The organism is Lysobacter sp. GCM10012299 (assembly GCF_042649405.1).
GTDB lineage: Bacteria > Pseudomonadota > Gammaproteobacteria > Xanthomonadales > Xanthomonadaceae > Lysobacter_J.
This window is the reverse complement of record NZ_JBHRZC010000002.1, coordinates 190,001-247,671: the sequence shown is the minus strand read 5'-3', so window position 1 is coordinate 247,671 and position 57,671 is coordinate 190,001. Positions and strand designations below refer to the sequence as shown.

Sequence of the window (57,671 nt, the reverse complement as noted above, 5' to 3'; positions counted from 1 at the left end):
CGCGACTCACCGATGACATGAAGGCCGCGATGAAGAGCGGCGACAAGCACAGCCTGGGCGTGATCCGCCTGATCAACGCCGCCATCAAGCAGCGCGAAGTCGACGAGCGCATCGAGCTCGACGACACCGCCGTGATCGCCGTGCTCGACAAGATGGTCAAGCAGCGCCGCGACTCGGTCAGCCAGTACGAGGCGGCCAATCGCGAGGACCTGGCCCAGGTCGAGCGCGAGGAGATCGTGGTGATCGAGCGCTACGTCCCGGCCAAGATGGGCGAGGCCGAGATCCTGGCCGCGATCGACGCCGCCATCGCCGAGACCGGCGCCACCGGCCCGGCCGACATGGGCAAGCTGATGGGCCCGCTGAAGGCCAAGCTGGCCGGCCAGGCCGACATGGGCCAGGTGTCGGTGCTGGTCAAGAAGCGCCTGGCGGGTTGATGCCTTGCTCCCTCCCCTGCGTGCAGGGGAGGAGTACCAACCCCACCTCCCGAACCAGCGCAGGACGCGGTACAAAGCTCCGAATGGCCCGCATCCCCGACGCATTCATCGACGACCTGCTCGCCCGCTCCGACATCGTCGAGCTGATCGGGTCGCGCGTGCCGTTGAAGCGCCAGGGCAAGGAGTACTCGGCGCGCTGCCCGTTCCATGACGAGCGCTCGCCGAGCTTCACCGTCTCGCCGACCAAGCAGTTCTATCACTGCTTCGGCTGCGGCGCGCACGGCACCGCCATCAGCTTCCTGATGAATTACGACCGCCTCGAGTTCCTCGACGCGGTCGAAGAGCTGGCCAAGCGCATCGGCATGGAAGTGCCGCGCGACACCCAGCAGCGCAACGTCAATCCCGACAGCGTCGACCTCTATGCCGCCGTCGAGGCCGCGTCGAAGTTCTTCCAGAAGCAGCTCGCCGCCAGCCCCAAGGCGCAGGCCTACCTCGATGGCCGCGATGTCAGCGCCGCGGTCCGCACGCAGTTCGGCATCGGCTACGCGCCCGTCGGTTTCAACGCGCTGCGCGATGCGCTCGGCACCGATGCGCGACGCATGTCGCTGCTCGAACGCGCCGGCCTGTTCTCGAAGAACGACAGCGGCCGCGTCTACGACAAGTTCCGCGACCGGGTGATGTTCCCGATCCACGACCGGCGCGGGCGCACGATCGCCTTCGGCGGTCGCGTCCTCGACAAGGACGACGGCCCCAAGTACCTCAACTCGCCCGAGACCGCGCTCTTCCACAAGGGTCGCGAACTCTACGGCCTGTGGCAGGTGCGGCAGGCGCACAACAAGATCGAAAAGCTCATCGTCGTCGAAGGCTACATGGACGTCGTCGCGCTGTTCGAGCACGGCGTCGACTGTGCCGTGGCGACGCTGGGCACGGCGACCACGCCCGACCACGCCGAGCTGCTGTTCCGTAACGCGCCCGACGTGTACTTCTGCTTCGACGGCGACCGCGCCGGCCGCGGCGCCGCTTGGAAGGGGGTGGAGTCGGTGTTGCCGCGCATGAAGGACGGCCGCCAGGCGTTCTTCCTGTTCCTGCCCGAAGGCGAGGACCCCGATTCGCTGGTGCGCAAGGAAGGCCGCGATGGCTTCGAGCTGCGCCTGCGCGAGGCCACGCCGCTGTCGCAGTTCTTCTTCGACTCGCTCTCCAGCGACGTCAACCTGAGCACGCTCGAAGGCCGCGGCCGCCTGGCCGAGCGCGCCAAGCCGCTGCTGGCGCAGATTCCCGACGGCGCCTTCGGCGACCTGATGAAGCAGCGCCTGACCGAGTTGACCGGCGTGGGTGCGCGCGCCAACAGCCCGGAATCCACCGCGCAGCGCCCGCAGCGCGCGAGCGCGCCGACGGCCAACAAGCCGTCGCTGGTGCGCAGCGCCATCACCATGCTGCTGCAGCAGCCGGCAATTGCGCTGGCGGTGCCGTCGTCGCTGCATTTCGCTTCGCTCGACCAGCCCGGCGTCGGCCTGCTGGTGGAACTGGTCGAGCTGGTGCACGAGCGTCCCGACATCTCGACCGGCCTGATCCTCGAGCACTTCGCCGATCGCGCCGAAGCGCCGGCGCTGACCAAGCTGGCGACGGCGCGCGCAGTGGAGACCACGGCCGCGACGCCGCTCGATGCGCGCGTGCTCGACGATGCCGACAAGCGCCAGCAGGTCTTCCTCGACGCAGTCTCGCGGCTGGAGGAACAGGCCATCCAGCAGCGCATCGAGGCCTTGCAGTCGCGCCGCACCTCGGAGCTGGACGAGGCCGAGAAGCACGAGATGCGCGAGCTGCTGAGCCTGCGCGCGAGCCGGGCACGGGCCATTCCGCGCGGCTGACGGCAGCGGTTCCGATCGCTCCGGGACGTGACTTCCGTCCATCGGCGCCCCATCACCCCCACGCTAAGCTTGGTCCTCCACTCGGGGGACCCTGCGATGACGCCACGCCCTTCCAGCCTGCTGCCCGTCCTGCTCCTGGCCTGCATGCTGCCCGCCGCGGCCCGGCAGGCACCGGCAGTCGCCCGCGAACAGGTCGGCAACCGCACCAGCGAGAACATCCCGGCGATCCCCCCGGCCCTGGTCGAACAGCTCAACCGCTACCAGAACACCCGCGGCGCCACGTTCGCCGGCTGGAGCGGCGACTGCATGCTGATCAGCACCCGCTTCGCCGAGACCGCGCAGGCGCACCGCGTCTGCCAGCCGCTGGGCATGCGCGAGCAGCTCACCTTCTATCCCGAACCGCTGGCGGCGATCGAAGCCGCACCGGCCAAGTCCAGGCTCGACGGCTTCGTCTTCGGCAAGGACGTCGGCGGCAACGAGTTCTGGCAGCTGCACTGGTTCGACCTGAAGACGCGCGCCACCACCCTGCTCAGCGACGGCAAGGCGCGCAACCAGGGGCCGCTGTTTTCCCACGACGGCCGCCGCTTCGCGTGGAGCAGCACCGTGCGCAACGGCACCGACACCGATGTGTGGGTGATGGACTTCGCGACGAAGAAGTCGCGCGCGCTGATCACCGAAGGCGGCGCGTGGAACGCGATGGACTTCTCGCCCGACGGCAAGATGCTGCTGGTGATGCGCTACGTCTCGGCGGCCGAGGCCTATCCGGGCGTGGTCGATGTCGACACCGGCAAGCTGCAGATGTTCCCGGTCGACGGCGGTAAGGCCTCGTTCAAGGACTTCAAGTTCGCACCGGACGGCAAGACGGTGTACTTCATCTCCAACGAGCCGGTGGCCGGAAAGGCACAGGAGTTCCACACCCTGCGCTTCCACAATCCCGCTACCGGCAAGTTCGAAGTGCTCACGGCCAACACGCCGTGGGACGTCGAGGATCTGGAGATCGCCGACGACGGCCGCCACCTGGCCTACACCACCAACGAAGACGGCATCTACAAGCTGCACGTGCTCGCCCTGCCCTCGCACCGGCGGGTGAAGCTGCCCGAGCTGCCGATCGGCCTGGTCGTGAACCTGGGCTTCTCGCCCGACGGCAACCGCCTGGCGGTGACGATGAACTCGGCGACCTCGCCCAGCGACGTCCACGTGATCGACCTGGCCAAGGCCTCGCTCACGCGCTGGACGCAGAGCGAAGTCGGCGGCCTGGACCCGTCGAAGTTCGTCGCGCCGACGCTGGTCCACTACCCGACCTTCGACAGCGTCGATGGCAAGCCGCGCATGATCCCGGCGTTCTACTACCGCCCGGCCAACGTGCCGGCCGGCAAGCGCATCCCCGTGGTGATCAACATCCACGGCGGCCCGGAAGGCCAGTCGCTGCCGACCTTCAACCCGACCGCGCAGTTCCTCGCCAACGAACTGGGCGTGGCCATGCTGCTGCCGAACGTGCGTGGTTCGGAAGGCTACGGCATGACCTACCTCGATCTCGACAACGGCGCCAAGCGCGAGGACTCGGTCAAGGACATCGGCGCCCTGCTCGACTGGGTCGGCCAGCAGCCCGGGCTCGATGCCGGGCGCGTCGGCGTGTATGGCGGCAGCTACGGCGGCTACATGGTGCTGTCGTCGCTGATGCACTACAGCGACCGCATCAAGGCCGGCATCGACATCGTCGGCATCTCCCACTTCGGCACGTTCCTGAAGAACACCGAGAACTACCGGCGCGACCTGCGCAGGGCCGAGTACGGCGATGAGCGCGACCCGGCGATGGCGGTGGTGTTCGACCGGATCTCGCCGCTCAACCATGCCGACCGCATCAGCTCCCAGCTGTTCGTCGCCCAGGGCAAGAACGACCCGCGCGTGCCCTACAGCGAGGCCGAGCAGATCGTGAAGGCGGTGCGCGGCAACGGCCAGCCGGTGTGGTACCTGTTGTTCGACGACGAAGGGCATGGCTTCCGGAAGAAGGCCAACGTCGACTACTTCGGCGCCGCCTCGATCCTGTTCTGGCAGCAGCACCTGATCGGCGCGCAGTCGCCGGGCTCCTGAACAAGACGCGCCTGAACAGTGCCACACGTAGCCGGGCCAACGTCGCTGCACGTTGACCCGGCCGCGACATGCATGCGCCTACGCTCGCTTCAGTCATTGGAGCGTGGTCATGCGAGTACGGTGCTGGGTTCCCCTGTTTAGCTTGCTGATCGCAGGTTGTGCCGAGCATTCGGGTACGACCACCGAAGTCGCGCTGCAGGCGCCGGCGCAAGTGAGCGAGCAGGACCGCGTCGGCAAGGCGCTGGCCGACTTCCTCGCCTCGCGCAGCATCCGTGAAGTACCCGCCCATCGCGACGCCAGCACCGACCTCGATGGCGACGGCACCAACGACCTGCTGATGCTGCTCGACGACCAGAACTGGTGCGACTCCGGCGGCTGCACGCTGCTGGTGTTCCGCGGCGGTGCCGACGGCTACCGCCTGGTCAGCGATTCGATTTCCACGCGCGCGCCGATCGCGGTGGCCGACCGCACCAGCCACGGCTGGCACGACCTGATGGTCACGGTGGGCGGCGAGGGTGATTCGGGCGTAGTCGCGCTCGAGTTCGACGGCACGCGTTACCCGGGCGACCCGACCATGGGCGCGCTGCTCGATCCGTCACGGCTGGTCTCGGCCAAGCCCCTGATCACGGCGACCGGTACCGCCATAGCGGCAACCCAACCGTGATGCCCCCGGGTGCGGCCTGCGGCCTTACCCGGGCTACCCCAACCCCACCGTAGCCCGGGTAAGCAAAGCGCACCCGGGACCACGAAGCCCCACCACACCGTAGCCCGCGTAAGCAAAGCGCACCCGGGACGAGCAGCCACAACCCCACCGTAGCCCGGGTAAGCGAAGCGCACCCGGGACCACTCACCGTGCGGAAGCGCCCTTCACCACCACACCGCCCTTCATCACGAACGGCACCGACTCCAACACCGTCACGTCCTGGACCGGATCACCGCTGACCGCGATCATGTCGGCCCATCGATTGGCCTCCACGAGGCCCACGTCCTCACGCCCCAGCGCCTGCGCCGCATTGACCGTCGCCGCCTGGATCGCCTGCGCCGGCGTCATCCCATAGCGCACCATCACCGCGAACTGCTTGCCGTTGTCGCCGTGCGGATACACGCCCGCGTCGGTGCCGTAGACCATCTTCACGCCGGCCTTGTTGGCCTTGCGGAAGTTCTCGCGCTGGATGTCGGCGACCTCGCGGTCCTTGCGCAGGTTGTCTTCCAGCACGCCGTTCTTCTTGCCTTCGGTCTGCGTGTACTCGGTGTTGTAGATGTCCATCGACAGCCACGCGCCGCGCTCCTTGGCGAGGCGGATGCCTTCGTCGTCGATCAGGCTGGCGTGCTCGATGGTGTCGATGCCGGCGCGGATCGCGTCCTTGATGCCGTGCGCACCGTGCGCGTGCGCGGCGACCTTGAGGCCCCACAGGTGCGCCTCGTCGGCGACGGCCTTCATGTCCTCATAGCTCATCTGCTGCTGGCCCGGCTCGGTGTTGCGCGAGAACACGCCACCGGTGGCGCAGATCTTGATCACCTGCGCGCCGTACTTGCGCAGCTCGCGTACGCGCTTGCGCGCCTCTTCCGGGCTGTCGGCGTTGAACTCGCTTTGCTGGTGCATCGACGGCGGGAAGAAGGTCGAGTCGCAATGGCCGCCGGTGGCGCCGAACGCATAAGCGGCGGTGACGACGCGCGGGCCGATGACCTTGCCTTCCTCGATGGCCTGGCGCAGGCCGACGTCGTTCCAGGCATCGGAGCCGACGTTGCGCACCGTGGTGAAGCCGGCCATCAGCGTGCTCTGCGCGTGCGGCACGGTCAGGATCGACCAGAAGCGGTCGTTGAACTGCAGGCCGGTGTAGCCGCCGTAGCTGGGGTCGCTATCGAGGTGCACGTGCATGTCGATCAGGCCCGGCAGCAGGGTCATGCCGGGCAAGTCGACGCGACGCGCGCCGGCCGGCGCGGCATCGCCGGCATGGCCGACCGAGACGATGCGGCCGTCGCGGATCAGCACCTGCGGGCTGTCGACGTAACGGCCGCTGCGCGCATCGAACAGGCGCTGCGCCGTCACCACCACCTCGCCCTTGCCTTCTGCGGGCTGGCCGGGGGTGACGGGTTGGGCCGGCGCGGTGCCGGCGAAGGCCAATGCAACAAACAGCGAGGACAACGACAGGGTCAGGCGATCTCGCTGTTTAAGCATTGGCAGTTCCGTCGGTTGGTTTGGAAAGGTTGGCTCAGCGTACCGGTTGCAATTCCATCACGGCCGCCGGCTGCAGGTACGGCAGCAGCCAGTGGTCGAGCAGCAGGAAGGCGAACAGCGCCATCAGGTAGACGATGGAGTAGTTGAATACCTTCATCGCGTACATCTCGTCGGGCGGGTCCATCAGCTTCCAGGCATAGCCCAGGAACACCGCACCCAGCACCAGCGCGCCACCGAGGTAGAACAGGCCGCTCATGCCCGCCACCCACGGCAGCACGGTCACGGCGACCAGCAGCACGGTGTAGAACAGGATCTGCCAGCGCGTGTACTGCACGCCGTGCGTCACCGGCAGCATCGGCACCATGGCGCGGGCGTAATCGGCGCGACGGAAGATCGCCAGCGCCCAGAAGTGCGGCGGCGTCCAGACGAAGATGATCAGCACCAGCAGCAGCGCGTGCGGCCAGTCCCACTCGCCGCGCATGCCGGTGATAGACGCCCAGCCCAGCAGCGGCGGTGCCGCGCCGGCGATGCCGCCGATGACGATGTTCTGCGGCGTGGCGCGCTTGAGGAACACGGTGTAGACCACCGCGTAGCCGATCAGCGAAGCAAACGTCAGCAGCGCGGTGATGGTGTTGACCCACACCACCAGGATGGTCATCGACAGCGCGGCGAGGATCAGCGCGAACACCAGCGCCTGCGCCGGCGTGATCTGCCCAGCGACGATCGGGCGCCACGAGGTGCGCGCCATCTTGGCGTCGATGCGCGAGTCCAGCAGCTGGTTGATCGCGGCCGCGCTCGAAGCCGCCAGCCAGATGCCGAGGAAGCCCAGCACCGACTCCTTCAGCGGCGGCAGGCCCGGCACCGCCAGGAACATGCCGACCAGCGCGGTGAACACGATCAGCGCGACCACGCGCGGCTTGGTCAGGTCCCAGTACTGCTTGACGGTGCCATGCGGCATAGAGGTGCTCATCACGGCTCCGGCGTGCGCAGGCGCGCGAGCAGCGAGACCAGCACGAACAGCAGCAGCACCGCGCCGGCGTTGTGCATCACGGCCACGGCCAGCGGCAGGCCGAGCTTGACGTTGGCGATGCCCAGGCCGACCTGCGCCAGCGTCAGCAGGCCCAGCAGCGAGCCCCAGCCGCGCATGCCCGGCGTGCGCACCAGCTTGACCGCCAGCCACATCAGGTAGACGAACACGACCAGCGCCATCGACCGGTGGGCGAGCTGGATGGCGATGCGCGCCTCGCCGTCGAGGATGCCGCCTTCGTAGTCGACGCCGATGCCGCGCCACAGCACGAAGGCTTCGCGGAAGTCATGCGCCGGCATCCACTGGCCGACGCAGCGCGGGAAGTCGTTGCCGCACGCGAGCGCGGCGTAGTTGGCGCTGGTCCAGCCGCCCAGTGCGATCTGGATGCCCAGCAGCACGATGCCGGCGATCACCAGGCGGCGCACCGTCACCGCTTCGGCCAGGCGGATCGGCAGGCCGGTCGCGCGCCAGGCCATCCACAGCAGCAGCGAGAACGTCAGCAGGCCGCCGAGGAGGTGGCCCATGACCACGATCGGCTTGAGCAGCCAGGTCACCGTCCACATGCCCAGCAGCGCCTGGAAGATGATCACCGCCAGGGTGATCACGGCCACGCGGGCCAGGTCGAGGTTGCTCCAGCGCAACGCGGCAAACAGCAGGATCGCCTCGCCGGCGATCGCCAGCGCCGAGGCGGCGACATGTTCGCCGTGCATGTACATCGGGATGCCGATGGCCACCAGCGCGGCGGCGGCCAGCACCTGGGCGATGCCGAAGCGGCGCTTGCGCGCGGCCAGCAACGCCAGGGTCAGGGTCAGCAGGCCGAGCCCGCCGGCGATCATGCGATGGAACTGCTCGCGCCAGGCCTTGTGCACCTCGACGGGGCGGATCGCAGTGGCAGCGTGGTCGACGATCTCGTGGGCCACGGTCGGCCACGCGGCACGGCCGTAGCAGGTCGGCCAGTCCGGGCAGCTCAGGCCGGCGTTGGACAGGCGCACGAACGCGCCGAACACGATCACACCCAGTGCCAGCGCGACGGCCAGCCAGGCAATTCGATGGAAGTGACGGTAAGTGGCCGGCCGATACTTCAGCGCGCGCGGGGCGCGGTTGTCGGCAGGCTGGGAGTCCACGGCTTGGTTCATGGTTGGCGTCTTGATGAGATCACTTCAGCTTGAGCAGCTTGGCGACATCGGCGCGCAGCCCGGCCGGATCGAAGCCGGGAGGGTAGCGCAGAATGACGAAGCCGTACGGATCGACGACGTAGACCGGCAGATCGCCTTCCTTGCCGGGCACGCGCTCGTCCAGGCGCGGCAGGCCCGCGCGCAGGCGCGGGTCGGGCTGCAGCAGCTTCAGCGTGGCCGGCGCCGGCGTGCCCGCTGGCCATTTGCAATCGGCCGTGGCGCACGACCACAGCACGTGCACGTCGTCGGCATCCTTGCCGAACAGCTGCCACACCGTGTCGATGTCATGGGCGAGCTTGCTGCAGCTGGCACCGCAGTCGGCCGGCGGCGCGACCACAATGCGCCACGTGCGCTCACCGCTCTTCCACACGTACTCACCGCCATCGAGCAGGCGCGGCGACAGCGCGCGCAGGTCGCCCGGCGGATCGAGCATCTCGCCGAAGTTCTTGCTGCCGTGCGGGCGCCAGCCGGAGAAGCGCAGCAGTCCGGCGACCAGCATGGTGCCGAAGAACAGGGCGAAGATCAGCAGCAGCGCAATCCGATTGCGCTTGCGGTTGTGGTCGTGGGTGTCGTGGGGCTGTTGCATGTTTCGTCCTTCAGGCCTGGCGGCGCTTTCGGAAAGTCAGGATCAGTGCGGTGGCGAGCACCGCCAGCGCCAGTGCGAACCACTGCACGGCGTAGCCGCGGTGTTTCTCCGGCGGCAGCGTGTTGGGCAACAGCTCGAGATCGCGCTCGTAGCCCAGCTTCATCGCCGGATCCAGGCGCAGCACGCGCGGTGCCAGCGGCACCGACAGGCCGGTGGCCTTCTCTATCGCGCCCAGGTCGACGCGCGTCATCAGCCACGCCTCGTGGTCACGGCCCAGTGCCGGGCCCAGCGCCAGCCCGGTCGACGGCGGCGGCGCGAGCAGGCCGCGCAGTTCGAGCATGCCCTCCGGTCGCGGCACAGCCGGCAGCTTGCGGTCGCCAGGCAACGGCAGCCAGCCAAGGTCGACCAGCAATGGGCCGCCGTGTTCGGGCAGGAAGACACGGTAGGCGCGCACGCCGGCCTGGCCGTTGCGCTGCTGGTTGTCCAGCAACAGGACGTCGCGCTGGTCGAACTCGCCGCGGCCCAGCGCCCAGTCGTAGGCATGGGCGCGTTTGATGTCATCGGCGACGGCCAGCGACTGCGGATCGCGGCGTTCGAGCACCTGCGCGGCGGCAGCGAGCATCGCTTCCTTCTCGACGGCGCGGTGCGTCTGCCACAGGCCGAGGCGGACGAAGCCGGCGATGACCAGCACCGCCAGGACCCAGCCGACGACGAGGTTACGACGCCTGCTCACGCGATCGCTCCGCGCGGCTGCAATAATGAACGCCTCGCCCTGCCATGGAGCCGACTGGAGGCCGCCATGAACGATTCACTCAAGACCCTGGTGATCATCGCCTTCCTGATCGTCATTCTCTGGAACCTGGGCGCCGGTCTCTACTACATGCTCGTGGACAAAGGCGAGAGCAAGCGCACCGTCAATGCGCTGACCCGCCGCATCGCGCTGTCCATCGCGCTGATACTGCTGGTGGTGCTGGCCAACTACATGGGCTGGATCAAGTTCCACGGCGTCGGTACCTGACCGCCGCTACACACTCAAAAAGCAGCCCCGATAAAACAAAAGAGCGACGGCATGCCGTCGCTTTTTTGCTGGACCAGGTTTTCGACGCCGCTGTAGCCGATTGCGAACCCTGGTCCGGGTCGAGGTGCTTACAGCACGTAGACGAACAGGAACAGGCCGAGCCAGACCACGTCGACGAAGTGCCAGTACCAGGCCACTGCCTCGAAGGCGAAGTGCTGGTCCTTGGTGAAGTGGCCCTTGAGGCAGCGGAACCAGATCACCGCCAGCATGATCGTGCCGAGCGTGACGTGCGCGCCGTGGAAGCCGGTGAGCATGAAGAAGGTCGAACCGTAGATGCCCGAGCCCAGCGTCAGGTTCAGTTCCTTGTAGGCGTGGATGTACTCCTCGGCCTGGAAGAACAGGAACAGCGAACCCAGCAGGACCGTCAGGCCCAGGAAGACCAGCAGCTGCTTGCGGTGGCCGGCCTTCAGCGCGTGGTGCGCGATGGTGACGGTCATGCCCGAGGTCAGCAGGATCAGGGTGTTGAGCAGCGGCAGGCCCCAGGCCGGGATGGTCTGGTAGACGCCACCGATCGCGCCCGGGCCGTTGCTCGGCCAGGCAGCGCTGAACTGCGGCCACAGCAGGGCGTTGGTCATCACGCCGTCGCCTTCGCCGCCGAGCCACGGCATCGCCAGCTGGCGGGCGTAGAACAGCGCGCCGAAGAAGGCGCCGAAGAACATCACTTCCGAGAAGATGAACCAGATCATCCCCATGCGGAACGAGGTGTCGACCTGCTTGTTGTAGTTGCCGCGCACCGACTCGCGCACGACGTCGCTGAACCAGCCGAACAGCACGCCGACCATCAGCGCCAGGCCGAAGAAGAACACCGGCTTGCCCCAGGTGCCCAGTTCCGAGAACCAGGCGGCAATGCCGACCATGGTGGTGAACAGCGCGATCGAACCGAGGAACGGCCAGCGGCTGTGGTGCGGCACGTAGTAGTGGCTGGCGTCTGGCGTATGGGCTTGGGCCATGGCGGCGTTCCGTCTGAGTGGTGCGATTACGAGGAAAGGGTCAACGTCACGGTGCCGACGCCGGCGTGGTCGCGGCCTTCGCCGTGCCTTGCGCCTGTGCGGTGAGCGTGTCGTTCTTGAAGAAGGTGTACGAGAGGGTGATCGTCTTCACGTCGGCCGGCAGGTTCGGATCGACGATGAAGCGTACCGGCATCTCGCGCACTTCACCGGCCTGCAGCGTCTGGGCGGTGAAGCAGAAGCATTCGGTCTTGCTGAAATAGCCCGAGGCGCGCGCCGGCGCGACCGACGGCACCGCGCTGCCCACGATGGTGCGCTGCGCGGTGTTGCGGGCGTGGTACGTCGTCTCGTACTGCTCGCCCGGCACGACCTGCATCGTGACCTGGTTGGGCGTGAAGTCCCACGGCAGCTTGGAGTTGACGCCACCGTCGAACTGCACGGTGATCACGCGCTTGGCCGCCGGTGCCGTGGCATCGGCGACGCCCTCGGCGGCGGTGCGCTCCAGGCGGATGCCGAAGACCTTCTCGCAGGCGATGCGGTACAGCGGCACCAGCGCGAAGGTCAGGCCGAAGGCGAAGATCGCCACGACCACCATCTTGGCCAGGCCGGCGCTGTTCTTCTTCTGCTGCGCGTCGTTGCTCATTTGCCGAGCACTCCGCTGAGCAGGAACAGCGCATAGATCGCAACCGCGACCACCGCCACCCAAATGGCGGTGCGACGCGCCGCCTTGCGGCGCGCTGCAACGTCAGAGGGGTCGGTGATCGGGGTCATGACTGTCGACTGCTTAGTGCGTGATGTCGCCGTGGGCGAGGTCGCCGTCACGGATGACCGGCGGCGTGGTGAAGGTGTGGTGCGGTGCCGGGCTCGGCACGGTCCACTCCAGGCCACGCGCGGTCGGCCAGGCGCGGGCTTCGGCCTTGACGCCAACCGCCTTCGAGCGCCACAGGATGAAGGCCATCATGAACGGCGTGGCGAACATGCCGAACGCGCCGATCGAGCTGACCAGGTTCCAGTCCGCGAACACCACGTTGTAGTCCGGGATGCGGCGCGGCATGCCGGCCAGGCCCAGGAAGTGCTGCGGGAAGAACAGCAGGTTGACGAAGATCATCGTCCACCAGAAGTGGAACTTCGCCATGCCTTCGTTGTACATGCGGCCGGTCCACTTCGGCCACCAGTAGTACACGGCGGCGATGATGGAGAACAGCGCGCCGGTCACCAGCACGTAGTGGAAGTGCGCCACCACGAAGTAGGTGTCGTGGTACTGGAAGTCAGCCGGCACGATGGCCAGCATCAGGCCCGAGAAACCGCCGATGGTGAACAGGATCACGAACGAGATCGCCCACAGCATCGGCGCCTCGAACGAGATCGAGCCGCGCCACATGGTGGTGACCCAGTTGAACACCTTCACGCCCGTCGGCACGGCGATCAGCATCGTGGCGAACATGAAGTAGATCTCGCCACCGAGCGGCATGCCGACGGTGAACATGTGGTGCGCCCACACGATGAACGAGAGGAAGGCGATCGAGGCGGTCGCGTACACCATCGCCTGGTAGCCGAACAGGGGCTTGCGGCTGAAGGTCGGGATGATCTCCGAGACCACGCCGAACGCCGGCAGGATCATGATGTAGACCTCGGGGTGACCGAAGAACCAGAAGATGTGCTGGAACATCACCGGGTCGCCGCCGCCAGCCGCGTTGAAGAACGAGGTGGCGAAGAACTTGTCGGTCAGCAGCATCGTCACCGCGCCAGCCAGCACCGGCATCACGGCGATCAGCAGGAACGCGGTGATCAGCCAGGTCCAGCAGAAGATCGGCATCTTCAGCAGGTCGATGCCCGGGGCGCGCATGTTGAGCACGGTCGCGATCACGTTGATCGCGCCCATGATCGAGCTGATGCCCATCATGTGGATGGCGAAGATGGTGAAGGCGACGTTGCTGCCACCCTGCAGCGACAGCGGCGGGTACAGCGTCCAGCCGCCGGCGGGGCCGCCGCCGGGCAGGAACAGCGTCAGCAGCAGCAGGCTGAAGGCGAACGGCAGGATCCAGAAGGACCAGTTGTTCATTCGCGGCAGCGCCATGTCCGGCGCGCCGATCTGCAGCGGGATCATCCAGTTGGCCAGGCCGACGAAGGCCGGCATGACGCCGCCGAAGATCATCACCAGCGCGTGCATCGACGTCATCTGGTTGAAGAACTCGGGGGTGACGTGCTGCAGGCCCGGTTGCGCCAGCTCGGTCCGGATCACCACCGACATGCCTGCGCCGATGATGAACATGATGAAGCTGAAGATCAGGTACAGCGTGCCGATGTCCTTGTGGTTGGTCGAAAAGAACCAACGCTCGATGAAGCCCTGCTTGTGGGCGTGATCATCGTGATGGGTGTCAGCGTGCGTGACGGCCATGGCCTACCTCAGAGAATTCTTGACTAAATGCCGCGGGCCGATCAGCCCGCAACCGCGACAGCGGCGACGGCTTCGGTGTTCGGGGTGGTGCCTTCCGGCTGCGGCTGTTCGGCCGGGGCAGCGGCAGGCTCGGCGGGAGCAGCCGGCGCGGCGGGCGCCGGAGCCGGGGCCGGGGCGTTCTTCGCCTTCTCGGACGCCAGCCACTGCTGGTATTCCGCCTTCGGCACGGCCTTGACCACGATCGGCATGAAGCCATGGTCCTTGCCGCACAGCTCGGCGCACTGGCCGCGGTAGATACCCGGCTCCTTGATGTCGGTCCAGGCCTCGTTGACGATGCCCGGGATCGCGTCCTGCTTCCAGCCCAGGGCCGGCACCCACCACGCGTGGATCACGTCGTCGGCGGTGATCACGAAACGGATCTTCGTCTCGGTCGGCAGCACCAGGACGTTGTCGACGTCGAGCAGGTAGTGCGGGGTCTGGGCAGCGGTCGGGACGGCCTTGCTCTGGCGGATCGCGTCGCTGTTACGGTCCAGGCGGCTGGTGAAGGCCACGTTCTCGCCCAGGTACTCGTACTTCCACATCCACTGGTAGCCGGTGACCTTGACGGTCATCTCGGCGTTGCGGGTGTCGTACATCTTGATCAGCTTGCTGGTCGCCGGGAATGCCATGGCCACCAGCAGCACCACCGGGACCACGGTCCAGATGATCTCGAGCTTGGTCGAGTGGGTGAAATCCTTGTCCGGCACCGCACCCTTGGAGTGGCGGAACTTGAACATGGCCACGGCCATCGCGCCGAACACCAGGATGCCGATGACCACGCAGATCCACAGCGCGAGCATGTGGGCCTCGTAGGCATTGACGGACTGGGCGGTGACGCCCTTGCCCATGTTCAGCTGCCACGGCTTAGGGTCGGCCGCCTGCGCAAACGCAAGGACCGGCAGCGCCATTGCGGCGATGCCCGCTGCCCACTGCTTGAAACGACCGACTTTCATCTGTTCGAGCCCCAGAAAATATCAACTAGGTAAGTTTGAACCGAGCAGGCAACCGGGTGAGGTTGCTTGTCGTGCTCCGCGGGCTGCCTTTCCCGGCACCGGCCGCGCAACACGCGGGGACCGTCCGGACGAAGGTGGCTGGCGAGCCCCTGACACTGATTCGGGGCCCATCACGCCGGGGCGGACAGCCCCATAGCGCTACGGATAACCGAGAAATGGTAGCCGCCGACCACTGTTGCGGCAACCCGCGAGATGCATGAAGCCGCTCACAGACCTTGCAAAAACGGCTCTTTGCCACGCTTGAGGGCCTTTGGGACTCGCACGGGGCGTACCGCACCGCCCCCGGACCCTCACCCCCTCACCGTCATCCCCGCCCCTCAACCGTCATCCCCGCGAAGGCGGGGATCCATGGACGTCGCCCTGCCCACCTCCGCAAAACCCTCCCAGCCCCCAGCGCACAGGCCAGCGACACCCATAGCCTCTAAACTATCGGGCTCCCCACGGCAGTCTCCCCGGGCCCGATGACCATCAACGCTTCCCCCGCCGTCGCCAACGACGGCCCGCCGCCGACACGCACCCTGCTCAGCCCCGAACTCCCGCCCACGCCGGCCGCCCCCCGCGCCGCGATCACCGCAGGCTGGGTCCGCGACGAGGCCGCGCACGTGCGCGCCCTGCTCGACCTGGCCCGCCTGCCCGACGCCGAGCGCTTCGCCGCCCAGGCCACCGCCGCCGGCATCGTCCAGCGCGTGCGTGCCCGCGCCAAGGACCAGGGCGCGATCGAAGCCTTCATGCGCCAGTACGACCTGGGCAGCGAGGAAGGCGTGCTGCTGATGTGCGTGGCCGAGGCGCTGCTGCGCATTCCGGACCAGGACACCGCCGACAAGCTGATCCGCGACAAGCTCGGCGATGCTGACTGGAAGCGGCACATGGGCCAGTCCGATTCGGTGCTGGTCAACGCCTCAACCTGGGGCCTGATGCTGACCGGCCACCTGGTCGACCTCAACGACGAGACCAAGCGCGACGTGCACGGCGCCTTCAAGCGCCTGCTCGGCCGCGTCGGCGAGCCGGTGATCCGCCTGGCCGTGCGCCAGGCGATGAAGATCATGGGCCACCAGTTCGTGATGGGCCGGACGATCGGCGAGGCGCTGGCGCGTTCGGTCAAGGGTGCCAACGCCAGCTACCGCTACTCGTTCGACATGCTCGGCGAAGGCGCGCTGACCACCAAGGACGCACTGCGCTACCTGCAGGCCTACCGCGACGCGATCCATGCGATCGGCAAGAGCGGCAACTTCGTCGGCAGCGACGTGTTCGCCGCACCGTCGATCTCGGTCAAGCTCTCGGCGCTGCATCCGCGCTACGAGCATGCCAAGCGCGAACGCGTGTTCGCCGAACTCACCCCGCGCGTGCTCGAGCTGGCGCAGCTGGCCAAGTCGTACGGCATCGGCTTCACCATCGATGCCGAGGAAGCCGACCGCCTCGAACTCTCGCTGGACGTGATCGCCGGCGCCTACGCCGACGCCTCGCTCAACGGCTGGGAAGGCTACGGCCTGGCGATCCAGGCGTACCAGAAGCGCGCGCCGGAAGTGATCGCCTTCATCGCCGACCTTGCCCGCCGCCACGGTCGCCGCATCCCGGTGCGCCTGGTCAAGGGCGCGTACTGGGACAGCGAGGTCAAGCGCGCCCAGGTTGACGGCCAGGCCGGCTACCCGGTGTTCACACGCAAGCCCAACACCGACGTCAGCTACCTGGCCAACGCGCGCCGCATGCTCGAGGCCGGCGACGCCATATACCCGATGTTCGCCACCCACAACGCGCAGACGATCGCCACGATCCACCAGCGCGCGAAATCCATGGGGCGAGCGAAGCACTTCGAGTTCCAGAAGCTGCACGGCATGGGCGACGACCTGTACGCCGAAGTGATCCCGGCCGAGCGCCTGGACGTGCCGTGCCGCGTGTACGCGCCGGTGGGCAGCCACGAAGACCTGCTGCCGTACCTGGTGCGCCGCCTGCTCGAGAACGGCGCCAACTCCAGCTTCGTCAACCGCATCACCGACGAGGACATCGCCATCGATGACCTCATCCACGACCCGGTTGCCACCGTTTCCGCATTCGAATCCATCGCGCACCCGCGCATCCCGCAGCCGGTCGATCTGTACCGCAGCTACGGCATCGACAGGACCAATTCCATGGGCATCAACTTCGCCAACGACGATCAACTGCGCGCACTCGCCGAGCAGGTCAACCAGGCCACCCGCAGCGACTGGCGCGCGACCCCGCTCGTGCCGGGCGCGACCGTCAGCGGCCCGAGCATTGCCGTGACCAACCCCGCCGACCGTCGCGAGACCGTCGGCCAGTGGCAGGCCGCCGACGCCGCCACGGTCGAGCTGGCACTGAAGAACGCGGTTGCCGCGCAGGACGCCTGGAACACCATGCCGGCCGCCAGCCGCGCGACGATCCTCGAATACGCAGCCGACCTGCTCGAGCAGCGCATGCCGCAGTACCTGGCGCTGTGCACCAAGGAAGCCGGCAAGACCCTGCCCGACGGCGTCGCCGAAGTGCGCGAGGCGGTCGACTTCCTGCGTTACTACGGTGGCCAGGCGCGCAAGCTGTTCGCGGTCGAAGCACTGCCGGGCCCGACCGGCGAGTCCAACACGCTGCAGCTGTCCGGCCGCGGCGTGTTCGTCTGCATCAGCCCGTGGAACTTCCCGCTGGCGATCTTCGCCGGCCAGATTGCCGCCGCGCTCGCCGCCGGCAACACCGTCATCGCCAAGCCGGCCGAGCAGACCAACCTGATCGGCTACTACGCCGTGAAGCTGCTGCACGAAGCCGGCATCCCCGAGGCCGTGCTGCAGTTCCTGCCGGGCGACGGCGCCACCGTCGGTGCCGCGCTCACGCGCGACCCGCGCATCGCCGGCGTCGCCTTCACCGGCTCGACCGACACCGCGCGCGCGATCAACCGTGCGCTGGCCGCGCGTGACGCCGCCATCGGCGTGCTGATCGCCGAGACCGGCGGCCAGAACGCACTGATCGCCGACTCGTCCTCGCTGCCGGAACAGGTGGTCAAGGATGCGATCGGTTCGGCCTTCACCTCCGCCGGCCAGCGCTGCTCGGCAGCGCGCGTGCTGTTCGTGCAGGACGACATCGCCGACAAGGTCACCTCGATGCTGGCCGGTGCCATGGCCGAGCTGAAGGTCGGCGACCCGGGCCTGCTGTCGACCGACGTCGGTCCGGTGATCGACGAGGACGCGCTGAAGATGCTGGTCGACCATGCCGCGCGCATGGACGTGGAAGCGACGAAGATCGGCGAGGTTGCCATCGACGCCGACGCGGCGCACGGCAGCTTCTTCGCCCCGCGCGCGTACGCACTGAAGTCGCTGGACCAGCTGCACAAGGAAGTCTTCGGCCCGGTGCTGCACGTGATCCGCTGGAAGGCCGATCAGCTCGACGCCGTGATCGATGCGATCAACGCGACCGGCTACGGCCTGACCCTGGGCATCCACTCGCGCATCGACGAGACCATCGAGAAGATCAGCGCGCGGGTGAAGGTGGGCAACTGCTACGTCAACCGCAACCAGATCGGCGCGGTCGTCGGCGTGCAGCCCTTCGGCGGCCAGAACCTGTCCGGCACCGGCCCCAAGGCCGGCGGCCCGCACTACCTGCCGCGCTTCACCACCGAGAAGACGATCACCGTCAACACGACGGCGGCGGGTGGCAACGCGTCGCTTCTGACGCTGGGCGACTGAGCTCGCTCAGCGCCTCACCGGGGGTCCTTGCAGAACGCATTGAACCCCTCCGGCGTCGGCTCGAAGCCGTGCGCCTTCGCCAGTTCCCACGGGCGCTCGCAGCGTTTCATGCTGTCGCACCAGGAATAGCCCGCCGACGCGATGCATCCATGCGCGTCGCGATCCGACCCGACCACCGGGGGAACGCCGCTCGCCGGCACCATCGAATCCCGCAGGTCCAGCATCGGACCTTGCGGAACATTGGTGATCCCGGTGGATGGCCGATCCAGGTCGATGACCAGTGTCACGGCCAGCGTCAGCAGCAGGAACATCATCGACGTAGCGATTCGCTGCGCGCCGCGCTCATAGCCGACCATGCCGGCCGCCAGCAGGGCGAACAGCGCCAGGAAGCGGAGGATCCTCGGCGGAATATGCGCCTGCCGCGTCGCGAAACGTTCGGCGGCGAGATCGATGGAATCGTTGGTCGTGGTCACCACCAACGAGGCGCGGGGGGTATCGCGAAAGGGACCGATCGCCTTCATCAGTTCGTCCCAGTACCGGGTTTGCAACGACTCAGTCACCCGGTATTGCCTGATCTCTTCCTCGGCGGTCGTGGCATTTCCGAATTCGATGCGCGCATCGACGTACTGGCGCAGCAGCGGCGCCATCCGCTCGCGATCGGACGGCTCGAGCAACTGCAGGCGCAGCCAGGTCGTGCCGATGGCGTTGGCTTCCTGGACCACCAGTTCGCGCCTCGCCTCGTAGCGCGACAACGCGATGGAGAAGGTGAAGCCGATCAGCAGCGCGAGCAGGCCCAGCACCGAAGTCATCGCGAAGGCATCGCCATCCTTGCCGTCCGGCGCCGGGACGCGGCGATCATGACGATCACGAAGGTACTTGCCGACCTCGCGCGCGGCCACCAGGCCGACGAAGAACGCGATCGAGATCACCCACAGCGACAGGCGCGTGAACGACAAAGGTTCCATCACCGTTCCCCTCGTAGTTAAAAGGCGCCCCGCGGTCGTACGGTCACGCCACCCCCATTCCCTTCAGCGCCGCCACCACCAGCTGCAGTGCCAGCGCCACCTGCTGCACCGCCAGTACGGCGCCGAAGATCTGCAGCAGCAACGGCCCGACGCCGCGCATCACCTGGCGCACGAACATCATCGCGACGAGGTTAATCGCCATCACCGCCATCACGCCGACCAGCAGGGTCGTTGAACGCGAGGCGTCGGTGCTCAGCGCCATCAATGCGATCAGTGCGGCAATGCCGTAGGGAGTGACCACCACGGGAAACACCAGGTGCATCAGCCGCGATTCTGAAGCATCCGTCGGCGGCGGCGGCGGATCGCCGTACTGCTCCAGCACCTGCTTCAGCGCGACCAGCAGGAAGACGATGCCTCCGGTCAATTCCATCACCGGCACGGTGATGCGCCACTTCTGCATCATCGCGCTGCCCAGCAGGCCGGCCACCAGCAGCGTGGCTGCGCTGATCAGCGCGACCTTGATCGCCATCCTGCGGACCGCCTTTGGCTCCATCGTCGCGGTCGCGCGATAGAACGGCGCCAGGATCTTCACCGGCCCCAGCATGATGAAGAACAACAGCATGACGTTGGCCGTTGTCAGGATGTAGACCGCTTCGTGCGGTGCCTGCTGCAGCATCACGTCACCTCATCTCACGAAGAGCCATACGGCCGTCAGTCCGCCCAGCAACAGCAGTCCGATACTGGCGGCGATCGTGCCCTTCTGGTGGGAGACGTATTGGCCGCGCTCGATATCCCGGCCGACCGCCCAGTAGCGGTAGATCGACCACAGGAGCAGCAGCAATCCGAGCACGACCATCCCCAGGCCGGCGTTGCCGGCATCGCGCAGGAAATGCCGGGAATGCTGCTCGGCCAGTTCCTTCTGCTGCACCAGGTACATGCTGAAGCGGTTGAGGGTGATGCCGAACCCAACCAGCGACACGGTCGTGCGCAGATAGCTCAGGTGGGTGCGTTCATTGGCCAGGTGCGAGCGCAGGTTCGACACCTGCGTGCGGTACACCGACAGGCGCGTGCGGTAGATCGACAGCCGCGTCGACGAACTTGCAACATCCGGCTTGCCATCGATCTCCGAGGCGATTTCGGCCGGTAGCTGCGGCGGGGCGGGAACGTCCATGACAGCTCCTGTTTTTGCTGCGGAATACCCGCCGCGTCAGGAGGGCGGCCGTGGCCACCCTCCCCGCGCGCCAAGTTCAGTTGCTGCTGCCGTGCGGCGTCTCCATCTTCCGCTGCGCTTCTTCCAGTGCCTTCTTCATGCTCAGGGTGTCGGCTCCCTGCGACGGCGGGAAGTCCATGAGGCTCTTCAGGTGCGCGGCGATGATCGGGCCGGCCGCCGTCGGCGCCCACAGCTTGGAAGCAAAGAACTTGCGGCCGATATAGCCCCATTCGTGCGACTGCGGGTCCATCTTCTCCATCGGATCCATCAGCAGGTTGATGATGTACGGGACGCTCGGGTAGTACTTCGCGTCCCACCAGCTGCCTTCGCGCTTGACGCCGATATGCATCTTCCACGCGTCGACGCGGATCGCCATGAGGTCGGTTTCGTCGTAGTAGAAGATCTCCCGGCGCGCGCCCTTTTCGCTCTTGCCGGTCCAGTAATCCAACTGGTTGTAACCATCCAGGTGCACCTTGTACTTGGTGCCGTTCATCTCGTGGCCCTTGAGCAGCTTTTCCTTGATGTCCGTCAAACCGGCGGCCGCGGCCAGCGTGACGTACACGTCCTCGTGGTTCTGGATCTGGTTCGAAACGCTGCCGGCCTTGATCTTCGCCGGCCACTTCACCAGATGCGGGACGCGCACGCCGCCTTCCCAGGTCGTGCCCTTCTCGCCGCGGAAGGGTGCGTAGCCACCGTCCGGCCACAGCATCAACTCGTTGCCGTTATCGGTGCTGTAGACGACGATCGTGTTTTCTTCCAGGCCCAGCTCACGGATCTTGTCCAGCAGCGCGCCGACGTGTTCGTCGTGCTCGAGCATCTTGGCGCGCACCACGTCTTCTTCCGCGCGACCTTCATCCACGGCCATCTGGATGTACTTCTTCGTGCAATGCGAATGGATGTGGATGGCCGTGGTGTTGAACCAGCAGAAGAACGGCTTGTCGCCCTTGCCCGTGCGGTCGAGCCAATCCAGCGTCTTGTCGAGCACTTCCTTGTCGAAGGTTTCCATCCGCTTGCGCGTCAGCGGGCCGGTGTCCTCGATCTTCTGCTTGCCGACGCGACCAAACTTCTCGTCGGTGCTGGCATCGTCCTTGTCGCTGGCCCAGGCGTGCAGCACGCCGCGCGGACCGAATTTCTTCTTGTACTCGGGATTCTTCTGGCCCGGATAGTCGAGTTCTTCGGGCTCTTCCTCGGCGTTGAGGTGGTAGAGGTTGCCGAACCACTCGTCGAACCCGTGCACCGTCGGCAGGAACTCGTTGCGATCGCCCAGGTGGTTCTTGCCAAACTGGGCGGTGGCGTAGCCCGCCGATTTCAGCACCTCGGCAAGGGTCGGATCGCTCTTCTGGATGCCGCGGGTCGAGCCCGGGATGCCGATGGTGGTCATTCCCGTGCGGATCGGCAGCTGGCCCATGATGAAGGCCGCGCGTCCCGCAGTGCAGCTGGGCTGCCCATAGTGGTCGGTGAACAGCATGCCGTCGCGGGCGATGCTGTCGATGTTCGGCGTGCGCCCCATCATGCCGTGGGTGTACGCGCCGACATTCCATGTGCCGATGTCGTCACCCCAGATCACCAGGATGTTGGGCCGTGGGGAGCTTGCCCCCGCTGCTTTATCGGACTTGCTTGCGGCGGGCTTCGTGGCCATTGCAGTCTCCATGATCGCCGCGAGGGGCGGCGGCGGATTGTTGCCTTATGTTGGTTAAATCCGCGTCGCCGCGACGGTCGCACACATCCAAATCACAAACCTTAATAACGCGATCTTTCACGGCTGAATTCAGCCTTTGTTTCCTTGCGCGTGGTTGATCAGCAGTGGTGAGGACTTTCACGTTATTTGCACGCAAAGACCTTAAGGATCTGTTCACCATTCTTGCGAATGGCGAGCACTCGCATCGCTCCGAAGTTCAGAAGTTCAGGGAAGCACCTGCGACAGAGGGGATTGCATGGCTCGATCGGAGCGAAGCGGTTCGCAATGGAATGGCCAATCCCTCTTCGGAATAGCCGTTCGCCTTGCGCGTTCGTTCGCACTGACTGCGCTGTTGTGCGCTGCAAGTCTTCCGGCATTCGCCATCGATCTCCAGATCTCCGACCTCTCCGACACAGGCTCGGATCCGACGCCTGCCGGCGGCGTGGTTACGTACAGCATCACCGTCGAGAACACCGACGCGACAACGGCTGATGGCACTTTCGTACTGTTCGACCTGCCACCTGGCACCAGCGCGGCGAGCCTGCCGCCCTTCTGTTCGGCCAACGCTGTCGTGCCCACGCGCATCGAGTGCAACCTGGGAAGCGTGCAGGGCATATTGGCCGGAGGGCAGCCCGTCACCTTCCAGATCCAGGTGAACACGGCGGGGCTGCCTCCCGGACTGATCACCATCGACGCCGCCGTCGGACAGGCGCCCGTTCCGGACCCCACCATTCCGTTATCGGCGTTGCCCGACACGGACCCGTTCTTCGCCGGGGATCAAAACGCCACCAACAATCGTGATTCGCAAAGCACGACGCTGATCGACTCGGCCGACCTGGTGATGGCGAAGTCCGCCTCGCCGAACCCGGCCGTGGCCGGCGGCTTCGTCACGTTCACCATCGCCGTCACCAACAACGGTCCCAGCGATGCCACCAACTTCAGCGTCACCGACTCGCTGCCGACCGGACTGAATTTCGTCGCGGGCAGCACCAGTGGTGCAGGCTGGACGTTCAGCGGCCCCAACGGAACCTTCCCCGGCACACTGCCGGCGGGCCAGACCGCCACCTACACGTTCCAGGCGCAGGTCACTTCCACCAGCGGCACCCTGGTCAACAGCGCCACCGTCACCGCGAACGGCACTCCTGATCCGAACACGGCGAACAACACGGGTGAAGTCTCCGTCGGCATCGGCGCTGGCGCCGACATGGAGATCAACAAGAGCGTGAGCCCGGCGCCGGCGACGGCGGGGCAGACGGTCACGTTCACGATCATCGTCGAGAACAACGGCCCCGGCGACGCGGAGAACGTCAGCTTCACCGATCCGATGCCGCCGGGCTTCACCGTCACCGGTGGTAACGAGCCGGCCGGCTGGACGTGCACGACCGGCCCGCTCGGCGGGCAACGCACGTGCACGCATAACGGGCCGTACCCGGCCGGTTCCAGCGACACCTTCACCATCACCGCCACCGTGCCTGCGAGCGGCCCGGGCAGCAGTGGCGACCAGACCAATACCGCCACCGTGACCTCGTCGACGGCGGATCCCGAGCCGAACGACAACAGCAGCAGCGTCACCTTCACGGTGCTGACGCCAGGCGCCGACCTCGCCCTGACCAAGGACAAGCAGCCGGCGCTGGTGAACGTGTGGGACGGCACCGAGCCGGACCTCGACAGCCAGATGACGACCACCATCAACGTCACCAACCTCGGGCCGGATACGGTCACGGGGCAGTTGCAGGTGGTGGATGTGCTGGCACCGGGCGAACAGTTCCTTGGCGCAGGACCGACACCGCCGTGGACCTGCACCGTCGCACCGCCGATCTACATCGGGCCCGGCACGCCGCAGACAGTCACCTGCACGCTCGATGCGTCAGCGTTGCCACTCGCTTCGGGAGCGAGCGCGCCGCCGCTCACCATCACCACGCGCGCACGCGAAGCCGGCACGCTGACCAACAACGCCTGCACCGGCGGTTCCGGTGGCTCGCTGGAGCCGATCACCAGCGGCGGCGCCAATGTCGATGGCAATCCGGGTAACGATTGCTCCGGCGACGGCAGCGGCAGCACCACGCAGTCGGCCGACCTGAGCATCACCAAGCAGACCAACGGACCGGGCACGGCCGACAACACGCTGCCGGTCACGTACACCAGCTTCACGTACACCATCACCGTGACCAACGCCGGCCCGAATTCCACGCCGGGCGTGGTCGTCAACGACCCGATCCCCGGATTCATCAGCGGGCGCAGCACGGCGAGCGTGGTCGCACCCCCGGCGTGGACGTGCAGCGTCGACGGTGGCGGCAGCGTGGTGTGCCGGTCCGGCGCGACGCAGTTGGCCCCTGGTGCAAGCGCAACCGCCACGGTTACCGTGAACGGACCCCTCGATGACAGCGCCACGCGCCCGGCAGGAACCTGCGGTGCCGTCGCGATGCCCGCCGGGTCGTGGTGCAACACCGCAGGCGTTGCCGTCGACCCTGCCGTTCCGGGTGCGATCGGCGAGGTGGACGACAGCAACAACAGCGCATCGGACTTCGTCCGCATTCCGCGCGTGGCCAACGTCCAGGCCACGGCCAAGACGCTCACCACCGGCACGACGGGCCAGATCGGCGTTCCCAGCGAATCGCGCATCGACTACCGCAACGAAGGTCCTTCGCTGGCGCCGGCGGTGGTGTTCCGCGATGTCATCGCACTGCCGCCGAACGACTCCGGCTTCGTGTTGAACTCCGCGGTCCGCGACGGCAGTGGCACCACCTCCTGCACCGCGGTCGCCGGTGCCAATGTCACATCGGTGGCGGCCCCTGGCGGCACGCGCTTCCATACCGAAGGGTCGGCGGCAGGCACGATCACCATCACCTGCGCGCCGCTGGACATGGCGAGCGGCCAGACCAACAGCCTGACCGTGAGGCTGACGCCGATCTTCAACCTCACCGGCAATCCGGCCCGCGCCTTCCCCGACACCGGCTCGTTCTTCTTCGACAGGAACGGCGACGGCGTCGCGGACCCGAGCGGCGGTACCGATGCGGCCGGCGACTTCGAATTCAACACCACTGCCACGGTGGCCGACGACGAGAAGGCGGCAGCGCTCACGTTCAGTTCCGGCCAGGTCGACCTGATCACCAACAAGGTCGATATCGGCTTCACCGGCGGCGTCGACCCGATGGGCTACGACCCTACCGACACGTCGCAGAACTTCGTCTCGTATGCGATCACGGTGCGCAACAACGGCGGCCCGTCGGCGGCCACCGGCGTGCGCATCCGCGACACCATCTCGCCGCAGGCCGGGGCCACGGTCCGCTATGCCGGCGCGTCGGACACCGCGGGCGGGCCGTTCGATCCGAACCGGTGCCTGATCGAGGCCGGCAGCAATCCCGTCACCGGCCCGGCCACCATGACGCTGGTGTGCATACCGGCGGGCGCTGGCTTCCCGGGCAGCGACCAGCCCGGCGTGATCAACGTGAACGCCGAGAGCACGCTGTACCTCAGCTTCGAGTACCTGACGCCGCCGGCCGCCACCGGCGACACCCTGACCGACCAGGCCACGGCCAGCGCCAACGAGACCGACACGCAGCCCGGCAACGACACCGAGGACGAGAACACCAGCATCCGCACGCGCGTGGACATGGCGGTGTCGAAGACGACGGTCACGCAGACGCCTGACCTGAATCCGACGGTCGCCCTGCCGCCGACGGTGGATCCGGTGACGGTGCGCGAACCGTTCTTCTATGTCATCGAAGCGGTGAACAACGGGCCGGGTTCCAGCCTGAGCCTGGACCGCAGTGGCACCAACCCGCTGAACGGCCCGGGCACGCGCATCGTCGACACCCTGCCAGCAGGCGTCCTCGTCACCGGCACGATCCAGTGGCAGAAAGTCGGGCCTGCAGTTGGCGCGGGCGACGTGCCCAACGGCACCGGCACCTGCACGCTCAGCGGCAGCACCGTCACCTGCGATCTGGGCGACGTCACCTTCGCCCCCGGCAACGGCGGCCGCGTGCGCATCATCGTGCCGGCGCGCTGGGATACGGTGCCGGCCGGCGGCACCAGCAGCAACACGGCGACGGTTTCCACCCAGCAGGTCGACAACACCACCGGCAATGACACGGTGACGGTGCCATTGGGTGTCATCGCCTCGACGATCAGCGGCACCGTGTTCGAAGACCGCGATCGCACCGGCGCCAACGGCGGCGTGCCGCAGGATGCGAGCGCCGAGCCGCGGATTCCGGGGGTGGCGCTGGCGCTGGCCGGCACCGACGTCTACGGCAACGCCATCAGCCTGACCACGACGACGGATGCCAGCGGCAACTTCACCTTCGGCGAGCTCTCGCCGTCCGACGCCAGCGGCTACACGATCACGCAGACGCAGCCGACCGGTTTCGTGAACGGGCCAGTCGATCCGCCGGCGACGGGTGCGGATGCGCCGTCGCTGGGCGGCACCTACGTCCGCGGTACGCCGAACTCGAGTTTCGCGACCATCCCCGTCGGTCGCCAGGATGCGGGTGTCCGCTACAACTTCCCCGAGCTGATCAACGCGACGCTGTCCGGTTTCGTCTATTCAGACGTCGACTTCAGCAATACGCGCACGGCGGGCACCGATCCGGCCATCGCCGGCGCCACGGTCGAGCTGCTGGACGCCACTTCCAGCGCAGTGCTCCAGACCACGACCACCGACGCCAATGGCGCCTACACCTTCGCCAACCTCGATCCGCTCGTCGTCTATACGCTGCGCGAGCCGCTGCCGGCCGGCAACTTCAACAACGCGCCGCTGGCAGTCAACCCGGGCCTGGTCAGCGGTGCGCCGTGTGCCACTGGTTGCGTGCGCGGCACGGCAGTCGGCGGTGATCCGCTGACCACCGACCGCATCTCCACCATCGACCTGGCGGTCGGCAACGGCCAGGGCACCGAGTTCAACTTCGGCGAGAACCCGCAGGACACCGCGATCAGTGGCCGCGTCTGGCTCGACCTGAACAACAATGGCGTGATCGACACTGGTGAAGCCGGCATTGCCGGCATCGGCATCCGCCTGGCCGGCACCACCAACAACGGCGTGCCGGTGCTGCGCGACACCACCACCGACGCCGACGGTAATTACGCCTTCACCACGATCGTGCCGGGCACCTACACGGTGACCGAACTGACGCAGCCGCCCGGCACGTTTAACGGCATCACCGTCGTCGGCAGCCTGGGCGGCACCGCGACCGATCTGGCGACCACGCCGTCGGCGATCAGCGGCATCGTCACCACGGCGGCAGTCGCCGGCACCGGCTACAACTTCGGCGAGATCCAACCGGCCTCGATTGCCGGATCCGTCTTCTACGACTTCAACAACGACGGCCTGATCGACGGCGGCGAAGTCGGCATCGCCGGCGTGACCGTCACACTCACCGGCACCACCGATACCGGCGCGGCGGTCAACACCAGCGCCACCACCGATGGCAACGGCGCCTTCACCTTCGCCGAGCTGCGCCCAGGCAGCTACACCGTCACCGAGCCGACGCAACCGCCCGGCACGACCAATGGCATCACCACCGCCGGCGCGATCAACGGTACGCCGGCCGGCACCGCGACGCCTGTGACGACCACGCCGTCGGCGATTGTCAACATCGCGCTGAGCGCGGGCAATGCGTCCATCAACAACCTGTTCGGCGAGATTGCCGACGGTGCGATCGCCGGCCGCGTCTGGCTCGACAGTGACAACAACGGCGCGATCGACGCCGGCGAGAACGGCATCGGCGGCGTGCAGATCGACCTTGCCGGCGTCGTCACTGGCGGTGGCGCGGTGACGCGCTCGCTCACCAGCAATCCCGATGGCACCTGGGAATTCACCAGCCTGCCGCCGGGCACCTACGTCGTCACCGAGCCCACGCAGCCGACCGGCACGCTGAGCGGGACCACGGTTGCCGGCACTGGCGGCGGCACCGCCACTGCGGCGTCGACGACGCCTTCGCGCGTGGTCGGCATCACGCTGGCCGTGAGCCAGCAGGTCGACGGTTATCTGTTCGGCGAGATTCCGCCCGGCACGATCACTGGCCGCGTGTACATCGACGGCAACCGCAATGGCGTGCAGGACGGCATCGAGGTCGGCATCCCCAACGTGACGATCACCTTGGCCGGCATCGACGACCTGGGCCAGACGGTCAATGCCTCCACCACCACCGGTCCGCTTGGCGGTTTCGTGTTCGAGGGCCTGCGCCCAGGCCTGTACAACCTGACCGAGCCGACCCAACCGCCGGCAACCACCGACGGCCTGACCGACCGCGGCAACATCAACGGCGTGCGCAGCGGTACGCCGAGTGTGCAGGGCGATATTCCGTCACGGGTGGTCGGCATCCCGCTGCCGGCGGGCCAGTCCCACATCGACAACCTGTTCGGCGAGTTCCCGTCGGGCGTCCTGTCCGGACGGGTCTGGCTGGATACGGACAATGACGGCGTGATCGATGCCGGCGAAACCGGCATCGCCAATGTGACGATCCACTTGACCGGCGTGGCGGCGGGAACGGGCACTCCGGTCGATCTGACCGAGACCACGGATGCGGATGGCCGGTATCGCTTCGAGGGCCTGCCCGCCGGCGTCTTCCAGTTGACCGAGCCCGACCAGCCACCGGGCACCGTCAACGGCATCACCGTGCCGGGCAGTTCCGGCGGCAACGCGACGGCACCCAACACCGTCCCCTCGCAGATCAGCACGATCACCCTGGCGCTGAATGCGGAAGCCACCGACTACAACTTCGGCGAAGCCCCGGGCGCCTCGATCGCCGGCAAGGTCTACGTCGACGAGAACCTCAACGGTGCGTTCGATGCGGGTGAGGCGGGCATACCGAACGTGGTCGTCACGCTCACTGGCAACGACGACCTCGGCCAGACCGTCAACGCGCCGCTGCCGGCGCTGGCGATGGCGCTGGTGGTCAACGGCTCGACCGTGACCGATGCCAACGGCGATTACATTTTCGACACGCTGCGTCCGGGCACCTACACCGTGACCGAACCCGACCAGCCGCCGCTGACCACCGACGGCGTGACCACGCCAGGTGCGGTCAATGGCGTTCCCGACGGCACGGCGACGCCGCGCGGCACGCTGCCGTCGGCGATCAGCGCGATCACGCTGACGCCGGGCGCGGCCGCGATCGGCGCCAACTTCGGCGAGATCGCCGACTCGCCCGACCTCAAGGTCAGCAAGACCGCCGCGCCGGCGCAATTCACCGTCAACAACATCGGCACCTACAGCATCCGCGTGCGCAACACCGGGCCGAAGCCGACGGCCGGCAACTACGTGGTCGAAGACCGCCTGCCGCCGGGCCTGACACTGGCGGCGACACCGACCGGCAACGGCTGGGCCTGCACCGGCGCCGTCGGCGAGACGCAACTGAGCTGCACCAGCAGCACCGTGATCGCGCGCGACCAGGTCAACCCCGATGCAATCACCGTGCAGGCGCGTGTCGCCGAATCCGCGATCGCCAGTTCGCCGGTGATCAACGCCGTGCTGGTCGAAGGCGGTGGCGAAGACCAGGCGCATGTTCCGTCGCCTGCCGAGCGTGCGGCCTTCAGCGGCGATGTCACCGCACTGCCGGCCTGCGATCCGGCGATCACCCAGAACGCGTGCCGCATCGCCACGCCCATCCAGCTCGCGTCGGCGATCTCCGGCACGGTCTGGTTCGACGCCGGCAACGACGACACGCACCTGGATGGCGGCGACCGTCGCCTCGATGGCTGGCGCGTGGAGCTGGTCGACCCGGCCACCAATGCCGTCATCGCCGACGCCGTCACCGCAGCCGACGGCACCTACCGCATCCGCTACCTCATTCCGGGCGTGCGCCACTACGTGCGCTTCCGCCATCCGACCTCCGGCGTGCTGTGGGGCTTCCCGGTGACCGGTGAAACCGCGGGCGGCCCACCGGCGCCGTGCAACGCCGATGGTGCGATTGCAGGCGGCACTGCCAGCACCTGCCGCGTCACCGACCAGAACATCAGCCAGCTCGAAGTCGTGCTTCAGTCGGGTGCCGAGCTGCCGCAGCAGAGCCTGCCGGTCGATCCGGGCGGCGTGGTCTACGACGTCGTCAGCCGCGATCCGGTACCCGGTTCCGTCGTCACGCTGGCGCCGACCGGCGTGTGCGCCGGCTTCGAACCGACCACCTCGATCCTCAATGGTGGCGCCGGCGGCTACAGCATCGATGGCAACAACATATCGATGACGGTCGACGCGGCCGGCTTTTATCAGTTCCTGTTCGCGCCGTCGGCACCGGCGCGCTGCGACTACACGCTGCGGGTGACGCCGCCGGGCGGCTTCACGTTCCCGTCGGCGGTGATCCCGGCGCAGGCCAATGCCCTGAACCCGCCGGGCGCGGTCGGCACCACCTTCGAAGTGCAGCCGCAGGCGACCGCGCCGAGCGCGCCGATCGGCCCGGGCACCGCCTATTACCTGTCGCTGGTGGCGGGCTCGGCCACGGCCAGCATCGTCCACAACCACATCCCGCTGGATCCGTCGTCGGCGCCGGGGCTGGTGATCAGCAAGACCGGCGACCGCCAGATCGTCGAGGTCGGCGACACGCTGATGTACACCATCACGATCCGCCAGACCGCCGGCGCGCCGATGAACACGGTCAACGTCATCGACAACCTGCCGCCGGGCTTCATGTACATCGATGGCACCGCGCGCGCCGACGGCAATGCGATTCCCGACCCGGCGGGCAAGCCGGGACCGCGCCTGGTGTTCACCACCGGGCCGATCTCGGTCGGCGAGCAGATCCTCCTGACCTACCGCGTGCGGATTGGTGTGGGCTCGATGCAGGGCGACGGCATCAACCGTGCGCAGGCCTACGGTTGCTCGATCACCGGTGGCTGCGTCGATCCGAACTCGCTGCAGCCGTTGCCGGGCGTGGTGCCGTCGAACCAGGCGCAATACCGCGTGCGGATCACCGGCGGCGTGTTCACCGACGAAGGCTGCGTGCTCGGCAAGATCTACGTCGACACCAACAACAACCAGATGCAGGACCACGAAGAGCTCGGCATCCCGGGCGTGCGGATGTACTTCGAGGACGGCACCTGGATGGTCAGCGACTCCGAGGGCAAGTACAGCTACTGCGGCCTGCCACCGAAGAGCCACACGCTGAAGGTCGACGAGAGCACCCTGCCGGTCGGCTCGCGCCTGGTCGCCAGCAGCAACCGCAACCTCGGCGACGCCGACAGCCTCTTCATCGACCTCAAGAATGGCGAACTGCACCGCGCCGACTTCATCGAAGGCAGCGGCTCCAACGCCGTGCTCGAGCAGGTCAAGGCACGTCGCGCGCAGGGTGAAGTGGGCGCACCGGAAAGCGAAGTCGGCCAAGCGCCGCTGAGCTTCCAGACCCAACCGCTGCGCGCGCCGGCGCAGGCGACCATGTCTGCCAACCAGGCGCCGGCGATCGTTGCGCCGCGCGGGGCGCGGGAAGGACAGGACGCTGCGGCGCCTGCGACCCCGACCACGCCGATCCTATCGACGACACCTGCGGCTACACCGCCAGCGGTTGATTCGAGCCTGCCCACGCCGCAGTCGACAACACCACAACCGCAGTCGGATACGCCGCCAGAACCGCTGTCGGCCAACGCTGAGCGGACGCCGGTCGAAGCCGCCGCCAACAGCGAAGTGCCGCGCTTCGTCCCGGCCCTGGGCGACCCGGCACCGCTATACCCGCAATCGCCGGCGACCACCGACGCGGCGCCGCAGGCCGTGCCCGTGCAGTCCGGCCAGGTCGACTACAGCGCCAACTCGTCCGTCGCCACCGTCGCCGTCGATGTCGACCGTGACGGTGTGCCGGCAGACGGTCAGTCGGCGGTGCATGTAGTGGTGCAACTGCTCGGCGAAGACGGCCTGCCGCTCGCCGGCAAGGCCTTCGCCACCATCGAGTACAGCGGTGGGCGAGTGAAACTGCCGGGTGCGCGCACCGACGAACTGGGTCCGGACCGCCTCGATGCCGACCGCTTCACGCCGGGCATCCAGCTGCCGGTCGAGAACGGCCGCGCCGAGTTCGATCTGCTCGCACCGGACGTGCCGCAGGACGTGATCCTGCGCATCACCTCCGGTGGCCAGGTCGCCGAGAACACGCTGGCGTTCCTGCCGGAGATGCGCGAGATGATCGCCACGGGCCTGATCGAAGGCATCATCAACTTCCGCGACCGCAGCCCGATTGATCCGGTGCGCCGCGACGACGGCTTCGATCGCGACATCCGCCGCTGGGAGAAGGAGTTCAACGACGGCAAGGCGAACGCTGCAGCGCGCGCCGCGTTCTTCGTCAAGGGCCGGATCAAGGGCGAGTACCTGCTGACCGCCGCCTACGACTCCGACAAGGACGTGCGTGGCCGCCTGCTGCGCGACATCCAGCCCGAGGAGTTCTATCCGGTGTACGGCGACTCCTCGCTGCGCGGCTTCGACGCGCAGTCGGCCGAGCGTTTGTACGTGCGCATCGACAAGAACCGCAGCTACCTGATGTACGGCGACTTCCAGAGCGGCGAGACCATCGCCACGCAGACCGGCGTCGGCAGCCGCGGCCAGGTCCGCATGCGCAGCCTGGGCACCTACAACCGAACCGCCACGGGCCTCGGCTGGCACTTCGAGAGCAAGAAAGTCAGCGGGAATGTCTTTGCCTTCGAGGACTCGCTGCGCCAGGTGATCGACGAGTTCCCGAGCCAGGGCAGCGGCCCGTACGGGCTGAGCAACAACGCCGTGCTCGAAGGCAGCGACCGCGTCGAGGTGATCGTGCGCGACCGCAACCAGCCCTCGCGGATCATTTCGGTGCGGCCGCTGGCACGCCTGGTCGACTACAGCTTCGAGCCGTTCTCCGGGCGGATCCTGCTCAACACCTTCCTGCCGGCGTTCGACAGCGAACTCAACCCGGTCTCGCTGCGGGTGACCTACGAGCTCGACCAGGGCACCGAGAAGTTCTGGGTCTACGGCACCGATGTGCAGTGGCGCATCACCAACAAGTTCGAGATCGGCGGATCGTACGTGCAGGACGAGAACCCGTTCGCCGAGTTCAAGATGGCCAGCGCCAACCTGGGTTACCGCTTCGGCAAGAACACCTGGATTGTGCTGGAGGCCGCGCGTACGCAGAGCGAGGTCAACACCAACCCGATCAACCAGTACGCCACGCCCGCCCTGAGTGGCCTGAGCGGTGAGGTCGAGGGCGATGCCTACCGCTTCGAATTCGGCCACGACGGCAAGAACTTCGACATGAGTGTGTTCGGTGCCCGCACCGATCCGGAGTTCAACAACGCCGCCTCGCCGCTGTACGGCGGTCGTGGCGAATACAGCCTGGAGATGGAATACAGGATCGGCCAGCGTTTCGAGCTGTATGTCGAAGCCCTCCGCAGCGAGGACCGCAACCCGCAGGGCGGCGAGCGCGACGCAGCCGGTGCCGGCATCCGCATCGACGCGACCAAGCGGCTGACGCTCGACTTCGGCGTGCGCACGATCGACGAGACCATCGGCATCACCTCGCCGTGGTCGATCTCGCCACCGTTCGGCTCCACCGGTGGACTCAGCGGCGGCTTCGCCTCGGGGGCCGGCGGCGGCGCGCTCGGCTTTGGCCAGCAGCCGCTCGACCCGGCTACCGGCCTGCCTGTGATCCGCAGCAGCGGCACGGTGCCCACCTCGGATCTGCCGATTGGCACCGAGCTGTCGTCCGACACGGTCCATGCCGGCGTCGGCTACGTCATCAACGACAAGTTCGTGGTCGGCGGCGAGTACGAGCAGGACTTCAACGGCGAGGACCGCAACCGCGTCGCCCTCGGCGTCGACTACCGGCTGCGCGAGCGCAACCGCCTGTACGGCCGATACGAGCGGCAGACCGGCCTGACCAGCGCCTACGGCATCACCACCGCAGACCGTGAGGGCGACGCGCTGGTCTTCGGCATCGACAGCACCTACGTCAAGGACACGCAGGTGTTCAGCGAGTACCGCATGCGCGACGCCATCAGCGGTCGCGACATCCAGATGGCTTCGGGCATCCGCAATTCCTGGGACGTCAAGGATGGCCTGCGCCTGACCACCGACGCCGAACACGTGCGCGTCTACGACGGCGACACCGGCGATGCGACCGCGCTGGCATTCGGCCTGGACTACAGCGCCAACCCGTTGTGGCGCGGCGCGGCGCGGATCGAGTACCGCGTCTCCGGCGATGTCGATTCCACGCCCAACATCGACGAACAGTTCGACACCACCCTGCTGCAGCTGCTGTACGCGCGCAAGATCAACCGTGACTGGACCCTGCTGGCGCGCAACTACACGCTGGCCACCAACTACGAAGCGCGCGGCGACGTCCTGCAGGATCGCTTCCAGCTCGGCCTGGCCTACCGCGATACCGACCGCAACCGCATCAACGCCCTGGCGCGGTACGAGTACAAGCTCGAGGAAGACGAGAGCGGCATCGTCAACGGCAACTTCACCGGGGGCGACATCGGCCAGGATGTGCGCACCCGTGCCCACATCTTTTCCACGCACGCCGACTGGCATCCGCTGCGGCCGTGGTGGCTGACCGGGCGAGTCGCGGCCAAGTGGCAGGAAGACCGCTTCTCCTTCAACGATGGCACCCGCGTCGACAGCCGCTTCCGTGGCGTGCTGGTGTCGGGCCGCGTGGTCTACGACGTCACCGAGAAGTGGGACATCGGCGTGCTCGCATCGAGCTTCTTCGGCGACAACGACGCCAACCAGTACGCCTACGGCGTCGAGGTCGGCCGCCTGCTCAAGGACAACCTGTGGCTGTCGGCTGGCTACAACTTCGTCGGCTTCGTAGGCGACCCCGACCTGACCGGCTACGAGTACACCGATGAAGGCGCATTCATCCGCCTGCGCTTCAAGTTCGACGAAGACCTGTTTCTGAGAGACGACGACCGCTACCGCAAGCCGGAGCAGTGAGGACGGACATGACCATTGCATCGACGCCACTGTTGATCGGCTTGCTGCTGGCACTCGCGCAGGCGCCTGCCATCGCGCAGGAATCGGATACGCAGCTGACCCCGACCAAGGCCCGGATCACCGACGAATCGATCTACCGCGACAACTCGCTGTACCAGACCACGCAGGACCGCATCCAGGCACTGAACGACGGCGGTCGCCCCGTGCGCGATTACCACCTGTCGAAGGCGCAGTGCTGGCTGGATGTTTCGTTCCACGAGTACAGCCGCAATGATCGCAGCGATTTCCCGCAGGAGGCACTCAGCGAGTCCACGAAGCTGATCACGGCGATGGAACAGGGCGTAACGCCGTTGCCGAACGAGACGCCGGCGGTGAACAACGCTACCCGCCTGCGCGAGGACCTGTGGAAGCGCTTCGGCGCCATCTACGGAACGCCTGGCTACGAGTGCGCGCAGCAGGCGATGGCCTGTGGCGAAGTCGAGCTGGTGCACGCCGGCAACGAGTTCAACCAGCAGGGCTGGCGCCACGCCAAGCCGTACGTGCAGATGGCCGAGGACTACGTCAACGACGCCGAGGCACTGGCCCGCAACTGCACGCCGGTGCCGCAGAACATGGAGCTGACAGCGAACCTACTGTTCGACTTCGACCGCGATTCGATGCAGCGGGTGCACCCCGATTCGATGCGCGCCGTCACCGAAGCGCTGGCGCGCGTGAAGGACGAGAAGCTGAAGGTCACCGCCGTGCGTCTGACCGGCCACGCCGATCGCATCCAGGGCCCGAACCGCCAGTACAACGAGGACCTGTCCAGGCGCCGCGCGATGTCCGTGCGCGACTACCTGGTCGCGCAGGGCATCCCGGCGGAAGTCATCAGCTACGAATGGCGCGGCGACAGCGAACCGGTGCAGTCATGCGAAGGCGTGCCCGCCAAGTCGCTACACGAATGCCTGCTGCCCAACCGCAGGGTAGAAGTGAAGTTCGAGGTGCAGCGCGCAAGCAACCCCGGTGAATGACCTGCATTAAAGCAGCGGCTCGGTATCCAGCGAACGCTGCCCGCTCAGGGCCTCGGCCTGAAGGCGTGCACGCTCGGCGACGGCGGTGTTGTTACCGTGTCGATACAAGTGCCACGCGAACCACGCCACCCGATAGTCGACTGATACATAGGCATCGAGCTCACCCAGCACAGCACTGGCGGCTTGGGGTTTTCCATTCTCCAGCAGCAACAGGCCCCGCAATACACCGGCTCTCACGCGGTCATTGGGGGAACCCTCTCGATTGGCCAGTTCCGTAGCCCTGGCAGCGGCAGCCAGCGCGGACACTGGGCTGCCAAACCTTCGCTCAATGATGCCTTTGGCGAGGGGCGCCCCCCAGGTCTGGTTGCGCTGGGTCTCGAAGATTCCCGAATCGATCAGTGAGCTCCATGCTTCGGCGTCGGCCGTGCTACCGGCAGCCTGCGCGGCCACCAGCACCGTTTCCAGGTCGGTTTCGGAAGACGACGAGCGAGCCCGCGACGCGATGCGCGCGGCCTCACCGCGGTCACCGCGCGACAGCGCGATCTCCATGGCCAGGCCAGCCAGAACGCCGTCGGTGTCTTCGGCATTGGCGGCCAGCATCGTGCGCAGGACGGCTTCGGCCGCATCGATCTTGCCGTTGCTCAAGAGAGCGCTCGCATGCAACGTGTCGATCCTGCGGACCAGGTTCGGATCTTCGATGGTTTTGGCCAGGGCGGCGGCCTCTTCGATCGTCTGGAGGGCCTGCGCCGACTGCACCATCCGTAATTGCGCGCCGGTCTTTGCCGCCAGGGTGGCGCCCAGGTAGTCGTGGACCTGGAAGCGCCGGAAGACTTCGTCGGATCGATCGAACTCCTGCACGGCCTGCGGCAAGTGGCCTCGGATGGATTCGATCTGGCCGATGTTGGAGCCCACCATCGCTGCGGAAACAAGATCGCCGTTCTGTTGCATCGCGATCCGTGCCATGCCCAGGTCGGCGATTGCCCCGTCAACATCGTTTGCCTGGATGCGGGCCACCCCGCGGCCGTTGTAGGCATTGCCGACCAGGGTCGGATCATCGATATCGTTGCCGACCGCCTGAAGCGCCGCCAACGCATCGGTGTAACGTCGCTGCGCATCGGCGAACCGGTTCTGCCGCAAGTCCACAGCGCCCAGGCCCATCAATCCCTTGGCACGCGTGGCTGCGGACTGTCCGGCGACGGCAAGCGCTCCCTCAAACAGCCTCTGGGCCCGTTCGATGTTCCCGGCGCGGTACTCCAGTTGTCCCTCGCGCACCTGCATCCGTGCATCGCTGCGCTGCATGGCGGGTGCCTTTGCGATCTGCTCGCGCGCGGCCTGCAGTTGGCCGGCATCGAGCTCGGCGTCAATTCTCTGCAGCCGTTCGGTGATCGCACTGGGCGCGGCGAGCGACGGCGAACGACCGATACGGCGCAGCCAGGCATCCGTGGCCACGGCCATGGCGCGCAGTGGCGTATCGCCCTGAGCCTCAACCTGCACGTCCGACTGCCTGCTGACCGCAAGCAAGCGCACGCGCCAGCGGCCGCGCTCCTGCAGCGCCTGCGGTACCAGCATCCAGCGCGCGCCACTCTGCTCCAGCAAACGCTTCATCGTGGCTTCGTCTGGTTCCCGTTGACCCGTCTGGTCCGGGCGCGCCATCAGCGACGAACTCAAATGCAATGTCTGCTCGCTGGGAGCCACCTTGAGCGCGCCCGCGCGAAGACGTCCGGCGGCGTATTCCATGGCTCCGAGTCGAACCCAGGTGAATTCCGGATCGGCGGGCTCGACAGTGACTGGCAGGACGATTACCAGATCGTTGTCGAACTTGCCTTTGGTCGCCACGTCGGTCCGGTCATGCAAAGTCCACCAGGCCGCAGCGGCGAGCGCGACGACGACCACCAGCGCCACGCCGGCCCACTTCCATTTGTGCGCAGGCACCGCGCTACCGGATGCAGGCGCAGCCGGTGCCGTCGACAGCTGCGGTGGAGTGGGGGTCGCCGGAGGTGCCGGTGGCTGAAGCGGATCCTGGGCAGGGAGTACGAACGTTTCGGGTATGACCACGTCGGCCGGCAGTGCTTCCACAACCTCAACGGGCGCCACCCAGCGATAGCCGAAACCCGAAACCGTCCGCACCATCGCCTGGCGATCGCCGGCGTCGTCCAGCGCCTTGCGCGCGCGACGCATGGTCTGCGCGATGACCGTGTCGCTGACCTCTGTGCGACCCCAGACGGCGGAGATCAGTTCATCGCGCCCGACGGCCCGCTCGCGATTGGCGACGAGGTAGGCCAGGCATTCGAGGGATTTGAGCGGCAGGGGAATACGCTCGTCGCCACGCCACAACTCGCGCGATCCGGGGTCGAGTTCGAACTCGCCAAACCTGTACCGCGTGAGGCGCATGCGCCCGGCCTGCCCTGCTGCCGTAGGAGAGTCATATCCTAATGCAGAGCCATCGTCCTCTAATCCCGTCACTCGACCTGGATCTGGAATGCGTATCGGCGCACCGGTTCGCTGGACAGCTCCTGGTGGCAGTCGAACCGCAGCTCATCGCGCCCGTGCTCGCCAGCACGGAAGATCCAGGTGCGGCTGAGGATCGCCCGCGCGGGCTCTCGCTCGATATCCAGCACACGCCCCGCCGGACCGCTTACCCAGCAGGAATAGCCCGAGGCCGAAGTGGCCGGCAGGTCGACAGAGAGCAACTGGCCCGATGCCAGCCGGATCTCGCGGCCGGCGTCGGCCGCCCCCACTTTGACCATGGTGCCGTGACCGGCCGGCAACAGCGTTGGCGCAGGGACTTCGCGTCCCTGCGCCGAACGCCACCCGCACAAGCCCAGCAACGGCAGCAACAGCAGCGCAGTCCCTGAAATTGCGCGGATCGCTTTCACATCAGTTCACCTTGACCAGCAGTCGCGCGCCGCTGGTGTCCTTGGTCGCGCCAATCGCCAGGTAGTAGTGCCCCTGTGCCGGATTGACCACCGTGATCGCCTGGTTGATGCCGGGACGGCTGGATGCACCGGCGTTCTGGGCCGGCAGCGGGTCGCTCTCGTACCCGACCATCAGCTGCAGTTCGCCGCGTCCACCATAGGTGGTGATCTCGATCCTGGTCGCGCCCGCCGGAACATCGATGGAGTACAGGTCGCGATCACCCGTGGCCATCGGCGGCAGGACCATCGCAATGCCCGGCGTGGTCGGCAGTCCGTCGATCGGCTGACCGAACGTGCGGGCGCGCTCGACCGCGGCCGATGCGTCGACGATGCCCGAACCGTTGGCCTGCGACTGCTTGACCGGGAACGGACGCGCGGTCGCCTTGAGCAGACCTTCGACCTGCGAAGGCGTGAGCGGCTGCGACGCAACACTCTGCATCAGCGCGACGATGCCGGCGACGTGCGGCGTCGCCATCGAGGTGCCGGTGTAGCCGGCGTAGATGTCGCTGCCCGGAACGGTGGTGCCGTTGTTGAGCGTGGACCAGATGTAGCCGCCCGGGACACCTTCCGTGCCGGCACCGCCCGGCGCGGCCAGATCGATACCGGGACCGTAGTTCGAGTAGCTCGCGCGTTGGCCCGAGGCACCGGTGGCGCCGATCGTGACGACGTTCGCGCAGCTCGCAGGCGCATGCCCGGTCACCGGCGAGTTGTCGTTGCCGGCCGCCACGACGACCGTCGCACCCAGGCCGACAGCGGTGTTGATCGCCGTCTGCGTGTCGACCTCGCACTCGTGTGCGCCGCCCAGGCTCATGTTGATGACCTCGGCGGGGTTCGGGTTGTCCGGCACACCCTCGATGTGACCACCGGCGGCCCAGACTATGGCGTCGTTGATGTCGGAGGTGTAGCCACCGCAGCGGCCAAGCACCCGCACCGGCACGACCTTGGCGTTGTAGGCGATGCCGGCGCCGCCGACACCGTTGTTGGTCACTTCGGCGATCGTGCCCGACACGTGCGTCCCGTGCCAGCTGCTGTTGCTGGCCGGCGCACCGGCGCCGCAATCGTTGGCGGCACTGTAGTCGCCGGTGTCCCAGCCGCCAGCGACGCGACCATCCGTGGCACGGCGCGAGACGAAGGCATCGGTGATGAAGTCGTAGCCAGGCAGCAGGTTCGCTTCCAGGTCGGCATGGTGGGTGGCGCCAGTGTCGATCACCGCCACGACCACGCCCGCGCCGGTCGCACCCTTGTCCCATGCGGTAGTCACGCGCGCGCCGCCGGCGCCGGTGCCGTAGTGCCACATCTGGTGGCTGGCGAGCACCGGGTCATTGGGAACCGCGGCGGCGTGCATCAGGCGATCGACGGCAACGGACTCGACATTGGGATCGGCCGCAATCGCGCGCATCAGCGCCTCGACTTCGCTGCGGTTGAGGCGCTGCGACGCCTTGACGACGTGCTTGCCGCCGACGGTGGCGCGCAGCGACTGCACGCGCAGCGCGGCATTGCCCTGAAGCGCCGAGATCTTCGCGCCCATCTGCGGGCGGGCGCGGGTGGCGGCGGCGTCCAGCGAGCGCTGGCGCACGGTGGCTTGTTCGCGTTCGGCGCTGCCGCTCTTGTACTTGACGATGAAACGAGGGGACAGCGTGGCGTCGTCGAGGGAAGTCAGGTCGACAGTGCCGGCGAACGCCGGCGTGCAGGCTCCTGCGATCAGCAGGCTGAGAACAGTACGGCGGAAGGTCATGACGGTTTCCTACGAATGCGAAGAGTGGTCACGGCGCCCTCAAAGGGCGCCGTGCGTTGCCGTGGAGGGGTTACAGGTCGATACCGAAGCCAACGCCGGCCGAGCTGTCGTCGCTGCTGAAGGCACCGCCGATGCTCATCGAGGCACGCTCACCGATGGCCTTGGAGTAGCCGACCGACAGCGCGCTCTCGCCGTTCTGCCAACCGGCGCCGACCGCGACGCGGCCGCGCGGGCTGCGCGAGTTGGCGGCGTTGATCGCCATGTTCATCATCGCGCTGCTCATCGCGCCCTGGCGGTCGATGCGCTCGTCCTGCTGTTTCAGGCGGTAACCGAGGTCGTTGCGCAGGTCGTCGAAGCTGTCGTTCCAGGACTGCAGCTTGCTGTCGGTGTATGCATTGGCACGGGTCAACGTCTGCGTCGCGGTGGTGTCCGTGTAAGCGTTGGCCGAGGCCAGCGTATCGGCATCACCGGCCTGCACCTGCTGCACGTTGGCGGCGTCGGTGCCGGCCGTACCGGCGGCGACGTTGGTCACGCGGCGCTGCTGCGTGGCGTTGCCGACCGACACTGTGTTGACCTGGTCGGCGACCGACCCCTGTCCCAACGCGACCGAATCGCTGGCGCTCGCGTGGCTGTCGGCACCGACGGCGACGGCGTTTTCGGCACTGGCGTCAACGATGGCGTTGTTGCCGAGCGCAGTGCCGTTGGCAGCGCCGACGTTGGCGCCGTTGCCGATGGCGGTGTCATTGACGTCGGTGGCGTTGGAACCGGTGCCGATGGCCAGGCCGTTGCCGGTGCCGGTCGGCGCGCCGCCGGTGCCCGGTGCCGGGTTGGCCACCGCCGTTTCCAGCGAGGTCACGCGGTTGTTGAGGCCGGTGAATGCAGCGTCGATGGCGCTGAAGGTGGCGCCGACGTTGCTGTAGTTGCCGCCCATGAACGAGAAGTTCGGCGCGGTGATGCCCTGGGTGTTCACGGCTGCGCCGCCACCCAGTGCGGTCGCCACGGTGTCCAGCTGTGCGCCGATGGTGCCGCCGACGCTGACGACAATGGCGTCGAGCTGGCCCTTGTTGACCGCGTCGGTGGCTTCCACGCCATCGGCGACATTGATGATCTGGCGTTCGCTGCCGACGCTGCCGACCGACACGACGTCGTCGCGCTCAGCGGTCGAGTTCAGGCCGACGGCGACGCTCTGCAGGCCGTACACGGTGGCACCGCTTCCCAGCGCCAGGCTGCCGCTGCTTTCAGCGACGGCATAGCTACCGATCGCGACGGAGTCGTCACCGCCGGCGTAGCTGGTATAGCCGCTGGCGATGCTGTTCAGACCCGTGGCGAAGGCGTTGGTGCCCGATGCCACGGACGATTCGCCTGCGGCATATGCGTAGTTGCCCAATGCCGTGGCGTAGGCGCCGGTGGCTTGGCTGCTGTCACCAAAAGCCGCGCTGCTGTCGGCCAGCGCCTGCGCACCATTGCCCACGGCGGTGGCGTTCAGTCCGCTGGCCTGGGCGGCGTTGCCCATCGCCAGCGCTGCAGTTTCGCTGGCCAGCGCGCCGGTGCCGAACGCAATGGCGTTGCTGGTCTCGCCGCTCACGCCCGGCGCGGTTTTGGAATCCTTACCGAAGGCAATGTTGGCCGTGCCGGTGTAACCGTCGGCGTAGGCGTTCTCGCCGATCGCGATGCTCTTGTGCCAGGTCGAGACGGCGTTGGTGCCCACGGCGATACTGTCCAGGCCGTAGGCGACCGACTCCGAGCCAACGGCGACGGCTTCGGCGTTGTAGGCAATGCTCTGGTTGCCGACGGCGACGCTCGCACGGCCTTGCGCGCTCGCCTTGAAGCCCAGCGCCGTCGCGCCGCCGATGACGGTCGGGTCGAGCGAGTCGAACTGCGAGGTCGGCTGGCCGGGGTTGTACTCGCTGTCGCGATCTCCAGCACTGGCTGCAGCGCCAACGGCGGTGCTGTAGTTGCCCCATGCATAAGCGCCACCACCGAAGCTCGAGGAACCGAGGCTCACGGCGTAGGCTTTGCCGTAGGGACTGAACGTCCTGCCCGGGCCGCTTACCGGCGGGGCGCCGAATGCCTGCGCCCAATCGAGCCAGCCGCCCACGGCGGTCGAACCTTGACCTACCGCAGTCGCCGCGTAGCCGATGGCAGCGCCGCTCCGGCCATTGACGAAGGCCGAGTAGCCCACCGCAGTGCCCATGCCCCGGTTGACGTAGGCATTGGCGCCGATGACGGTGGAGTTCATGTCCTGCCAGACGACGTCGTAGGGCGAGTAATAGAAGTCGCCGGCCGTCTGGGCGCCGGCGCCGATCACGACGTTGTTGTCGCCCATCGAGCGCGCATTGTTGCCGATTGCGACAGAGTTGACTGCCGATTCCGACGTGCTGAAGGTGAAGGGCCCATACGACGGGCTCTGCCACCTGGTGATCTTGTTGCCATCAACGGTCGCGCCGTTGCCGAGGGCGATCGAGCCGGTGCCGTTGACCGCCGCATTGTTGCCGATCGCGACCGAGTTGGTGGTCGGCGACTCGACGTTGGTGGTGGTGCGCGTGATGATGGTGTCGCCGGTGCTCTTGTCTTCGTTGAACGTGACGGTTCCATTGATGGAACGAGACTTGGCGTTGGTGCCCATGGCGATCGAGTTGCTGCCGTTCGCGCTGGCACTGGTGCCGACGGCGATGCTGTTGCTGCTGCTGCCCGGAGGCGTGGTCGGCGTGGACGGCCCGGTCGTCGTTGTAAAGCCACCGGTACCGTTCGTGTTGACGTCGGTGACGACCTGGGTCGAACCTGCATGCAAGGCACCGGCCTGGTTGCCAATGGCGACGCTGCCGGCCGTGGCGGTCACCGCGCGCACGCCAATGGCGGTGCTGTTGTCGCCCACGGCCTGGGCGGCGGCGCCCATTGCGGTCGAGTTCAGGCCCTTGGCCCAGGTGATCTCGTTGGCGTCGACCAGGCCGTCACCGTCCAGGTCAATCCAGGAGCCCATGGCGGTTGCGTTCTTGCCTTCGGCAGTGGTCTCGTCGCCGACGGCGGTCGAGCCGTCACCGATCGCCTTGGCGTCGGGACCGCAGGCCAGGGCTTCGTTGCCCGGCGCCGAACTGTCCAGCGCAAGCGGTGCGCCCGCGGCGTCGACCAGCTGGCAGTTCACGCCGGCGTAGGCCGGGAGGGTCAGGACGGAGAGAAGTGCAGCGGTGAGGACGTGCCGCTGGAGGCGGCGCTGGTTCGCAGGTTGCATGGATGGACGGCTCCGGGTGTGAAGCCGTTACATCGCCTTATCGGGCACCCGCTGGCGTGACATGGACCTGACATCCGTCCGCAAGGACATGACATCGATGACATCGACGTGACAACTGGTTGATTTTGCGGTGGCGCCTGACTTGCTTCCCCGTTCAGTTCCTCTGAGTGAAGCGATCACGGAATGCCTATCACCAAAAAGAAGCGGCCCGTCAGATGACGGGCCGTTCTTCAATGCAGTGTCGGCACGTCGGGAGCCATCGCGACTCCCGCGTGTGACGCAACGCTGGATCAGAAGTTGTACTTGGCCGAAACGCCGTACAGGTTGATCGTTGCGTCGTACTCGCCGAACAGCGTGTGACCGCCGTCGCGCAGGCCGATCTGCGGGTTGCTCACGTCGAGGTAGGTGTAAGCGAAGTTGACCTCGAGGTTCTGCGTGGCCATCCAGCTGGCACCGACCGAGTACCAGGTGCGGTCTTCGTCAGGCAGGCGCGGAGTGCGCGTGGCGAACGTGGTCGGGGTCTCGTCGTAGGCCCAACCGGCGCGGAAGGTCCACTGGTCGTTGAACTTGTACTCGCCACCCAGCGAATAGAAGCGGGTGTCATCCCAGTGGAAGTTCTCGACCGAGTTCGGGTCCGGGTTGGCGAAGTCGATGTTGATCTGCTGCAGCGACTTCCAGCCGGTTTCCGAGTAATCGGCCAGCAGCGAGAAGCGATCGGTGAACTGGTACGACACCGACACGGTCATGACCGACGGCGTGGTCAGGTCGGCGCTGGCGCCACCGTCCTGGAACAGCGGACGGGTGGTCGGGCTGGCGCCGAACACGGCGGCGACGTTGCCCGGAACGGTCCAGTCAGCGGTGCCTTCGATCTCGTGGTCGATTTCCGAACGGTACGAGATACCGATGCCGAGCTTCTCGGTCGGACGCAGCGTGGCGCCGATCAACCAGCCCATGCCGGTGGAATCGCCTTCGATCTCGGCGTGGCCGTCAGCCGCCTGCGGGCGAGCGAACGGCAGCGGACGCGTGGCCGGGTTGGCAAACAGCAGGCTGCCGAAATCGACGGCCTTCGACAGGGTCACGTCGGCGCGCTCGTAGATCAGGCCCAGGCCGACCGAGAACTTGTCCGGGACGATGTCCAGCGCGGCCGACAGGGTCAGGTCGACGGTCTTGAGGTCGGACTTGTCGGCGTAGTAACGGCCAACCCAGCCAGCCTCGTATTCGGTCTTCAGGCCGAACGGAGCGTCGACCTGGGCGCCGAGGGCGATGCCGTTGTCGAACTTGTGGATGAAGGCCATCGACGGGACCGGGATCACGTCGCCGGCGTCGCCGCCGTTGCCACCGGTGATCGGACGGCCGAGCGCGTCGTTGCCGCTGCCGGTGAACTCGAAGCCGAGGTCGATGACGGTGACGTCAGCCTGGAAAGAGGTGCCTTCGAACTGCGCCATGGCGGCCGGGTTGTTGGACACAACCGAGACGTCGCCCGGGGCGATCGCCGAGCCGGCGAACGAACGGCCCTGTGCCTTGACGCTGTTTTCCTTGATCTGGAACGCAGAAGCGTGGACCTGACCGAATGCCAGTGCGCCGGTGATGCCCAGAGCCAGCGCCGACAGGCGGGTGAAGCGTTGAACGTGTTGCATGCGTGTAGTCTCCATTGGAGTATTTATGTCTTCCGCGGCCGTCATTGCCTTGGCACCCGGCCGATTCGGGCGCCAGATGCGCGCCGGAAACCCCTCCCGACGTACGACGCCGTATGCACTATAGCGCGGCAGTTAACCCGAAGCTAACAATAGCCGGCATGCCCGTCCGCACTTGCACGCAAGCCAAAACGCGGTCCGACCAGCACTTCCCGGGCCGGGGGGCCTAGGGGTGTTCGTCTCGATCCCGACCCGGGAGCGCACCCCGCTCCGCTGGGCCACGCCCGCCCTGTTCAGCATCCTCTGGTTGTGTTTCATCGGGGTCGAACTGTTGCCGGACTCCGACCAGCGACGGCTGCTGCTGGAGTGGGGCGCGTTGTCCGGCGGGCTGGCTTCGCCCGATGAGTGGTGGACCTCGCTGCGCACCGGCGCGGCGCTGCGCCTGTTCACCGCCCTGTTCCTGCACGCCGACTGGGCACACCTGCTGGGCAACCTGGTGTTCCTGCTGATCTTCGGCTTGCCGGCCGAGCGGGCGATGGGCCCGTGGCGGCTGCTGATGCTGTTCCTGCTGGGCGGGGCAGTGGCCAACCTCGCGGCGGTGATCGCGATTGCGACGCCGGACCGGCTGATCATCGGCGCCAGTGGCGCGGTGTCGGCCCTGATCGGCGCTTACCTCGCCCTGTTCCCGAGCGCCAAGCTGGGCGTGGTGGTGCCGCTGGGCCTGTTCCTGCAGTTCGTGAAGGTGCCGGCGCCGCTGCTGATCGGCGTGTGGGCGCTGCTGCAGCTGCTCTTCACCTTCATCGGCCCGGCCTTTGGTGCCGTGGCCTGGTCGGCGCACCTGGCGGGGTTCGCCTTCGGCGGTGCGTTCGCGTTGATCGCGCGTGCTGGCATTGCCAGGCGGTTGCGCCGAAAGCGCGGTCTGTAAGAACGACCGCCACGCCCAGCCAGACACTCAAACTTGAGAAGACAGGGTTGCCGCCCCATTGTCTGGTCTACCGCCGCTCGAACCGCGGCAGCACATAATCCGGACTCTCCCTGCACCATGGCCAAGCCCCTCTACAAGGTGACCTTCCTCAACGCCGGCAAGGTGTACGAGCTGTATGCCCGTCAAGTCGGATCCGGTGCGCTGTGGGGTTTCACCGAAGTCGGTGAGCTGGTTTTCGACGTCCACGATGGCGTGGTGATCGATCCGACCGAGGAGCGTCTGCGCGACGAGTTCGGCAACACCCGCGTGTTGCACCTGCCGATGCACAGCATCGTCCGGGTCGAGGAAGTCGAGCGCAAAGGCCAGTCGGCAATTCGTGACGCGACCACCGGTGAAAAAGTGGTCACGCCGTTTCCGCTGCCTGCAAAGCCGCGCTGACTGCTGCCTTATTGCTTCGCCGCCGGCTTGGCGTTGCTCGCCACCGGCTTCTTCAACTCGACCAGTGCCGCGGTGATCGGTGCATCGCCATCGAGCACGTCGCCGGCGTTGTCGCCCGGCTGGCCATCGCCTTCCTCATCGCCGCGCAGGTGGCCCGGCAGGCTCGCCTCGGTGAGGTTGCGCACGCCCTTGTCCTCGGCCTTGGCCGGATGCAGCACCACGTCCGGCGTGATGCCGAGCGCCTGGATCGACTTGCCGCTGGGCGTGTAATAGCGCGCGGTGGTCAGTTTGACCGAGTCGCCGTTGTCCAGCGGCAGCACGGTCTGCACCGAGCCCTTGCCGAAGGTGCGACTGCCGACGATGCGCGCGCGCGAGTTGTCGCGAAGCGCGCCGGCCAGCACTTCCGCCGCGCTGGCGGAACCGGCGTCGACCAGCACCACCAGCGGCGCGCCGCCGAGGCGATCGCCTGGCGTCGCGGAGAACTCGGCATCGCTGATGGCGATGCGGCCGCGCGTGCTGACGATCTTGCCCTTGTCGAGCAGGTCGTCGGCGATCTGCACCGCCGATGTCAGCAGGCCGCCAGGGTTGCTGCGCAGGTCGATGACCAGGCCGCGCAACTTGCCGCCCGCCTGCGCCTTGAGCGCCTCGATCTTGGTTTCGAAGTCTGCCGCGGTGTCGGCCTGGAACGCGCTGATGCGGATGTAGCCGTAACCCGGCTCGAGCATCCTGCTGCGCACGCTGGCGATGCGGATCGTCTCGCGCTGGATAGTGACGTCGAACGGCTTGTCCTTGCCCTCGCGCACGATCGTCAACGTGACCTTGCTGCCGGCGGCACCGCGCAGCGGGCCGGAGTTGTCGCCCTCGTCGGGCTTGAACGGCTTGCCGTCGATCGAGGTGATCACGTCGCCGGCCTTGATGCCGGCGCGCGCGGCGGGCGTGTCGTCGATCGGCGCGATCACGCGCAGGCTGCCATCGGGCTGGCGCATCAGTTCCACGCCGACGCCGTCGTAGGCACCGCGCGACTGCTCTTCGAAACTTTCCGCGTCGTCCTTGTCGAGGTAGACGCTGTGCGGGTCGAGGTCGAACAGCAGGCCGCGGATCGCCGAGTGCATCAGCTTGTCGTCGCCGACCGGTTCGACATAGGCCTGCTTGACCGCGTTGTAGACCGAGACGTAACGGCGGATCTCTTCCAGCGGCACCTTGGACTCGGTGGTCTCGGCGTCGGGCGATTCGATCGGCGCGGTCGCGGCGTCCGGCGGACCGGCTTCAGGCACGGCCTCCTGCGCTGCAGCGGGCAATGCGACCGCAACGGCCAGGGCAAGCGGAACCAGGACGAGGCGGCGCAGGGACATGCAGAAACTCCGCGGTGGACGTAGACAACAACCAGGTCAGACAGCTCGATTATGGGCACGTTCGCGGCGGGCAATGGAAGCCTTTCGTTAATCCATCGGACCGGCGGCCGACGTGCATTCAGGCGTCATCGCCGCAACCAGGTGCCCGGGTTCACCGGCGCGCCATTCCGGCGCAGTTCGAAGTACAGCGCCGGCCGCCCCTGGCCGCCAGAGTTGCCGACGGTGGCCACGGTATCGCCACGTTTGACGCTGGCGCCGACGTCCTTGAGCAGCGCGTCGTTGTGCGCGTACAGGCTCATGTAGCCGTTGCCGTGGTCGACAATCAGCAGCAGGCCGTAGCCGGTCATCCATTCGGCGTAAACCACGGTGCCGTCGGCGACCGCCTTGACCGGTGCGCCGGCACTGGCGGCGATCAGCAAACCGTCACTGCCGCGCCCGTCGGGCATGGTGGCGCCGAACCCGGCCAGCAGCGCGCCCGACACCGGCCAGCCGAGCCCACCCACCTGCGGTGCCGGCGCACTGGCGACCACCACCGGTTTGCGCGGCGTGGTTTCGCCGCTGCCGCGTCGCGCGTCCTCGCGTGCGGCACGTTCGGCGGCGGCGCGTCGTTGCGCTTCGGCACGGGCCGCGGCGACGCGCAGTTTCTTCAGGAGTTGTTCCAGGCCCTTGGCATCGCGACCGAGCGCGCGTTCGCGCGAGCTGCGGTCCTTGTAGCGCTGGTCAAGCGAGGCCACCAGCGCCGCGCGCTCCTTGCGCTCGGACTGCAGGTCGCCGAGCTGGCTGCGCTGTTGCAGGCGCGTGCTGTCGAGCTCGCTGCGCCGCTGCACGATCTGCGCCTCGATGGTGTCGAGTTCCTTCAGCTGTGTGCTGAGTTCGGCGATGCGCCGGGTGCGGTCGCGCTGCAGGTACCCGTAGTAGGCCAGCGTGCGGCCGCCCTCGGCGACGCTGTCCTGCGCCAGCAGCAGCTTGAGCGGCGCATCCTGGCCCTGCAGGTAGGCACCACGCAGCAGCTGTGCCAGCTCCTGGCGTTGCGCCACCATCTTCGCCTGCAGGGTTTCGCGTTGCTGCTGCAACTGCTGCAGCGACGACTGCTCGTGAGCCAGGCGTGTCTCGATCTCGCGCAGGCGGCGGTTGGACTGGCCGACTTTTTCGTCTGCCGCGCGCAGTTGCCGCGAGGCGTCGCCGCGCTGGCCCTCGATCTTGCGACGCTCATCGGCGACCGACTTCAGCTCGCGCTGGATCTTCTCCAGCTTGCGCTCGGCCTCGCGGCTGCTCTGCGCGGCCACCGGCGTCGCCACCGTGGTGGCGAAGCAGAAGGCAACGATGGCGAACGCACGCAGCAATCGCATCGTCGAGGAAGTCGGCATCGTTGCGGTCAGCCCGCCAGCAGGCTCTTGCCGCTCATTTCCGCCGGTTGCGGCAGGCCGAGCAGGTCGAGGATGGTCGGGGCGACGTCGCGCAGGGCGCCGCCCTCGCGCAGCGTGGCCTTGCGCGGGCCCAGGTAGACGAAAGGCACCGGACCGACGGTGTGCGCCGTGTGCGGTTGCCCGGTGCTGGCGTCGCGCATCATTTCCAGGTTGCCGTGGTCGGCGGTGACGAGCAGTGCGCCACCGGTGTCGCGCACCGCCTGGGCAATCGCGCCGATGGCGATGTCGACCGCTTCGGCTGCCTTGATCGCCGCCGCGATGTCGCCGGTGTGGCCGACCATGTCCGGGTTGGCGATGTTGCAGATGGCAACGTCGATATCGCCGGATCGGATCGCCGCGGTCAGCCTGGCGGTGACTTCCGGGCAGCTCATTTCCGGCTGCAGGTCATAGGTGGCGACCTTGGGGCTCGGCACCAGGATGCGGGTCTCGCCTTCGTAGGGATCCTCGCGACCGCCACTGAAGAAGAAGGTGACGTGTGCGTACTTCTCGGTCTCGGCGATGCGCAGCTGCTTGAGGCCGTTGGCGGCCAGCACTTCGCCCAGGGTGTTGCGCAGATCGTCCGGGCCGAACGCCACCGGCGCCGGCAGGCGCGCGTCGTACTCGGTCAGGCAGACGAAGCGCGACAGCGCGGGACGACGCGCCTGGAAGCCGTCGAACGTCGGCGAGACGAACGCCGCGGTGAGCTGGCGCGCGCGATCGGCGCGGAAATTCATGAACACCACGGCGTCGCCATCGGCCATCGGCACGCTGCCTTCGATCACGGTCGGCGCGACGAACTCGTCGTTCTCGCCGCGCTCGTAGGCCTGCAGCAGGGCCTCCACGGCACCGGTGGTGACGTGCTCGCTGCGCGCTTCGACCATCGCGTCCCACGCGCGGCGCACGCGGTCCCAGCGCTGGTCGCGGTCCATCGCGTAGTAGCGGCCGCTGACGCTGGCGACGCGGGCGTTGCCCAGCTTCTGGCAGACATCGAGCAGGCGCTTGAGGCTGGGCTCGGCCGAGCGCGGCGGCATGTCGCGGCCGTCGAGGAAGGCGTGCACGGCGACCTTGGCGACACCGGCCTGGCGGGCCAGTTCGAGCATCGCGAAGATGTGGTTCTCGTGGCTGTGGACGCCGCCGGGTGAGAGCAGGCCCATCACGTGCAGCGTGCCGCCGTTGTTCTGCGCCGCGGCACAGGCCGTGCGCAGTTCCTCGTTGCCGAAGAAGCTGCCGTCTTCGATGGCGGCATCGACCCGGGTGAGGTCCTGGTAGACGATGCGGCCGGCGCCGAGGTTCATGTGGCCGACCTCGGAGTTGCCCATCTGCCCGTCCGGCAGGCCCACGTGGCGGCCTTCGGTGTGGATCAGGGTGTGCGGGGCGCTGGCCAGCAGGGCGTGCCAGTTGGGCAGGGTGGCCTGGGCCAGGGCATTGTCGGTCGGGTCTTCACGGTGGCCCCAGCCGTCGAGGATCAGCAGGACAACGGGTTTGGGGCGCACGGGGGAGGCTGACACGTCGGGATTTCCCTGGTCGTTGAAGGGGTGAGACGTTACATAAGGTGACTTCGGGCACAGGCCTGGGCCGGCGCTGGCTGCGATTGTAGCGAAGCGGCGTAAACCGAAGCCGCCCTCACCGCATCCCTTGCATTGAAGCTGCCCCAGTCATGCCTGTCTCCATAATGGAATCCCGAACGATGCGCATCCGCCCCGCTCTTGTACTCCCCCTCGCCCTCGCCCTGTCCGCGCCTGCCGCCTTCGCGGCCCAGGACATCGAGAAGGTCAACGGCAGCATTACCGTCGATGCAGGCCAGCAGGCCGGCAAGCTCGAGACGGTCAACGGCAGCATCACCATTGGCGATGGCGCCCGCACCGGCGACGCCGAGACCGTCAACGGCAGCATCCGCGCCGGCGACAGCGTCCAGGCCGGCGGCCTGGAAACCGTCAACGGCAGCATCCGCGTCGGCGAGAAGGGCCGTCTGGACGGCAAGCTCGAAACCGTCAACGGCGGCGTGTTCGTCGACCGCAACGGCGACGTCCGCGGCAGCATCGAGACCGTCAACGGCGCGATCGGCCTGGTCGACACCGATGTCGGCGGCGACATCACCACCGTCAACGGCGACCTCACCGTCGGCGTCGACTCGCACGTGAAGGGCCGCATCCACTACACCAAGCCGAGCCAGAGCTGGTTCTCGATGAACAAGCGCGACCCGAAGGTGATCATCGGGCCCAATGCCGTGGTCGATGGCCCGCTGGTGTTCGAACGCAAGGTCACGCTGTACGTGCACAGCACCGCCAAGACCGGCGCGATCACCGGCGCCACCGCGGTGCGCTACGACGGTGTGCTGCCGCCGGAGTGACGCTCTGCGCAATCGGGCACGTCTTCGCGCCGGATCCGCGGCCTAGAATGGAAAATCCGCACCTGCCGCCAGGCCGGTGCGGTTGGTCCATTCCGGAGGTCCCATGTCCCGCATTTCCCTGCTCACCGCCGCCATAGTCGGCACGCTCGCGCTGGCCGCGTGTTCCAGGCCCGAGGCCGAAGCGCCGACGGCGGCAACGCCCGCCCCCGCTCCCGCCGACCCCGCCAGCAGCCATCCCTTCGGCGACACGATCAACGCCGCCGACTTCGCCGAGCACGTGAAGACGCTCGCATCGGACGAGTTTGAAGGCCGCGCCCCCGGCAGTGCCGGCGAGGACAAGACCGTTGCCTACCTGGAAGCGCAGTTCAAGCGCATGGGCCTGCAGCCCGGCAACGGCGACAGCTATGTGCAGACCGTGCCGATGGTGGAGACCCAGGCCGACGAAGGCACCGTGCTCAAGCTCGACGTCAAGGGCCAGCCGCGCGAGCTGAAGTTCGGCAGCGACATGGTGATCGGCACGCGCACGGGCAAGAACGAGGTGAAGGTCGACGGCAGCGAGCTGGTGTTCGTCGGCTACGGCGTCAACGCGCCCGAGCAGAAGTGGAACGACTACGCCGGCGTCGACGTCAAGGGCAAGACCGTGGTGATGTTCGTCAACGATCCCGGTTTCCACAGCGAGGATCCGAAGCTGTTCGAAGGCAAGCGGATGACCTACTACGGCCGCTGGACCTACAAGTTCGAGGAAGCCGCACGCCAGGGCGCCGCCGCGGCCTTGATCATCCACGACAACGACGGTGCTTCCTATGGCTGGGACGTGGTGAAGAATTCCTGGTCGGGCGCGCAGTTCGACCTGCCGGCCAAGGACGATCCCGAACGTCGCCTGCCGGTGCAGGGCTGGATCACCGGCGATGTCGCCCGCTCCCTGCTGTCGTCGCTCGGGCAGGACATCGGCGAACTTTACAAGGCCGCCGGCAAGCCCGGATTCAAGGCCATCCCGCTGCAGGCGAAGCTGTCGGTCGACCTGAAGAGCACGATCAGCGAGAAGGCCTCGCGCAACGTGATTGCACGCCTGCCCGGCGCGACGCGGCCTGACGAGTCCATCGTCTACATGGCGCACTGGGACCACCTGGGCAACCACGGCCACGAAGGTCACGGCGAAGCCGCACCGGCGGGCAGCGACACCATCTACAACGGTGCGATCGACAACGCGACTGGCGTGGCCGGCATCCTCGAGATCGCCGAAGCCTTCAGCAAGCAGCAACCGCCGCCGGACCGCTCGCTGCTGTTCCTGGCCGTGACGCTGGAAGAGTCGGGCCTGCTCGGCTCCAAGTACTACGTCGCCCACCCGACGGTGCCGCTCGACAAGACCGTGGCGGTGATCAACCTCGATGCGATGCCGGTGATCGGCAAGGCCCGCGACATGACCGTGGTCGGCTTCGGCAGCTCGGAGCTCGAGGACATCCTCAAGACCGTCACCGATGGGCAGCAGCGCGTACTGCATGCGGAAGCCACGCCGGAAGACGGCTTCTACTTCCGCTCCGATCACTTCAACTTCGCCAAGGCCGGCGTACCCGCGCTGTATGCCAAGGGCGGCGACGACCTGGTCGATGGCGGTACCGAGGCCGGGCAGAAGGCGCAGGTCGATTATCGCGACAACCGCTACCACAAGCCCGGCGACCAGTACGACCCGGCGTGGAAGCTCGAGGGCGTCATCCAGGACCTCGAGGCGCTTTATGGTGTCGGCAAGACCCTGGCGGGGAACGATCAGTGGCCCAACTGGTACGAGGGCAATGCCTTCCGCGCCGCACACGACAAGCTGATGAAGCCCGCGGCGAAATAATCCGCCCGCCATTGCACGGCCAACGACGGCGCCCCGATTGGGGCGCCGTTGTCGTTTTCGGCTACGCTGGCGCCTCGTTCAGCCGGGGAATGCCATGACGCTTGCCACCGCCTACGTCTGTGTCCTGATCGCCGCCGTCCTGCCCTATCTCTGGGTCGCCATCGCCAAGGCCAGCGGCGAGCGCTACGACAACCGCGATCCGCGCCGCTGGCAGGAGCGCCAGCAGAGCCAGCGTTCGCTGCGCGCCAGCGCCGCCCAGCTCAACAGTTACGAAGCATTCGCACCGTTCGCCGCGGGCGTGGTCATGGCCCAGCTGGCGGGCGTGCCGCATGCGCAGATCGGCACGCTGGCGATCGTGTTCATCGTGTTTCGCGTGCTGCACGGCCTGCTCTACATCAGCGGTCGCCACCTGCTGCGCAGCGCGGCATGGGCCGGCGGTTTCGTCTGCGTAGTGTGGCTGCTGGTGCAGGCGGCATTGCACATCACCCCCTGATTTCCAGAATGCAAACCCCCTCCGAATCCGCCCTGTCCGACCTGCGCGAAACGCTCAGGCGCGATGGCTTCAGCTTCGTCACCGGCAGCGTGATGCTCGACCTGTTCGAGCAGCGGCATGCGCTCGACGATTGGGCGCGCTTCGCCGACAGCTGGAACGACCTGGCGCCGGATGCGTACCTGGCCAGCGTGGGCCACCACCGCACCCGCCGTTTCGCGGTGTTCGCCGCCGGCAGCAGTGGCGCGATCGTGCGCCAGCCGCATCAGCCCCATTACCAGAGTCGCGACTACAACAACCTGCAAGGCGGCATCGAGCGCTGGTTCGAACCGGTGCTGGCGGAGATCGCCGAGAGCGTCAGCCTGCGCACGGTCCTGGCGTTCTGCCGTGACTTCTATGGCGAGTTGTCGCCGGAGGTCGCGGCCTGGCATATCGAAGTCCACCAGTTCCGCATCGAGGCCCGCCCCGGCGAACCCGGCCAGCCGACGCCGGAAGGCGTGCACCGTGATGGCGTCAATTACGTCCTGGTGCTGCTGATCGATCGCCACAACATCGTCAGCGGGACCACCACGATCCACGCGGCCGACGGCCGCGAGCTGGGCAGCTTCACGCTGACGCATCCGATGGATGCGGCGCTCGTCGATGACTCACGGGTGTTCCATGGGGTGACTGCGGTGGAAGCGCAGGATCCCGGGCAGCCGTCGCATCGCGATGTGCTGGTGGTGACGTTGCGCGCTGTGGCGTGACGGAGTTTCCCCGGGTGCGCTTCGCTTACCCGGGCTACGTTCTGTTGGGGTGCTGGGATCCCGGGTGCGCTTCGCTTACCCGGGCTACGTTCTGATTGGGTGCTGGATCCCGGGTGCGCTTCGCTTACCCGGGCTACGCATCACCCCGGGTAGCCCGGGTAAGCGCCAGCGCACCCGGGGCCCGCTAGCGCAGATAATTCCGCCATTAACTTTCCACACGCGCAAAAAGAAACCCCCAGCCGGTTGGCTGGGGGTTTCGGGGTAAAGCCCCTGGCGATGACCTACTCTTGCATGGCTTAAGCCACACTACCATCGGCGCATGTGCGTTTCACTTCCGAGTTCGGAATGGGATCGGGTGGGACCACACAGCTATTATCACCAGGGAGAGGGTGGAGGGTCGCGGATCTCGATTTACTGAGTCGCGCACACGCTCTCGTTGGGTTGCTTTCACGGGATGGATTCCGTGTCGGCGAATGGGTCGGGAATTGTAGCAAGTTTTTGGCGAAGGGTCCCGACGTATCGGAAGCCAAAGCAACTTGAGGTTATATGGTCAAGCCACACGGATCATTAGTACAGGTTAGCTCAATGCATTGCTGCACTTACACACCCTGCCTATCAACCACCTGGTCTTGATGGTTCCTTTAGGGGACTTAAAGTCCCGGGAGATCTCATCTTGAGGCGCGCTTCCCGCTTAGATGCTTTCAGCGGTTATCGCTTCCGAACATAGCTACCCGGCAGTGCCACTGGCGTGACAACCGGAACACCAGAGGTTCGTCCACTCCGGTCCTCTCGTACTAGGAGCAGCCCCTCTCAAATCTCCAACGCCCACGACAGATAGGGACCGAACTGTCTCACGACGTTCTGAACCCAGCTCGCGTACCACTTTAAATGGCGAACAGCCATACCCTTGGGACCGACTACAGCCCCAGGATGTGATGAGCCGACATCGAGGTGCCAAACACCGCCGTCGATATGAACTCTTGGGCGGTATCAGCCTGTTATCCCCGGAGTACCTTTTATCCGTTGAGCGATGGCCCTTCCATACAGAACCACCGGATCACTAAGACCTACTTTCGTACCTGCTTGATCCGTCGATCTTGCAGTCAAGCACGCTTATGCCTTTGCACACAGTGCGCGATGTCCGACCGCGCTGAGCGTACCTTCGTGCTCCTCCGTTACACTTTGGGAGGAGACCGCCCCAGTCAAACTACCCACCATACACGGTCCCCGATCCGGATTACGGACCTAGGTTAGAACGTCAAGCACTTCAGGGTGGTATTTCAAGGATGGCTCCACGCAAGCTAGCGCCTGCGTTTCATAGCCTCCCACCTATCCTACACAGAAGAACTCAACGTTCAGTGTAAAGCTATAGTAAAGGTTCACGGGGTCTTTCCGTCTTGCCGCGGGAACGCTGCATCTTCACAGCGATTTCAATTTCACTGAGTCTCGGGTGGAGACAGCGCCGCTGTCGTTACGCCATTCGTGCAGGTCGGAACTTACCCGACAAGGAATTTCGCTACCTTAGGACCGTTATAGTTACGGCCGCCGTTTACCGGGGCTTCGATCAAGAGCTTCGCCTTGCGGCTGACCCCATCAATTAACCTTCCGGCACCGGGCAGGCGTCACACCCTATACGTCCACTTTCGTGTTTGCAGAGTGCTGTGTTTTTGATAAACAGTCGCAGCGGCCTGGTCACTGCGGCCCCTCCCAGCTATTCACCAGAAAGGGCGCACCTTCTCCCGAAGTTACGGTGCTATTTTGCCTAGTTCCTTCACCCGAGTTCTCTCAAGCGCCTTAGAATTCTCATCCTGCCCACCTGTGTCGGTTTACGGTACGGTCTGCGTAAGCTGAAGCTTAGGAGCTTTTCCTGGAAGCGTGATATCGGTTGCTTCGCCCTAATGGGCTGGTCCTTAGTCTCAACGTTGCTCCCCCGGATTTGCCAAAGGGAACCGCCTCAACTCTCTCACCGGGACAACCAACGCCCGGCCAACCTAACCTTCTCCGTCCCTCCATCGCACTTACGCGAGGTGCTGGAATATTAACCAGCTTCCCATCGACTACGCATTTCTGCCTCGCCTTAGGGGCCGACTCACCCTGCGTCGATTAACGTTGCGCAAGGAAACCTTGGGCTTTCGGCGTGCGGGCTTTTCACCCGCATTATCGTTACTCATGTCAGCATTCGCACTTCCGATACCTCCAGCAGACTTCTCAATCCACCTTCAACGGCTTACGGAACGCTCCTCTACCGCGCATAACCAAAGTTATGCACCCCAAGCTTCGGTTCATCGCTTAGCCCCGTTAAATCTTCCGCGCAGACCGACTCGACCAGTGAGCTATTACGCTTTCTTTAAAGGGTGGC

At 66.8% G+C, this 57,671-nt stretch carries 36 protein-coding genes and 2 rRNA genes (2 of these 38 running past the window's edge); 14 read left to right on the top strand and 24 right to left on the bottom strand.

Features of this window, described 5'->3' with window-relative positions:
- The 4 genes from ACFOPO_RS05420 to ACFOPO_RS05405 form a co-directional block, all read left to right on the top strand.
- On the top strand, positions 1-434 hold the 3' portion of the coding sequence (locus tag ACFOPO_RS05420; protein WP_386701695.1) for a GatB/YqeY domain-containing protein. Its footprint begins 13 nt before the window's first position; 434 of the gene's 447 nt are visible here — the last part of the coding sequence; the start codon falls outside the window, past its left edge; the stop codon is at positions 432-434.
- Positions 435-517: 83 nt separating this feature from the next.
- Entirely contained in the window at positions 518-2,299 is a 1,782-nt protein-coding gene (dnaG, locus tag ACFOPO_RS05415; RefSeq protein WP_386701693.1) for a DNA primase, read from the top strand.
- Between the two features lie 96 nt (positions 2,300-2,395).
- Positions 2,396-4,390 carry a S9 family peptidase gene (locus ACFOPO_RS05410; protein WP_386701691.1) on the top strand — a complete coding sequence of 665 codons (1,995 nt, stop codon included), beginning with the start codon at positions 2,396-2,398 and terminating at the stop codon, positions 4,388-4,390.
- A 142-nt stretch (positions 4,391-4,532) separates the two neighbouring features.
- Positions 4,533-5,054: a hypothetical protein gene (locus tag ACFOPO_RS05405; protein ID WP_386701689.1), complete on the top strand. Its 522-nt coding sequence runs from the start codon at positions 4,533-4,535 to the stop codon at positions 5,052-5,054.
- A 183-nt stretch (positions 5,055-5,237) separates the two neighbouring features.
- Here ACFOPO_RS05405 and ACFOPO_RS05400 read toward each other — a convergent pair whose 3' ends face one another.
- Genes ACFOPO_RS05400 through ACFOPO_RS05380 form a run of 5 tightly spaced genes read right to left on the bottom strand, consistent with a single transcriptional unit; the run spans position 5,238 to position 10,090 of the window.
- Entirely contained in the window at positions 5,238-6,569 is a 1,332-nt protein-coding gene (locus tag ACFOPO_RS05400) for an amidohydrolase family protein (RefSeq protein WP_386701687.1), read from the bottom strand.
- A gap of 34 nt (positions 6,570-6,603) precedes the next feature.
- Positions 6,604-7,539 carry a heme o synthase gene (locus ACFOPO_RS05395; RefSeq protein ID WP_386701685.1) on the bottom strand — a complete coding sequence of 312 codons (936 nt, stop codon included), beginning with the start codon at positions 7,537-7,539 and terminating at the stop codon, positions 6,604-6,606.
- Positions 7,539-8,732, bottom strand: a complete 1,194-nt coding sequence (locus ACFOPO_RS05390; protein ID WP_386701683.1) for a heme A synthase — start codon at positions 8,730-8,732, stop codon at positions 7,539-7,541. Before ACFOPO_RS05390 ends, ACFOPO_RS05395 begins: the two co-directional genes overlap by 1 nt.
- 19 nt (positions 8,733-8,751) lie before the next feature.
- On the bottom strand, positions 8,752-9,357 hold the full coding sequence (locus tag ACFOPO_RS05385; RefSeq protein WP_386701681.1) for a hypothetical protein: 606 nt from the start codon (positions 9,355-9,357) through the stop codon (positions 8,752-8,754).
- A 10-nt stretch (positions 9,358-9,367) separates the two neighbouring features.
- Positions 9,368-10,090, bottom strand: coding sequence for an SURF1 family protein (locus tag ACFOPO_RS05380; protein WP_386701679.1), 723 nt, complete (start codon positions 10,088-10,090; stop codon positions 9,368-9,370).
- A gap of 66 nt (positions 10,091-10,156) precedes the next feature.
- Between ACFOPO_RS05380 and ACFOPO_RS05375 the strand changes: the two genes are divergently transcribed.
- Positions 10,157-10,375 carry a twin transmembrane helix small protein gene (locus ACFOPO_RS05375; RefSeq protein WP_241917638.1) on the top strand — a complete coding sequence of 73 codons (219 nt, stop codon included), beginning with the start codon at positions 10,157-10,159 and terminating at the stop codon, positions 10,373-10,375.
- Positions 10,376-10,503: 128 nt separating this feature from the next.
- On the opposite strand, the gene ACFOPO_RS05370 is transcribed toward ACFOPO_RS05375, so the two are convergent.
- The 5 genes from ACFOPO_RS05370 to coxB are packed head-to-tail and all read right to left on the bottom strand — an operon-like array spanning position 10,504 to position 14,772.
- Positions 10,504-11,385, bottom strand: a complete 882-nt coding sequence (locus ACFOPO_RS05370) for a cytochrome c oxidase subunit 3 (protein ID WP_386701677.1) — start codon at positions 11,383-11,385, stop codon at positions 10,504-10,506.
- Between the two features lie 46 nt (positions 11,386-11,431).
- The gene (locus ACFOPO_RS05365) at positions 11,432-12,025 is read right to left on the bottom strand and encodes a cytochrome c oxidase assembly protein (protein WP_386701675.1); all 594 of its coding nucleotides are present in this window, start codon (positions 12,023-12,025) and stop codon (positions 11,432-11,434) included.
- Entirely contained in the window at positions 12,022-12,153 is a 132-nt protein-coding gene (locus ACFOPO_RS05360) for a hypothetical protein (protein WP_386701673.1), read from the bottom strand. Before ACFOPO_RS05360 ends, ACFOPO_RS05365 begins: the two co-directional genes overlap by 4 nt.
- 13 nt (positions 12,154-12,166) lie before the next feature.
- A complete protein-coding gene (ctaD, locus tag ACFOPO_RS05355; RefSeq protein ID WP_386701671.1) occupies positions 12,167-13,780 on the bottom strand; it encodes a cytochrome c oxidase subunit I in 1,614 nt (537 codons plus the stop codon).
- Between the two features lie 41 nt (positions 13,781-13,821).
- Positions 13,822-14,772, bottom strand: coding sequence for a cytochrome c oxidase subunit II (gene coxB, locus ACFOPO_RS05350; protein ID WP_386701669.1), 951 nt, complete (start codon positions 14,770-14,772; stop codon positions 13,822-13,824).
- Positions 14,773-15,293: 521 nt separating this feature from the next.
- Between coxB and putA the strand changes: the two genes are divergently transcribed.
- Positions 15,294-18,515 (top strand): bifunctional proline dehydrogenase/L-glutamate gamma-semialdehyde dehydrogenase PutA, encoded by a 3,222-nt coding sequence (gene putA / locus ACFOPO_RS05345; RefSeq protein WP_386701667.1) that lies wholly within the window; start codon positions 15,294-15,296, stop codon positions 18,513-18,515.
- Positions 18,516-18,529: 14 nt separating this feature from the next.
- Here putA and ACFOPO_RS05340 read toward each other — a convergent pair whose 3' ends face one another.
- The 4 genes from ACFOPO_RS05340 to ACFOPO_RS05325 form a co-directional block, all read right to left on the bottom strand.
- Positions 18,530-19,444 (bottom strand): hypothetical protein, encoded by a 915-nt coding sequence (locus tag ACFOPO_RS05340; RefSeq protein ID WP_386701665.1) that lies wholly within the window; start codon positions 19,442-19,444, stop codon positions 18,530-18,532.
- 79 nt (positions 19,445-19,523) lie between these two features.
- Complete coding sequence (locus tag ACFOPO_RS05335) at positions 19,524-20,156, bottom strand: MarC family protein (RefSeq protein WP_386701663.1); 633 nt, start codon at positions 20,154-20,156, stop codon at positions 19,524-19,526.
- A 9-nt stretch (positions 20,157-20,165) separates the two neighbouring features.
- The gene (locus tag ACFOPO_RS05330) at positions 20,166-20,651 is read right to left on the bottom strand and encodes a DUF202 domain-containing protein (RefSeq protein ID WP_386701661.1); all 486 of its coding nucleotides are present in this window, start codon (positions 20,649-20,651) and stop codon (positions 20,166-20,168) included.
- Between the two features lie 76 nt (positions 20,652-20,727).
- A complete protein-coding gene (locus ACFOPO_RS05325) occupies positions 20,728-22,329 on the bottom strand; it encodes an arylsulfatase (RefSeq protein WP_386701659.1) in 1,602 nt (533 codons plus the stop codon).
- Positions 22,330-22,720: 391 nt separating this feature from the next.
- Between ACFOPO_RS05325 and ACFOPO_RS05320 the strand changes: the two genes are divergently transcribed.
- Positions 22,721-35,242 (top strand): SdrD B-like domain-containing protein, encoded by a 12,522-nt coding sequence (locus ACFOPO_RS05320; protein WP_386701657.1) that lies wholly within the window; start codon positions 22,721-22,723, stop codon positions 35,240-35,242.
- A gap of 8 nt (positions 35,243-35,250) precedes the next feature.
- Positions 35,251-36,252, top strand: coding sequence for an OmpA family protein (locus tag ACFOPO_RS05315; RefSeq protein WP_386701655.1), 1,002 nt, complete (start codon positions 35,251-35,253; stop codon positions 36,250-36,252).
- A gap of 6 nt (positions 36,253-36,258) precedes the next feature.
- On the opposite strand, the gene ACFOPO_RS05310 is transcribed toward ACFOPO_RS05315, so the two are convergent.
- The 5 genes from ACFOPO_RS05310 to ACFOPO_RS05290 all read right to left on the bottom strand — a co-directional run bounded on the left by ACFOPO_RS05310 (position 36,259) and on the right by ACFOPO_RS05290 (position 45,768).
- The gene (locus ACFOPO_RS05310) at positions 36,259-38,643 is read right to left on the bottom strand and encodes a winged helix-turn-helix domain-containing protein (RefSeq protein WP_386701653.1); all 2,385 of its coding nucleotides are present in this window, start codon (positions 38,641-38,643) and stop codon (positions 36,259-36,261) included.
- A gap of 68 nt (positions 38,644-38,711) precedes the next feature.
- On the bottom strand, positions 38,712-39,128 hold the full coding sequence (locus ACFOPO_RS05305; protein ID WP_386701651.1) for a hypothetical protein: 417 nt from the start codon (positions 39,126-39,128) through the stop codon (positions 38,712-38,714).
- A gap of 1 nt (position 39,129) precedes the next feature.
- Positions 39,130-40,902, bottom strand: coding sequence for a S8 family peptidase (locus ACFOPO_RS05300; protein WP_386701649.1), 1,773 nt, complete (start codon positions 40,900-40,902; stop codon positions 39,130-39,132).
- Positions 40,903-40,972: 70 nt separating this feature from the next.
- A complete protein-coding gene (locus tag ACFOPO_RS05295; protein ID WP_386701647.1) occupies positions 40,973-44,131 on the bottom strand; it encodes a YadA-like family protein in 3,159 nt (1,052 codons plus the stop codon).
- A 290-nt stretch (positions 44,132-44,421) separates the two neighbouring features.
- Positions 44,422-45,768, bottom strand: coding sequence for an OmpP1/FadL family transporter (locus ACFOPO_RS05290; protein WP_386701645.1), 1,347 nt, complete (start codon positions 45,766-45,768; stop codon positions 44,422-44,424).
- Positions 45,769-45,997: 229 nt separating this feature from the next.
- Between ACFOPO_RS05290 and ACFOPO_RS05285 the strand changes: the two genes are divergently transcribed.
- Together ACFOPO_RS05285 and ACFOPO_RS05280 are read left to right on the top strand one after the other, a co-directional pair.
- Positions 45,998-46,690 carry a rhomboid family intramembrane serine protease gene (locus ACFOPO_RS05285; RefSeq protein WP_386701643.1) on the top strand — a complete coding sequence of 231 codons (693 nt, stop codon included), beginning with the start codon at positions 45,998-46,000 and terminating at the stop codon, positions 46,688-46,690.
- Positions 46,691-46,807: 117 nt separating this feature from the next.
- Positions 46,808-47,128 carry a DUF1820 family protein gene (locus ACFOPO_RS05280; protein WP_386701641.1) on the top strand — a complete coding sequence of 107 codons (321 nt, stop codon included), beginning with the start codon at positions 46,808-46,810 and terminating at the stop codon, positions 47,126-47,128.
- 8 nt (positions 47,129-47,136) lie between these two features.
- Here ACFOPO_RS05280 and ACFOPO_RS05275 read toward each other — a convergent pair whose 3' ends face one another.
- The 3 genes from ACFOPO_RS05275 to gpmI form a co-directional block, all read right to left on the bottom strand.
- Complete coding sequence (locus ACFOPO_RS05275) at positions 47,137-48,480, bottom strand: S41 family peptidase (protein WP_386701639.1); 1,344 nt, start codon at positions 48,478-48,480, stop codon at positions 47,137-47,139.
- Between the two features lie 125 nt (positions 48,481-48,605).
- Entirely contained in the window at positions 48,606-49,847 is a 1,242-nt protein-coding gene (locus ACFOPO_RS05270) for a murein hydrolase activator EnvC family protein (protein WP_386701637.1), read from the bottom strand.
- A gap of 8 nt (positions 49,848-49,855) precedes the next feature.
- Entirely contained in the window at positions 49,856-51,394 is a 1,539-nt protein-coding gene (gene gpmI, locus ACFOPO_RS05265; protein WP_386701635.1) for a 2,3-bisphosphoglycerate-independent phosphoglycerate mutase, read from the bottom strand.
- Between the two features lie 185 nt (positions 51,395-51,579).
- On the opposite strand from gpmI, the gene ACFOPO_RS05260 reads away from it, so the two are divergent.
- The 4 genes from ACFOPO_RS05260 to ACFOPO_RS05245 all read left to right on the top strand — a co-directional run bounded on the left by ACFOPO_RS05260 (position 51,580) and on the right by ACFOPO_RS05245 (position 55,312).
- On the top strand, positions 51,580-52,236 hold the full coding sequence (locus tag ACFOPO_RS05260) for a hypothetical protein (protein WP_386702670.1): 657 nt from the start codon (positions 51,580-51,582) through the stop codon (positions 52,234-52,236).
- A 103-nt stretch (positions 52,237-52,339) separates the two neighbouring features.
- Positions 52,340-54,076 carry a M28 family metallopeptidase gene (locus ACFOPO_RS05255; RefSeq protein ID WP_386701633.1) on the top strand — a complete coding sequence of 579 codons (1,737 nt, stop codon included), beginning with the start codon at positions 52,340-52,342 and terminating at the stop codon, positions 54,074-54,076.
- Positions 54,077-54,170: 94 nt separating this feature from the next.
- Complete coding sequence (locus ACFOPO_RS05250; protein ID WP_386701631.1) at positions 54,171-54,569, top strand: MAPEG family protein; 399 nt, start codon at positions 54,171-54,173, stop codon at positions 54,567-54,569.
- A gap of 8 nt (positions 54,570-54,577) precedes the next feature.
- A complete protein-coding gene (locus ACFOPO_RS05245; RefSeq protein WP_386701628.1) occupies positions 54,578-55,312 on the top strand; it encodes a 2OG-Fe dioxygenase family protein in 735 nt (244 codons plus the stop codon).
- 268 nt (positions 55,313-55,580) lie between these two features.
- Here the strand turns inward: ACFOPO_RS05245 and rrf are convergent.
- Positions 55,581-55,695 (bottom strand): 5S ribosomal RNA (rrf, locus tag ACFOPO_RS05240).
- Positions 55,696-55,858: 163 nt separating this feature from the next.
- Positions 55,859-57,671 (bottom strand): 23S ribosomal RNA (locus ACFOPO_RS05235); it runs 1,054 nt beyond the window's last position.

Bases quoted from the DNA above. Each gene is read 5' to 3' on its own strand.
- dnaG (WP_386701693.1), top strand. From the start codon at position 518: ATGGCCCGCATCCCCGACGCATTCATCGACGACCTGCTCGCCCGCTCC.
- ACFOPO_RS05410 (WP_386701691.1), top strand. From the start codon at position 2,396: ATGACGCCACGCCCTTCCAGCCTGCTGCCCGTCCTGCTCCTGGCCTGC.
- ACFOPO_RS05400 (WP_386701687.1), bottom strand. From the start codon at position 6,569: ATGCTTAAACAGCGAGATCGCCTGACCCTGTCGTTGTCCTCGCTGTTT.
- ACFOPO_RS05395 (WP_386701685.1), bottom strand. From the start codon at position 7,539: ATGAGCACCTCTATGCCGCATGGCACCGTCAAGCAGTACTGGGACCTG.
- ACFOPO_RS05390 (WP_386701683.1), bottom strand. From the start codon at position 8,732: ATGAACCAAGCCGTGGACTCCCAGCCTGCCGACAACCGCGCCCCGCGC.
- ACFOPO_RS05385 (WP_386701681.1), bottom strand. From the start codon at position 9,357: ATGCAACAGCCCCACGACACCCACGACCACAACCGCAAGCGCAATCGG.
- ACFOPO_RS05375 (WP_241917638.1), top strand. From the start codon at position 10,157: ATGAACGATTCACTCAAGACCCTGGTGATCATCGCCTTCCTGATCGTC.
- ACFOPO_RS05370 (WP_386701677.1), bottom strand. From the start codon at position 11,385: ATGGCCCAAGCCCATACGCCAGACGCCAGCCACTACTACGTGCCGCAC.
- ACFOPO_RS05365 (WP_386701675.1), bottom strand. From the start codon at position 12,025: ATGAGCAACGACGCGCAGCAGAAGAAGAACAGCGCCGGCCTGGCCAAG.
- ACFOPO_RS05360 (WP_386701673.1), bottom strand. From the start codon at position 12,153: ATGACCCCGATCACCGACCCCTCTGACGTTGCAGCGCGCCGCAAGGCG.
- ctaD (WP_386701671.1), bottom strand. From the start codon at position 13,780: ATGGCCGTCACGCACGCTGACACCCATCACGATGATCACGCCCACAAG.
- coxB (WP_386701669.1), bottom strand. From the start codon at position 14,772: ATGAAAGTCGGTCGTTTCAAGCAGTGGGCAGCGGGCATCGCCGCAATG.
- putA (WP_386701667.1), top strand. From the start codon at position 15,294: ATGACCATCAACGCTTCCCCCGCCGTCGCCAACGACGGCCCGCCGCCG.
- ACFOPO_RS05335 (WP_386701663.1), bottom strand. From the start codon at position 20,156: ATGCTGCAGCAGGCACCGCACGAAGCGGTCTACATCCTGACAACGGCC.
- ACFOPO_RS05330 (WP_386701661.1), bottom strand. From the start codon at position 20,651: ATGGACGTTCCCGCCCCGCCGCAGCTACCGGCCGAAATCGCCTCGGAG.
- ACFOPO_RS05325 (WP_386701659.1), bottom strand. From the start codon at position 22,329: ATGGCCACGAAGCCCGCCGCAAGCAAGTCCGATAAAGCAGCGGGGGCA.
- ACFOPO_RS05315 (WP_386701655.1), top strand. From the start codon at position 35,251: ATGACCATTGCATCGACGCCACTGTTGATCGGCTTGCTGCTGGCACTC.
- ACFOPO_RS05310 (WP_386701653.1), bottom strand. From the start codon at position 38,643: ATGCGCCTCACGCGGTACAGGTTTGGCGAGTTCGAACTCGACCCCGGA.
- ACFOPO_RS05300 (WP_386701649.1), bottom strand. From the start codon at position 40,902: ATGACCTTCCGCCGTACTGTTCTCAGCCTGCTGATCGCAGGAGCCTGC.
- ACFOPO_RS05295 (WP_386701647.1), bottom strand. From the start codon at position 44,131: ATGCAACCTGCGAACCAGCGCCGCCTCCAGCGGCACGTCCTCACCGCT.
- ACFOPO_RS05290 (WP_386701645.1), bottom strand. From the start codon at position 45,768: ATGCAACACGTTCAACGCTTCACCCGCCTGTCGGCGCTGGCTCTGGGC.
- ACFOPO_RS05280 (WP_386701641.1), top strand. From the start codon at position 46,808: ATGGCCAAGCCCCTCTACAAGGTGACCTTCCTCAACGCCGGCAAGGTG.
- ACFOPO_RS05275 (WP_386701639.1), bottom strand. From the start codon at position 48,480: ATGTCCCTGCGCCGCCTCGTCCTGGTTCCGCTTGCCCTGGCCGTTGCG.
- ACFOPO_RS05270 (WP_386701637.1), bottom strand. From the start codon at position 49,847: ATGCCGACTTCCTCGACGATGCGATTGCTGCGTGCGTTCGCCATCGTT.
- ACFOPO_RS05255 (WP_386701633.1), top strand. From the start codon at position 52,340: ATGTCCCGCATTTCCCTGCTCACCGCCGCCATAGTCGGCACGCTCGCG.
- ACFOPO_RS05250 (WP_386701631.1), top strand. From the start codon at position 54,171: ATGACGCTTGCCACCGCCTACGTCTGTGTCCTGATCGCCGCCGTCCTG.
- ACFOPO_RS05245 (WP_386701628.1), top strand. From the start codon at position 54,578: ATGCAAACCCCCTCCGAATCCGCCCTGTCCGACCTGCGCGAAACGCTC.